Consider the following 57,671-nt stretch of genomic DNA (forward strand, 5'->3'; position numbering starts at 1 on the left):
CACTGTCCCACCGACAGTAACTTAGGGAAGTATGGGGGAGCAGTAATCGTAGGGTGGGCAGTGCTTCATAGCAATTAAAAAGCTTGTAATCGGTTGAATCGGCACTGCCCACCGACAGTAAATTAACTCGACAAAATAGTTAATTGTATTATTTTTTAATAATGTTAATCGTCAGGTGGGCAGTGCTTCATACCAATTAAAAAGCTGACAATCTCGAAGGTAAGCACTGCCCACCCTACATCTCTAATGAGGGATTTTTTCCCTCTTGCCTCTTGCCTCTTGCCTCTTGCCTCTTGCCTCTTGCCTGCTCCCTGCTCCGAACGCGCCCCGCGTGGCCTACGGCCTCAGTCCCTGCTCCCTAAAACCCATAAATTTGTACCTCACAAGTTGTAGAATTGCTATATCATTATCGGGGAGAAGAATTAGTGGACAGCAGAAAATACGCTGCAGCAACCCAGCGCAACCGGGAACCAATTTTAAAAGTACTTTTAGAGATACTACCAGCCACTGGCACAATTTTAGAAATTGCTAGCGGTACCGGAGAACATGCTATCTATTTTGCACAACAGTTAAACCCTCGAAAATGGATTCCTTCCGATATCAATGCTTCCCTCCGTGAAAGTATTATCGCCTGGGCTAAAGATTACCCTAGCGACAACCTCCATCAAACCCTTGATATTGATGTCAGTCAGCCAGTTTGGAAAGTAGAAACGGAAATACTATCAGAAATACCAGATATTGTAGCGATGGTGAACATTAATATGATTCACATTTCACCATGGTCTACTTGTTTAGGATTAATGGCAGGTGCTGGTCGTATCCTTTCATCAGGAGATATTCTATATTTATACGGTCCCTACAAACAAGGTAATAAACATACTGCACTTTCCAATGCTGATTTTGACTCCTATTTACGAGAACAAAACCCAGAATGGGGAGTACGTAATTTAGAAGATGTTGTAGACGTTGCTAATACTCATAATCTCATCCTTGAAAAAACTTATCAAATGCCAGCTAATAATCTTTCAGTAGTATTTAAACACATGTAAGTAAAATCGTAGGGTGGGCAGTGCCTAAGACCCATCCTAAAACTTGTAGTTGCTTTGATAAGCACTGCCCACCCTACTTGGATATAGTGCTACGCGCAAGGCATGCATGCCTTTAGCATGCATGCTAAAGAGAATAAAAATCATCGTAGGGTGGGCAGTGCCTAAGACCAATTTCAAAGGTTACCATCGCTATGATACTTACTGCCCACCCTACATCAACTAAAATAATTTAAAATTGCTATAATAAAATTAAGTATTTAAAACGAAGAATTATATGATTACAGTTACACGAGAAGAAATTGAGCAATTTCGGTATCAATTGGCAAATTATCCAGAGGCTTTGGCTGCCCTAAATGAGATAGAAGAAGAGGAAGGAGATTTGGAGTATGCGACTGAAATTATAGCTTCGGAAGCCGGAATCGACAGAATAGATATAAAAGAGAGTTGGTTGCAAAATTTAGCCAGGCGGTGTCGCCATATAATTTGTCAAGATGAATTTAAAAATGATCTACTCGCTGGAGGAATTACTACTTTGATTCCGTATTTAGTGCAGTCGGTAAATTTGCCCGTGGCATTGGCGACTCCAGTAGCTATTTATATAGTTAAGATTGGAGTCAAAAGTTTCTGCAATCAAGAGGAAACAAGAAACCATAAAGATTATCCATTAGCACAAGAATTAATTGCCGATAATAAAGGTAATATCGAGAAAGTATTAATTTATTTTCAGGACTATGAACGTTTAATTGAAAGCTTTGAAGATGAAGGACTATATCGTGCTATGATGGAAGTTAAAGATGAAACTCCCTTAAGTTTGGAAGAAGCATTAGCAGAACTAGATAAGGAATGAAAACCGAATATCTTCCAACCTTTCTTAAAGATCTTAAATCTCTGAAAAGCACGCCCGTTTATAGAACGATTAAAAAGTTTACGTTTCAGGATATTATTTCCTGTCAAAATCTTAGGGATATCAAAAACATCAAAAAATTAAAAGGAGAAGAAAATGCATATCGAATTCGTTTAGGGGATTATAGAATTGGTTTTTTTATAAAAGGCGATACTATCATATTCTCCCGTGTTCTCCATAGACGAGAATTTTATCGTTATTTTCCTTAAAGCAATAGAAAATTATAAAGTAGTAGGGTGGGCAGTAGAATCGCAGCCCACCGGCAGTAAATAAAATTAATCGTAGGGTGGGCAGTGCCTAAGACCAATCCCAAAGCTGGTAGTAGCTTTGATAAGCACTGCCCACCGACAGTAAATAAAATTAATCGTCAGGTGGGCAGTGTATATAACCAATTTCAAAGGTTTCCATCGCTATGATACTTACTGCCCACCCTACATCAACTACTCCCGACTCCCGACTCCCGACTCCCTACTCCCTAATGATCAAAATTGCTCAGGATCGATATTAATATAGATATCCTTCAACTCAGAATAGACATCCAACGCTTCTGTGCCTGGTTCACGGGTACCATTACCAGATTGCTTGAGTCCACCAAAGGGCATATGAGGTTCACTGCCATAAGTACCGGCATTCACTACAGCTACGCCAGTTTGGACTTTCTCACAAAACCTTACTGCACGGTGGATGTTGCGAGTGTGAATCGAAGCAGTTAAGCCATAGGGGGAATCGTTGGCAAGAGCAAGAGCTTCCTTAAAGTCTTTGACCCGGTAGAGACTAGCAATCGGACCAAATAATTCACATTGAGAAATTTCCGCGTGGGGGTCTACATTCTCTAGGAGGGTCGGAGCCATATAGAAACCAGTAGCATGGTCAGGGTCTGTTAAGCGATCGCCTCCCACCAACACCGTTGCTCCTGCTTCTTGTGCCTGTTTCACCGCTGCTATCATATTGATCAACTGTTGCTCATTAATCACTGGACCAAGGTCATCCTGGTCAGTGGGACCTAATTTTAATTCCTTAGTTTTCTCCACTAATTGGTCACGGAATTGATCATAAATGCTATCAAAGACAATGATTCGACTAGCAGAAGCACAACGTTGACCGGCATTACTGAACACTGAGAGTAAGGTCCACTTGATAGCATTGTTCAAATCCGCATCATCACACACGACCAAGGGATTCTTACCCCCCAATTCCAGGGATACCCTGCCAAAGCGCTCCCCAGCTACCCGTTGCACAATTCGTCCTACTTCTGTGGACCCGGTAAAGCTAACCACAGCGACATCATTATGAGCAACCAAGGGAGCGCCAGCTTCTTCACCATATCCCTGAATAATATTGAGGACACCAGGGGGTAACCCAGCCTCTTGAGCAATTTGTCCAACTATCCAAGCCGTGGCGGGAGTGTCTTCTGCTACTTTTAATACAGCGCTATTGCCACAAACCAGGGCTGGAAAGACTTTCCAGGCTACATTAGCAATGGGAGTATTGGCCGCAATAATTAATCCAGCAACTCCCAGAGGTTGACGCACAGTCATGGCATATTTATTAACCACACCGCTGGTAGTGGTGCGACCATACAACCGTTGTCCTTCACTAGCGTAGAATAATCCTAATGCGATCGCACCGCCAGTTTCTCCATAAGCTGAACTATAGGACTTACCGGTTTCTGCTGCTACTATCTTGGCAATCTCCTCCTGACGGGCTTTCATACCCAGGACAATCTCGTGTAAGATAGCTCCCCGTTGTACCGGGGGAGTATCAGCCCAAGCCGGTTGAGCCTGTTTAGCTGACCTTACCGCTTGCTCAATATCTGCTGCTCTTGAGCGAGCCACCTGACATAGCACTTGACCATTAGTGGGGTCTAGCTTCTCAAACCATTCTCCTGCCACTGCTGCTACTTGTTGACCATCAATCCAGTTCAAGACTTGGCTCGGTAAATAGTCTTGTGCCATTATTTTTTCCCCCTTGGAAGTGTCTCATGGTGAGTCATGATACCAATAGAAGTTCAAACAATAGCAATCAAGATAGGGAATAGGGAATAGGGAATAGGGAGTAGGAGTCTAATCTACCAAACTGTAAAACCACCATCAACTCTGAGTTCGATACCTGTGACATAGGCAGAGGCATCGGATGCCAGAAACACTAATGGGCCAAGTAAATCATCAAACTCTGCCATCCGTCCTAGAGGAACGCGATCGCAAAATTGACCTTTGAATTCCTCATCTTGTCCACCCAATACTCCTCCCGGAGAAAGGGCATTAACCCGGATGCCAAAGGGTCCCCAGTGGGTAGCAAAGTACCGGGTTAAATTCACCAGTGCTGCCTTGGATGCCCCATAGGCAGGGGGTTTTAAAAAAGGAGGGTCGCACTCCAGATGCTCATAAAACCGGGCATCGGGAGATACGCTCCCATACAAGGAACCGATATTAATGATTGAACCTCGTCTAGCTTCCAGCATCGGGCTACCGAAGACTTGAGTCACCTGGAATGCTCCCAAGACATTCACCTCAAACACATTGCGGCAAATCTCTAGGGGTATCTCTTCCAAGCTGTAGGTTTTCACTGGACCAGGAGGTTGGTCAATCCCAGCATTGTTGACAATCACAGCAGGAATGCCAATGTCGGTCAGGATGCGATCGCGGATTGCGATGATGGCAGTGCGATCGCATATATCACCCCGCTCCAAAAACAAACGAGTCTTGGGATAATGCCGTTGAAGTAGCTCAAAAGACCTTGGCACCTGAGCCAATGGTAGGTCTATCCCCACAACCGTTGCGCCAGCATCCAGTAATGCCCGACTCCACACCGGTCCAAGTTTACCTAAGACTCCAGTAACAATAGCGATTTTGCCAGAGAGGTCAAAATAGTTCACGAAGCCAACAACACCCTACAAAGCAACCTTTTCAACATTTTCCACCAACCCAGCCAACATAATCGACTCATCCACCCTTAGGGGTTTGGTTAAGACTTTACCAATCACATGGTCCAATTCATAAGGGGGTAAACCATCCCCTGGGGATTTCATCGCGATATCCTCTGCCCTTAAAACATGTCCTACAGGTAAATTATCCCCAGCAACCAGTTTTTTACCCATCTTCAAGTAAGCAGGACGTTCATTTAGGTGTACTTTCTTCACCCCATCCCCAAAAGCTTGGCGAGTGCGTCTGAGGTCTCTTACCATCTTGCGCAACCCTGTCGGTTCTAACGAGAAAGCATGGTCTGTTCCTTTCATCGCCCGGTTCAGGGTAAAGTGTTTCTCAATCACACGAGCCCCAAGAACATAAGCCGCCACTGCCATGGCGATACCGTTGTCATGGCTAGATAGACCAATCACAATATCACTGAACAGTTCCCGATAGGTCTCGATCACCTTCAGGTCAAGTTCTTCAAAGTCCGCTGGATAGCTTGCCGTACATTGGAGGATACACAGCTGGGGGTTAATCGGCATGATCGCATCATAAACCCGTTGCACATCCTCTAAAGTAGCTGCACCCGTGCTAACGATCATCGGCTTTTGGAATTGGGCAACATGTTTAATTAGGGGCAAGCTCTTAAGGTCTCCAGAAGCGATCTTATAAGCTGGCATATCCAACTCACCCAAAAAGTCCGCACTCGGAATATCAAAAGCAGTAGAGAAAAACGTAATCCCTACTTCTTCAGCATACTTTTTCAATTCCTGATATTCGTAAGCACCAAATTCTAGAAACTCCCGATGCTCACCGTAGGTCAAACCAAAACTATTTTCATGGTCATAAGGTCTGTCAAAAGCAGCTTTCGTGTAAAGGGCACGATTGTCTCGTTTTTGTAGTTTTACAGCATTCGCTCCGCATTCCTTAGCAATCCGGAACATTTCTTTACACTTTTCCAAGCTGCCTTGATGGTTATTCCCAATTTCAGCAATCACAAAGCAATCGCTATCGTCATGAATTTCAAAGCCATTAATAGTCAGTCTTCGAGACATTTTACACTCCTACAACCAATAAATTCCTATCGGTTTTTCACCACTGACCAATGGTTTACCATTAATTAGCTGAGATTTCAATACTTATTTGTCTTTTTGTCAGCATTCAGCATTCAGCAGTCAGCCGTCAGCCTTCAGCCGTCAGCGGTCAGCGGTCAGCGGTCAGCCGTCAGCTGATAGCTGATAGCTGATAGCTGATAGCTGATAGCTGATAGCTGATACGCGACACGCTAATAACTTATAGCTGATAGCTAATAACTTATAGCTGATAGCTAATAACTTATAGCGTTTCTCCCAGTTATGAGGTACGCTTGTCAACCTCAAAGTCCCCCTTATTAAGGGGGATTTAGGGGGATCAAGTTGTACCTTATGGGATATATAATTGCTATATAGCTAATAACTTATAGCTGATAGCTGATAGCTGATAGCTGATAGCTGATAGCTGATAGCTGATAGCTGATAGCTTTTACGATAACGGCTCGACTTCAAATGATCTCGGTCGTAAATATCCTGGACAATGTTGAATTAAGTGATAACTTTTACGTTGGGTAGTCATCGGATCGGTGATACTAATATACCGACTGGTCATGATGTTGTGCCAATCCCGAGGGATGAGATTCCAGAAGATCGGTTGGTCTGAATTGTAGTGTTGATCAAACCCGATCCCTTTACGAAACAATGCCCAAAGATACTTTTTCAGTTGCCATAACCAACCTGCTTTAGCATACTTTGAGTACCGTTCCGCATAAAGGGCTTTATAGTGCTTTTGCCTCTCCATCATTTGGGCATATTCTGGAGAATTAGGATCCGAACTCCAATTCCGGTAATGATGAATAGCAATTTTTTTAGTATAAACGATATCATTCCCTGAATATAAAACTTTCGTGGTCAAATCCGGATCAATCCCATAATCTCGAAATACTTCACAGAATCCACCCACCTGTTTTAATACGGAAGTTCTCAGCACACCTTGGTTAACATTTAACACACCAATTACTGAGACACCACCAATATAGGGAGCACTCACGAAGGGACCTTGTTTATCCCTTACTTTCAGAGCTACCATCCCGATCTTCGGCTTTTCCTCAAGTATTTTTACCGCCGTATCCAGACCCTGATTCACAATGACATTATCATCACTTACCCAACACACATAGGGAGTATCTATAAGTCTGAACACATCATTATAGGCTTTAGCTTGACCAAGCTTTTCTCCCACCAAAATCGGAATCACCTGTGGATTTGAGGATGCGATCGCATTTAAATACTCAATAGTGCCATCATCAGACCCCGCATCAGTTACATAAATTTTCGTAGGGGTTGATGTTTGTTCAAGAATACTAGTAATACATTGCTTCAGAAGACTCAATCGATTATAGGTACCAACAACAACAGAAAGTTTCATGGTTCCTTCACTCCTCACCTTCACTCCTAAAAATTAACGTAAGCATTCAGCTATCAGCATTCAGCTATCAGCATTCAGCTATCAGCATATGCGCTACCCGCACGCTACGCGAACAGCAGTCAGCGGTCAGCGGTCAGTGGTCAGTGGTCAGCCGTAGCACAGGCCACAAGCGTGATGTAGCCCATAAGCTAATAGCTATTAGCTGATACCTGATACCTGATAGCTGACCGCTGATAGCTGATACCTGATAGCTAATACCTGATATCTGACCGCTGATAGCTAATACCTGATAGCTGATACCTGATACCTGATACCTGATACCTGATACCTGATACCTGATAGCTGATACCTGATAGCTGATACCTGATAGCTGATAGCTTGCACAACCCTAACGGACATACAAACAATGACAGAATAATGGCTGTCCCGACTTGATAGAATTAATTTGATTTTTAATTCCCGCAAATCGGTAACCCAACTCTACCAAACATTCATGTACCTCTTCAAATAATGGTTGTTCCTTATACAGGGGAACAAATGACATTTCTACCAGAACACATCGCCCTATTGAAAATAGCTTTTTACCTCCCTTTATCACTTTATCTTCAACCCCTTGGACATCAATTTTTATAAAAACATCTCTCTCAAATTGATCAGACTCTAATTCTGACTGTAATAGGTCATCCAGGGGGCAAACCTTTACTTTCATTTCACTTTCTCCTGATGTCTGTGGAAATTCATTCTTACATACTTCACTGATTCTTAACATGGAAGAAGCTGGCCCATAAGAATTCTCATAAAATAACTCTTCTCCTTGATAATCCGACAACGCTACATTAAAAATTTTTAGATTAGGAATCTTAGCGCCTTTCCCTTCCAAGTCTGATATATAAGATGGCAATGGTTCAAATACATAGGTCTGTTTAGCATTGAAGTAAATGGCTAAAAATTCCGCAAAATCCCCATTATTTGCTCCAATATCAATTACCGTCTTAATCGAATAATTTTCACGAAGCCATCGCCATAGCTCCCTGCCTGGATCGGGACTCGCTTCAACAATTTGTTTGTAGTCTGAAAGCCTTAACAACTTTAAATTCATGGATGCTAACAGACGATTTACCAACCGACCAATTTCCTGTTTCACCGAAGCCATTTAGTTACTCCTATAAAACTTAATAAACTAAGTCCATAAACTGGTCTGCTGTTCTATTTTTGTCCTCATATAACCTATTTACTCGTCTCCGGAGATCCCGCTTATATCGATGATAATAAATTCCTTCCCATCGCTTCAAGTAAGCCTCTCGGTCATGGTCTAAAACAGCATTGTTAGTCTGGCGAACCGCTTCATTTCGATCATAATAATGTTCAACATAAGCCCCTGGACAATCTACAATTTCATAATTAAGCTGCCACATCTTTAAACAGAGATCACCATCAGCTTTATAAAAGATATATCGCTCTTCATCCGCCCAGTCAACTGCTGCTAGGGCTTCTTTTAAGTACATACCATGATTAACAAACAGTTTGCCACCAAGGGTATGTTGTACATAGTACTCTTCATCCTCTGGCCAATTCCGAAAATAGAAAGCTACTCCCCCTATTTTTCCGCCAGCTTTTTCCACCTCTTCAAACTTGTCCAACCCTAAATTAACCGCATTCGGTAATAGCAGACAATCATCACTGATCATCAAAATATATTTACCTTTAGCTGATTTAAAGCCAAGATTCATAAAATACCCCCAACTGCGACGCTTGAGTGGCTTTCCTTGGAATTCCCCTCGGTTATGTTGGATGATAGTAATAATATCTTTCTGCTGAATGAGCCATTCTAAAGAGCCATCCGTTGACCCCCCGTCAATCACAATGATTTCATAGGGAACCCGAATCTGATTATCTCGAACACTTTGAATCGCTTTTTCCAGTAAAGGTCTACGGTTATAACTCCCAATCACCACCGAGACGATGCAGGTTTTCTCAGAGCTAATTACCGGTTTAGCGAAAGACTTTAATATCTTCAAATGACTCAATTGTCCTGGATTAGCTGGTCCTGGATTAGCTAGTTTAATAGGAGAATGAGTCAATGAGCCATTATACAATTGTTTGACTTGACGAAAAGGCTTAGCTAGAATTTTGATATAGTTCATAAGGCACTCCTGAACACACCTGTATGGAGCCATCACCATTAAGCGATTTAGCTTAATCTGATGTGGCTGTTATAGTTGCACCCTCGGGGATAATGATATCAAAGTATCCCATTGTTTATGTTATAATAACAAGTCCTTAATGGATAGATAAATCTAAAAATTTTTAGTAAAAATTTTTAGATTATCAAAGGGAGCAGGAATCCCCCTTAACCCCCCTTAGTCCGTAGGGTGCGTTAGGGGCGCGCCTTGCCATCATATTCAACTTCGTAGCCAGTAGCCCCGTAACGCACCACCCAAGGGCTTGCCCTGATTTTCCGCCTCTTCTTAGTCCGTAGGGTGCGTTAGGGGCGCGCCTTGCCATCATATTCAACTTCGTAGCCAGTAGCCCCGTAACGCACCACCCAAGGGCTTGCCCTGATTTTCCGCCTCTTCGCGCCTGGTTGGGATAGTCCGTCCGGAAATTGATCACGGGCAAGATGCCCGTTCCACGCCTGATCCCCGTTCCACGCCTGATCCCCGTTCCACGCCTGATCCCCGTTCCACGCCTGATCCCCGTTCCACGCCTGATCCCCGTTCCACGCCTGATGCTCATGGCACCAAGATGCTCATGGCACCAAGATGTCCATGCCACCCACCGGGTCAAACAGCTTTAATGAGATGCACCAGATGCTTAATCCTTAGACGCGATCAATTCCCAACCGTTCCGCTGGATAGATAAAAGGAGAACCAGACAAGATTCCATCACAGATAATATCCAAACCCGGATCTGCACCAGGAAGTAATTGCTCTAGGCTAGTAATATTCAGCTTCACGTAAGGATTTTCAGATAGGGGTTCCGTAAATTGTAGGGGAATCATCCGTCTGAAAAAGAAATGGTAAGCGTACATCCTCGCCCGTTTAAGGGCATTGGAATCCAACCGTTCACCAAGGGGTAGCTTATCCAAGCACTGGAAATACTCCTGTGCTGTCGAAGGATCCATCGTGATTCCCTTATCTCGGATCCAAGCTTCACCACCAACGATCACCGGAATGCCTACACTGGTCAACTCTACTCCAGTTTTTGTCCCATAAATAATCACCGAATCGCACTCCATCATCGCTGCATAGGTACTCACAGGACTTTCTGGAGGAATGATGAAAATATTTTTAGGCAATTGAGACCAGACCTTCTTGATTTCTGGCAACAATGGTTGGCGAGAAGGCAACGTTCCCCGAATCTCTGCTGGATGAATCCGAATCAGCAGTTGTAAGTCAGAACGTTTAGCAAAATACTCAATCGTCTGGAGTACCCACGTTAGCATATTCGGAAAAGCATTAGCGCGATAGTGCAACTGGGCATCCCACATCACATTGGTGAGCATCCCAATCACCGGCTGGTTCAGGTCAAGCCCCATCTCCTCAGCATTTCGGCTAAATTCTTCATCAGGTTTTTCATGAAACCAAATCCAATCCCGAGTGCCTTGCCATCGACTTTTCAAATACTGTAGGATGTCATCTGTCATTGCCTGATTCCAAGGCATGGTTTCCCAGGCATGGAGAGGCTCACTGAGCATAGTGTGATGATAAGTGTCTCCATGGCTAAAAATAAAGCAACGCTTGCGGTAGGCAATCGTCCAGTTAACCACCCGCACTTGGCGTGAGCGACACACCTCACCAATGATGCCATGAGGTAAGTAGATGCCATGATTGAAGCAAGCAGCCTTAAAATTATAGTTACACAGTAGCTTACTGATAGCATACGCAGTCAGCAAAGCCCCTTCAAAATACCGACGCACCACGATTTCACTGTTGGGTTCGTTATCTAGATTCCCGCTGGTAAAATAGCGCAGCGCCCCAGCATAGGCGTGTTCACCAATATTCCAGTTGCCCAGGCAATAGTTTTCAATCTCTGATAGCCTTACGTGTGCTGCGATCTGTTTTGCCTCTAGCCTGTCGAGCCCAGTGAGCAGTTCACTGAATACATGGTTCGTCAAATGCAACGGTTGATACAGATAACGACCGGTTGCAAAACACTTTTGGCACTTGATCGTTTCTAGATCATAGTTTTCAATCCTTTCTTGAGGTGTATCTAGTTTTTGAAGATTGAGGCAGGCAGGCAGAGAATGGTCACACAGGAGAGTATGAACCTGTGCTCCTCTGAGGGTAAGGGCTACTGCTAGTAGGCTTTCTGGTAGTGACAGTGGCGCTGACCCCCCTACGGTAGTTGCTATTAGGACCATTGGTCCCTGGTGAGACCGTTGCTTGGCTTCTCTCCAGAGGGAGGGGTTAGTTTCGATAATAGCTCGCCAATCTAACAAGTTACTTTGCCCTAGTTGCCAAGAAAGCAAGGGACTTGGCTCTAGTTCGTCAGCACTAGTCAGAGACATATAATCAAGTCAGATACTTACTTCTCAAGGGATTATAACAAGTTCCTACTCGACAAATTTCCCTAAACTATGATAAGAATATACACACCGAAACAGAACGGTTGCGCGATGAAGCGTTCGCAAAGCGTGGCCTACGGCCTCAGCTTCCGCGCTTATGCGATTAGCCCAAAGGTCTACGCTACGCGAACGCGCCGTAACCAAAAGTGCGGGGTGGGAACACGACAGGGCGAATTTCTTCGCAGTATATGTTATGGTTCTAAAAATGCGCATCTAAGAACCAGTGGGGAGGCTAACTTGAATCCCTATATATTCGGTTCTATATATTCATATTCGGTTCTATATCTTCGGTGTATAAATTATGACCTTATCCCTCAAGGCTAACACCGCACGGTGGCAACTTCAGCGCTATTGGGAGTTGCTGTATATATTAACAGAGCGAAATCTGAAGGGACGTTATCGAGGATCGCTTCTGGGAGTATATTGGTCTTTGTTAAATCCTTTGATTATGACAGGACTATATACAGCAATTTTTGGTGCTACCTTTGCCTCTTATTATGACAACTCAACCATTAACTATATTCTGGCGGCTTTTACTGGGTTGCTTGTCACTAACTTTTTCTCCGCTTCAACCAACCAAGCATTAGTCAGCGTAGTTGGCAATGGTGCCCTGTTGAATAAAGTTCGTTTACCAATCAGTGTCTTCCCAGTTTCAACCATTGCTGCTAACGTGTTTCAGTTAGCTGTTGGCAGCTTTCCTCTCCTAGCTATTGTCACGTTGCTTACTTCAAAAAGTGTAGTCAATTTGCTAGCGTTGAGTCTTCCGTTAATCGCATTAATTTTGGTTAGTATCGGCCTCGGTTTTTTCGTCAGTGTTCTCTATGTTTTCTTTAGGGATTTACCTTATTTCTACGAACTAGTATGCTTTGTGATCTGGATTAGCTCTCCAGTCTTTTATCCAGCAGCAATTGTCCCAGAGGCGGTTCAACCCTTTTTGTTTTTAAATCCCTTATTGCCGATTATTGAAAGCATTCGACAGATTTCTTTGTCAGGAGGTTTGCCAGATGTAGGGTTAATTGGACACTCATGCCTAAGTGCCATAGTAATTGTATCCTTAGGCTGGACTTGCTTTCGAGTTTGGCAGCCTCACTTCATGGATTTGTTATAGATGACAGAAGAAGTTATTAGACTCGATCGGGTTTCATTGTGGCGAAGAACCCAAGAAGAGTTTTCCTATGACCTCAAGAAAACCATACTATCGTTTTTGGAGGGAAAATACCGCAAACCTTCCAGGAATTTAGTCCTTGATGACATTCATCTAGCAGTAGAAGCTGGGGAAAAAATCGGCATCATTGGACCGAATGGTTCAGGAAAATCAACGCTACTTAAAGTTATCTGTGGCATATTAAAGCCGACAGGGGGTCAGGTATGGATCAGAGGTGAAATCGCTCCTCTGATTGAGCTAGGAGCTGGATTCGATCCGGAACTTTCGGTAGTGGATAATATCAAACTCTATGGCGTGATGCTAGGTTTCTCTAAACAAGAGATGAAACTCAGAACCCCATCGATTTTGGAGTTTGCTGAGCTAGAAGACTACAAGTTAATGCCAGTGAAAGGATTATCCTCAGGGATGTCAGCGCGGCTAGGCTTTGCCATTGCCACTGATGTACAGCCAGATATCTTAATTTTAGATGAAGTGTTATCCGTAGGGGATCAAAGTTTTAGAATTAAGTGCCAGCGACGCATGGAAAGATTTTGGGAGGCTCATGCCACTGTTTTAGTGGTCTCCCATGATTTATCCTTTGTGCGCCATGACTGCAAGCGGGTGATTTGGTTAGACAAAGGCAGGATAAAGTTAGCGGGAGAGAGCAATGAGGTAGTCGATTCCTACTTGAATAGTGTTACCGAAGTGGTTTAACCTTAAAAAAAGTTAAAATTTTTAAACAAAAGTTAAAAGCTCAAGGTAAATGAAAGATGGTAATCTGAGCAGTTGGAATATAGTTAAACCTATAGTTAAAGCAGTATTATCACCCTGATAGTGATAATTTCGAGGAGGACGTGTGAGGATTTCAATTATCACTGTATGTAAAAATGCTGAGCGGTTTATAGAGCGAGCGATCAAGAGTGTCGTCTCTCAGACCTATGAGGATATAGAGTACATTATTATTGATGGGGACTCCCAAGACAAAACTAAGGAGATTGCGCATAAATATAGTGATCAGATTAGCCGATTTATTAGCGAACCTGATGGCGGTATCTATGAAGCCATGAATAAGGGAGTGAAGTACTCCTCTGGTGAGTTTATTGCTTTTATTAATTCAGATGACTATTATCTTGATAAAAAGGTAATCCAAGATACCGTTAACTTCCTGTTGGCAAATCCCTCCTGTGATTTTGTGTATGGAGACCTAGAGGTTAGAGAGCAATCTGGGTCTTCCTTTTTAGTCAAACCTCCCTTGCCTGAGGACGTACCTGATGCAATGATCTGTGGATGTTTGCCTCACCAAGCCAGCTTCTCCAGAGCTAACTTGTTTTTCTCTAAGATAGGGCTTTTCAATGAACGCTACAAAATAGCATCGGATTATGAATGGTTTCTGAGGCTAATCCAGAATGAGACTGTGAAATTGTGTTACTATCCTCGGACAATCGCATCCTATTATGCAGGAGGACTTTCTAGTCAGTTAAGACAATCTCTACCTGAAACCCATAGTATTCAGAACCAATGCCCAATGTATCAAGATTCCTACTGGTTAAACAGAAGAATTATAAAATATCAGGAGTTCGTCATTAACCTGAGAGAATGGCTTCAAAATGCCGAAAACAGTGGACATACATTCAATCTCAACTATAAAGCCCTTGAAAACAAATATCACGCCGTTGAAACGGAATACCATGCCCTTAAGCTTGAATTAGAACAAGCGCGGGCGAAAATTGCTGAAATTGCGAAAATTGTTGAGATGGAAACCGGGGTAAATCAGAATGGACAAAGTGGTAATATCAGACTCAACTTGACAAATTTGGAACAAGTCTGATTAATCTAACCGGTTAGACTAACACCTTAGACTAATAGGTTAAAGGTTATCTCTTGCCAAAGTTATTGCCAAGTTTTTTTTAAGGTGTGTGTGAGGGGCTGTGTAATATGCCAAGTAATAGGTCAGAATCCGAACTAGATTATGTGATTCCTCCTGAGATTAAAGACGACGATTTTTATAGAGCGATTCAGAGAATAGCTCGGGAAGAAGATATCAAGACGGTTCTAGAAATCGGGTCTTCATCCGGTGCGGGAAGCACCGAAGCCTTTGTTAAGGGGCTCAGGGAAAACCATTCTAATCCAGTGTTATTCTGTATGGAGGTTTCAAAACCTCGTTTTACTGAGTTAAGGGAACGCTATCGGGAGGATTCTTTTGTCAAGTGCTACAATATATCATCAATTTCCCTAGAGCAGTTTCCTAGGGAAGATGAGGTTAGGGAATTTTATCATGCCCATCGCAGCCCTCTAAATAACTACCCTGTTGAACAAGTCTTGGGTTGGCTTCGTCAAGATATCGATTATGTTAGGGAAATGGGAACCTCTGGAGATGGGATTGAAACGATTAAGCAAGAAAACCAAATCGAAGATTTTGATCTGGTCTTAATCGATGGCTCCGAGTTCACAGGTGAGGTAGAATTAGATCAGGTTTACGGAGCCAAATACATCCTACTTGATGATATTTGTACCTATAAAAATTATACTAATCACCATCGGTTATTAAGAGATAAAAACTATAAACTGATTGAGCAAAATGCGTCTGTGCGCAATGGTTACTCCATTTTTGCTAAAGCGGGTAGTCAGCACTCTGTTGGGAAGTCAGGTCAAGTCTCAACCCCTCTTCCCATCCATTTTTTTACCATTGTTCTCAATGGTGAACCCTTCATTCGCTATCATATTGACGTCTTCAGTAAACTGCCATTCCCATGGCATTGGCACATTATTGAAGGTGTAGCGCAATTGAAGCATGATACGGCCTGGAGTTTAGCGACGGGTGGGCATGTCAGTGATGAAATTCACCACAACGGTCGTAGTATTGATGGCACCACAGAGTATCTCGACCAACTGATGGAACGCTACCCTGACCAGATCACCGTCTATCGCAAACCGGATGGGGTTTTCTGGGAGGGCAAGCGAGAAATGGTGAATGCTCCCCTTGAGAATATCCAACAAGAGTGTTTGTTGTGGCAGGTAGATGTGGATGAGTTGTGGACAACTGAGCAAATTTGTAAAGCCCAACAGATGTTCATCGAGCAACCTGACAAGACGGCTGCTTTCTTCTGGTGTTGGTGTTTCGTCGGAGAAAATTTAATTATCAGCAGTCGCAATTGCTATACACAAAACCCCAAACAGGAATGGTTGCGCCTCTGGAGGTTTCGACCGGGAGCTATCTGGGCAGCCCACGAACCCCCAAGGCTAGTCCAACCGTCGTCAACTAATCAGTCAACTAATCATGGGCAAGATGTAGCAACCATCAATCCATTCCTACATCGAGAAACCGAAGCAGAGGGACTGGTCTTTCAACATTTTACTTATGTAACACCGAAACAATTGCGATTTAAGGAGAGCTACTACGGCTACCCGAATGCTCTGGCTGAGTGGCAGGTACTACAGCAGCAGTCTGAATTTCCGGTTTTTCTGCGTCAATTTTTATCCTGGGTTAAGGATGAAACCCTGGTTGAACCGGCGGATATCTGTGGTATAGTGCCGATTGCTCAGAAGGACCCTGACAGCGAAAAATGGCAGTTTTTGCAACTCGAAGAATTTCAGCAAGAAACTATGAAGATTGAAAGACCATTCCCCCAAATTGTGGTTGATGGGGTGTTTTTCCAATTTTTTCCTAACTCTGGGATTGCCCAAGTTTGGAAGTCTTTACTGGAGGAATGGGGAACTAATGGCTTTGCTGACCATGTGATTGTTTTAGACCGGGCTGGAACAGCTCCGAGGATTCCTGGAATTCGCTATCGCCCCATTCGAGCTTACGATTACAACAAAACGGGAGCAGATGCTGACTTGTTGCAGGAAATCTGTGATGAAAAAGGGGCTGATCTATTCATTTCCAGCTACTATACCGCACCCCTATCTACTCCTTCTGTATTTATGGCTCATGACATGATTCCAGAGGTGATCGGTGCCAATCTTAACGAAGCAGGTTGGAAAGAAAAGCATTACGGTATCTTACACGCCTCACATTATATTACGGTATCCGACAATACGGCTCGAGATCTGATTAAGTTTTTCCCCCATATTTCCCGGTCAAAGGTAACGGTAGCTAACAATGGGGTCAAAAAGGTTTTTTCCCCGGCAAGCGATGATGATATCGATGAGTTTAAGACTAAATTTAACCTGACCAAACCCTACATACTCTTAGTAGGGGAAAGGACTGGTGTTAATGGCTATAAAAACGCTATCTTTCTATTCAGAGCATTATCTAAGCTGGTGGATAAGCAAGAGTTTGGGGTGGTTTGTGTAGGTGGTAGACCTGAGTTAGAACCTGAGCTAGCTGCCTTGGCAGAAGGGATAACAAGGATGGTTCTGCCCCTGAGTGATGAAGAATTGAAAGTAGCGTATTCTGGTGCGATCGCTCTGATTGTCCCCTCTCTGTACGAAGGCTTCGGATTACCAGTTACCGAAGCAATGGCCTGTGGTTGCCCTGTCATTACCTGTCGTCACTCCTCTCTTCCTGAAGTGGCTGGGGAAGCAGCATTGTATGTGGATCAATCTAATCTTTACGAGCTGATTGATGCGCTGTACAAAGTTCAAAACCCAGAGGTTCGTAACCAGTTGATTGCTGATGGTTTTGAACAGGCAAAGAAATTTTCCTGGTCAAAGATGGCCGATACCGTGGCAGAGGTTCTAATCGAAACTGCCAAGACGATCAAAAATGATGGTACTGGTATAGGTTCCCCCCTTTGGGAAGAATTCAGGAAGTTACAGGCTCAAATCCAACAACAGCTACCCCCAAGTCCATCCCCAATTCAAGTTCAGTCAACTCAGGTTCAGTCAGGGGCTCTCGAACAGCAATTGAGGTACGCAGAGGCTCAACTTCAACAAAAACAGCGGGAACTTCAAGAAGCGGGGTCAACTCTAGCGGCAATGGAGTCCAGTAAATTCTGGAAACTGCGGGTAGGCTGGTTTCGACTAAAACCCCTATTAGTTCCACTAGTTAGTCTAATTTTAGGGATTAACTTACTACTGCTATCTACCGCCATCTATGCTGACAGGACTCTAGTACAACTAATCTCATTAGTTTCTCCTGTCCAAGGAAATCTATTCTTTGCTCTTGGCGGTAGTTTGTTGTCCATTGCACTAATGTTAGGGATGGTGGGCTATCTTGGCTATATGAAGCCTCAGGTTCTCCGGCGGGTCAGAATTGTCATGGGTAGTGGGGGATTAGGGTTGATAGGTTTGACGGTACTACAGACCATTAACCTGTTGTAGGTAACTGCCCAGTTTTCCAATTATGCTTAGTCCCTTTAGCCCAGAGGAGGCTGAGGTGGCGGTTAGACAAACTTTCGTCCACCTCCAGGGACTGAATTAAAACAAGGGTTTTCAACCTGGACTGGTGACCAGACTTAAGTTCGAGCTAATTTATCAACACCTGGGTGTAACAACAACATGACACAAACCTTAAGAGATATCTGTTGGTGTGGAAATACTGAGCTAACTGAATTTTCCCCTGATTACTTGGCGTGCTCTGAATGTGGCACTCTAGTGTCAAAAACTGGTTTGATGACTGAGCAGCTCCGTATAAAGGATGATAACCATGACTTCTACGGTAAAGAGTACTGGTTGTCTTATCAGACCGAGCATTATGGTTTTCCTGATATTCGTCAACGAGCCCGTCAAGACTTACCAGAGCGATGCCTCTACTGGCTGCGGACACTGATGACTTATAAACTACCGCCAGGCAAAGTGCTTGAGTTAGGTTGTGCTCATGGTGGTTTTGTGGCCATGATGGGCTGGGCAGGTTTTGAGGCTATGGGTCTGGAGCTTAGCCCTTGGGTGGTGGAATTTGCCCAACAGACATTCAATATGCCCATTTTCTTAGGACCTATTGAGGATCAGCAGCTAGAACCTGAATCTTTTGATGCCATCGTACTCTACGATGTCATGGAGCATCTACCTGATCCAGTGGCTACCATGAGCTATGGGGCATCTCTTCTCAAGGAAGATGGTATTTTCATTGTCCAGATGCCAAATTATGAAGAGGGTAAAACCTATTCAGAGATGGTTGCTCAAAAGGATCATTTTTTAGATCAAATGAAATCTATTGAGCATATCCATCTTTTGAGTCGGCGAGGGGCTTCGAAATTCTTTAAGAACCTTGGTTTTGAGTTTATGCAATTTGAACAACAGTTGTTCAAATATGACATGTTTTTCGTAGCTAGTCGGCAGCCTTTGGTTCCCTATACTGATGAGCAAATTAGTGACTCTCTTCTCAAGAGTCCATCTGGGCGAATGGTTCAGGCATTACTGGACAAATCATCTGACTTTAATCAACTCCAAGTTCAGCATCAAAATATCCAAGTTCAGTATCAAAAGAGCGAGAATAGTCGTGCTGAACTTATGAATATTATTGAGCAAAAGGCTCAAGAGATAACTTCTTTGTCCCCGGTGAGTGCAACTGTCACAAACGACCTTCAACATCCTCAGTCACAATTGGCAAAGTCACAGGAAAAAATTCAGCATTTTCAGAAAAATCAATTACAGCAGATTCAGAACCAACTGAACGAAACTGAGGCTAATTTGAAGGTAATTAATGTAGAAATTGCAGCTATGAAGACGAGTAAGTTTTGGAAATTGCGAACGCTGTGGTTCAAATTCAAAAGGTTTGTTGGTATCCCAACAGATAATGAATAAACTTTTCAATAATTAACGTCAGCTAAAACAGGAGTTTAATCATGGTTGATAGGGTGCTCGAGCAAGTTATCAGTGCTAAGGAACCATTTAACAGTTATGAGACGGTGAAAGAAGCTGTTGAAACCATTGATGGTTTCTTAGTTCCTGGTCAAGAAGAGTTCTTATTCAATAAAGTTAAGTCTCTTCCTGAGGATGCTCTTATTGTTGAAGTTGGGTCTTATAAAGGAAGGTCTACGGCAGCTATGGCTTTTGCCTGTGTGGGGACTAATCGAAAGATCTACTGTATTGATCCATGGATAGGGCAATGTCACGACCTACCTGAAAAGAGTGTCTTTGAGGTCTGGAAAGAAAACCTTGACAATTACCAACTGACTCCCTATATCAGATATTTTCAGGGATATTCTTCAGAAATTCTGAAGCGTTGGGGTGAACTAACTGGAGAAAAGACGATTGACTTTGTGTTTATCGATGGTTCTCATGAATACTTAGATGTGCTGACGGATTTTGGATTATTATTACCCCTGATGAAAGTTGGGGGATGGATGGCTTTTCATGATATTATTGAAACTTGGCCTGGATGCGACTATCTATGGCATGATATTGTAAAATTTCGTCTTACAGACCACGAGTACTCAACGACCCTTGCCTGTGGTCGAGTGAAAACTACTCAACAACTCTCGGAGGAGTTACAAGAACTAAATGAATTGCGGACATTGCTAGTTCAATCACAACAGCTTCAAGAGAGCGGAAGCATAGAATTAGAACAATCTCAAACTAAGCTAAAACAAACTCAAGAGCAATTACAAGACACTCAAGAGCAATTACAACAAACTCAAGGGCAATTACAAAACGCCCAAGTAGAGCTAGTTCAAACTAAACTCCAACAAACTCAAGAGCAATTACAAGAAATTCAAGAGCAATTACAAAACACCCAAGTAGAACTAATTCAATCCCAACAACTTCAAGAGAGTAAAAGTACAGAACTGCAACAAACTCAATACGAATTACACCACACCAAACTAGAAGTTGCGGCCATGAAGACAAGTAAATTTTGGAAATTGCGAACGCTCTGGTTTAAATTTAAAGGGTTTGTTGGCCTCCCAACAGATAATCAATAAAATTTTCGGCGTTGCTTAATGATGGTATAACTTTCACCCCCGTCGGGGGCAGGGGATTTAAGAGGCAACAGGCTAATGCTTTCAATAACTCATCCTTGAGTTCAGCAACGCCAAATAAATTTTCAAGGATCAACCTTAGGAAAAAACCGAACCTGGTGAAACTATTGACAGTGCAAAGGTTATAAGCCAATGAACTGTCAAAACTGCCAAAGTAAGAAGGTTCTCAAATCCTGCTAACAGACCAGGGTCAAGTTTTCGGTCTACTGAATCTGTTGACGAGGAAAACTAACAATTTTTTGATAGTCTAAAGGGTTAAAAAAACGCTCAGGACTAAAGGGAGGAGAAAAGGCATCATTGACTAAATCTTCACGCACATAAAATCCATTGGCAGAATATAATCCGCAACCTACTAACACCATCCCCTTACTGCGAGCTAGCTTCTCTAAAGCTACAAGAGAAGCTCCATAAGCCGTAGAATTACCATCCCAGCGATAATTAGGGTCATAGGGCATGATCCATTCTTGAGGTGGTGGATAGGCAGGATTATGCTCTAAACAAACAACTCTAGGTTGTATAACCGAAATAGCCTCATAAACGTAATAGTCATTACTATCAATATCCACTGAAAGAAAATCAATTTCTCCAGTAATACCACCCCTTTCAATTAAATCATTAATATTTTCGGCGTTAACTACCGCTTCGATAAATTTTAAGCGACCTTCAGCGATGGCATCTTGATGATTGGCTGGAATAGCTTGTGCATAGTCTGGATAGGATTCTAGCCACAATCCTGTCCATCCCTTTTCTAAAAGATAACGACTATTGTTTTCTTCTCCTGTTTCTGCTCCAAACTCCACAAAAATCCAGGATTTTATCCCAATTCTATTAAAGATTTCTTCTATAATGCCGTCTTCATCCGATTGAGAATATATCTTAAATCCAAAATGCTCTAACCTTCGTGGATCATCCCCTGCTAGAATCTTGCGGTCTTGTTTAATTTGTTCTATAACTGAATCGTGTTTACTCATGACTGTATTACCTTAAAACCCAACCAAATGTTTGGTCACTAGTTATCAGTGGGTGTATTATAGATTAAATCTACCTAACATCAATCTAAATACTACCGTCTTCGGGGTTTGAGTAGCAACTGATACTGCTGACAAACTTATAGCGGTGTCCAGGATTCATCACCTAATTGAACGATAACCATCCAAAGTCAGTTGAGCGGTCTTTTGCCATGTGAAAAGCTTAGCACGTTGCCGTCCTTTCTCAATCTATAGATGCCCGGTGTTCTGAGTCTTCTACAACTATTTCCATAGTGTTAACTAGTCCATCCACAGAATCTGGCTCAAATAAACTCGCTGCATCTCCTACCACTTCAGGCAAGGAAGAGGTTAAGCGGCAGATAACTGGACATTGGCATTCCATTGGCTCTACGGTGGGCAAACCAAATCCCTCATAGCGGCTGGTATAAATTAGGGCTTGGGCGTTACGATATAGGGTTTTGAGTAATAAATTGAGCAGTCAGAGTTTTAGTTTTTCTATGGGATTACATGCTCAAAAGTTCTTGGATTCAATTATCTTTTTCCAGTATTTGCTTTAATAATTGCTTTATTTTTATCCTTACACCCCCCCCGAGTCTCCGGATTATCTTAAAGGGATGAGAGTTGCTTACCTTATCCAGTAGACTTTCTAGGAAACTTGTCGCCCCTGCATATCTAGGAGGAAAACTAACTATTTTTTGATAGTCTAAAGGGTTAAAAAAACGCTCAGGAGTAAAGGGAGGATAAAAGGCATCATTGACTAAATCTTCACGCACATAAAATCCATTGGCAGAATATAATCCACAACCTACTAACACCATCCCCTTACGGCGAGCTAACTTCTCTAAAGCTACAAGAGAAGCTCCATAAGCAGTAGAATTATAATCCCAGCGATAATTAGGATCATAGGGCATGATCCATTCTTGAGGTGGTGGATAGGAATGATTATGCTCTAAACAAACAACTCTAGGTTGTATAACCGAAATAGCCTCATAAACGTAATAGTCATTACTATCAATATCCACTGAAAGAAAATCAATCTCTCCAGTAAGACCAGCACTTTCAATTAAATCATTAATATTTTCGGCGTTAACTGCCGCTTCGATAAATTTTAAGCGACCTTCACCGATGGCATCTTGATAATTGGCTCGAATAGTTTTTGCATAGTCTGGCAAGGATTCTATCCACAATCCTGTCCATCCCTTTTCTAAAAGATAATGACTATTGTTTTCTCGTCCTGTTTCGGCTCCAAACTCCACAAAAACCCTGGATTTTATCCCAATTCTATGAAAGATTTCTTCTATAATGCCGTCTTCATCCGATTGAGAGTGTACCTTAAACCCAAAATGCTCTAACCTTCGTGGATCATCCCCTGCTCGAATCTTTCGGTCTTGTTCAATTTGTTCGATAACTGAATCCTGTTTATTCATGACTGTATTACCTTAAAACCCAACAAAATTTTTGGTCACTACTTATCAGTGATAACGGGTATATATATTAAATCTACCTCACACCAATCCAAATACTACCGTCTTCGGGGTTTGATTAGCAACTGATACTGCTGACAAACTTATAGCTGTGTCCAGGATTCATCACCTAATTGAACGATAACCATCCAAAGTCCGTTGAGCGGTCTTTTGCCACGTGAAAAGCTTAGCACGTTGCCGTCCTTTCTCAATCATAGATGCTCGGTGTTCTGAGTCTTCTACAACTATTTCCATAGCGTTAACTAGTCCATCCACAGAATCTGGCTCAAATAAACTAGCTGCATCTCCTACTACCTCAGGTAAGGAAGAGGTTAAGCAGCAGATAACTGGACATTGGCATTCCATTGCCTCTAGGGGCGGTAAACCAAATCCCTCATAGCGGCTGGTGTAAATTAGGGCTTGGGCATTACGATATAGGGTTTTAAGTAGGGCATCATCACCCCTAAGATAGATGAAATTTTGCCGCATATTATGGTCTTCCATAACCCTTAATTCGGATTCCAAAAAATCACAGGAACCCCCAAAACAGACTAATTTGAAATTATCCCGTAATTTAGGACTAGCAGCAAACGCTTTGAGGACTATTTCAAAATTTTTATATTTTGAACGAGTTCCCACATACAGGAAGTAAGGCTGACTACGGAAATCCTTTGGTAATTCACATTCGTTAGCGTCTTGAATTCGACTTGCCCAATAGGTTACTTGAGTTTTTTTCGGATTAACTCCCAATAATTCTACTAAATCATTTTGGGTATTTTCGGAAGCTACAAAAATTAAATCGGCTTGTTCAACTAGCTGTTGCTTATTTTTAATTAATGGCTGAAACTTAGCTTGTCCTGATAAAAATTTCTCTGGAATCATATCATGGATCGTGATCACAAGTTTCTTAGGTTTAACAATCTCCACTAAGTCAGCATCATAGTAGGTAGGATGATAGATATCATATTGTCTACCAAATCTATGGACAAACCATTGAAAGGATAGTTTATTAATAGTGTCATTAATGGAATTAATCCTCGTAAAGGGCAATTTTGGTATCACCCCATATCCCGTGAGTTGATCGCGATACTCTGAAATATCATATCCATCGCTCTTGATGCCACGATGCCAATGAATTGAGCAGTCAGAGTTTGGCGATAACTCTCGCATTAACTCAATAAAAATTCGGGATATACCACCAAATTTCTGGATGGCAAACATTTGATGGTCGTAGAGAATATCCATGGTGACTTTTAACTTCTTAACAGACTACCTTAGGGGAAGGCAAGAGGCAATAGGCATGCTAGCAATAGGCATGCTAGCAATAGGCATGCTAGCAATAGGGAAAGGCAAGAGTTGCGTAGGGTGTGTTAGGGACGGGCTCGCCTTTATTTTCAGCTCTAACGCCAGGGTTGGCACAGCCCGTCCCGTAACGCACCACCGGGTATATATACTAATCCTTCTGTTGATGCACCCGTAAATCAAGGACAGGTTTTATAATTTCCAAAGTTTTATTGTTGAATAGGTTCAAAAATTATATTGTAAGTATGATGCCCGTCGGGGTATCTCAGCCTTCCTGTTGCTATTTTAGCATTTTGACATTGCCCCTTACCCACTAATTTTGTGCCTGAAACATCATACCAATCTAAATCCCATGTATCGTTTTTATTATAGTTGATTTGAAATCTTACAGGGTTGGGAAACTTATGAGTATATTTACCACTTGTTACTGATATTTGTTCTAGGTTCTTGTTTCCAGGATATGGATGGTCAAGAAGATACACTATACCTGTTACCAATGTATCGTTATCTCTTTCTATTATCTCTAGATTTTCGACTTCTCCAAACTCTAGATGTTTAAGGTCTGTCCGATTATATTTTGCTTCAATTCTTTGATTATTCTTGAATAACGATTTGCAATGCCCTTTTGGACAATTTTGGTTGATGATTGGAATCAAGCATCTAATTTCTGGTGTAACAATAGCGACGACAATACCAACAGCGGAAATAATCAACCCTATTGCAGTAGTTGTTTTTTCCCAATTCCATTGATTTAGCATAATTTTATTGAATGTACCTCATAATTATGGTATATAATATATTTCCAGTTTACTAATGATCATCTCCGAAATCAAATAAAAAAGATAGAGCACAGTAACCTTTTGGGGTGCATCTCCTAAAAGCTGTTTGACCCGGTGGTGCGTTACGGGGCGGGCTGTGCCAACCCTGGCGTTAGAGGCTGAAAATGAGAACCCCCCCTAACGCACCCTACTGGACTGACACAGCTAATTTGGTGCATTAGAATCTGCCATCTCTTCCTCTTCAAACACTGGATAAAGATGTTTAAGTTTGACTCTGGCATCCGGGGTTGAAAAATGCCAAATTACTTGACTGGCTGTTTTGTTTCGCTCTTGTTCCCAAGCTTTTAACTTCTTTTCCAATTTTTCAGGACTAGAAATCCTGCGGGCTAAACATTGTTTGGTTAAAATGCTTAGTTCAATCTCTGCGACATTCAACCAACTGCCATTACGAGGAGTATGATAAATTTCTAGTCGTCTGGCAAGACGATGAGCTTCATCAGCCGGGAAAGCTTCATAAAGAGAAGCAATATTATGAGTATTGAGATTATCGCAGACTAACTTGACTTTAAGAGCATGGGGATAGTCAACATCCAGTAATTGGCGAATTTCTTCCGCCCAGTCTACACGAGACCGTTCGCGTAGCGTGGCCAATAGGCCATGGTCTCGATTGCTAACTCGCCGCCATCCAGCATTAGGGTCAAAAAACATAAACAGGGCTTGTGTCCCTTCACGAGTATAGTGATAATCTTCTTTCTGGTCAAGACGACGGTTGCATTTTAATCGGTTTATAGAGATGATCTAGGAGTTGGACTGATGCTTCATCCATACAAATCAATGGCTGATCTCGACAATGGGATGAACAGTAAAGGTCTAAAATTACTTCCATCTGGGCGACAAATCTGGCCAAATCTCGTTCAGGAATACAGAAACGTTTTACTTTCCAAGGACGTAGCTGGTTTTTTTTAAAGTGCGACGTACCGTTTCACGAGAGATTTCTGTGACTACTCTTCGCTTTTTCAGTTCCGATGTCAGTAGTCTAATCGTCCAATCTGCTCTTCCTTCTGGAGGGTCTGAACAACACATGGCAATGATTTGGGCTTCTGTCGCGCCATCTATTTTTGGTGGAGTTGGTGGTTTCTTTCTTAACTTTCTATTGAGTGCTGGTTCTTCTCCTTGGGTCAGATATCTTTTTCTGATACGCCCTACGGTATTTCGATGTAGATTTAAAGCAAGGGCTATCCCTTCATCTGTCCATTTATCTATCGCTTGTTCTCCTTCGTCACACATCAGAAGAACCCGCTTAGTGCAGGATTTTCTTGGCAGGAGCATAGCCATTGCGACTGATGTTTTCTAGTCTTCGTCTTTGTTCGATTGTCAGCAGCACTTTATCTCTACGACCTCTTCCCATTTTTTTGACCTCAAATAATCATCCTTCTATTCCACTATTTTAGCTGTGCCAGTCCACTACACAAAATTTTCAAATATGAGATGCACCCACCTTTTACCTATTGCCTATTGCCTATTGCCTATTGCCTATTGCCTATTGCCTATTGCCTATTGCCTATTGCCTCTTGCCTTTTGCCTCTTGCCCTTTGGGACTATGTTCACAACCCAGATACAAACGCTATATCAGGTTCTTTGAGTTGATTACTATCTTCCTTTGTTTGTAAATTATGATAGACTTTACTCAATTGATGTTCACGCTCTGATCCAGAAACCATTAGGAATAAATTAGCGCTTGTAGCACTCCCTAACGTTAGTGCTGCTTCTGGAGTTGGTATAGATTTTAGTACTCTTGGGTTAGAATCTACGATCCAGCCCCGGAGGTTTTGATTGTAAAGATTCACCAGAGAGGACATCAATGCTTCACGTCTGTGCTCATTTAGATTCTTTGCACTCACTTCCATCATGATCACTAGATTTGGTGAGCGCTGAATGGTTTCTATGGCACCATTTAATACGGCAAATTCGTATCCTTCTACATCAATTTTGATAGCATCTATTTGGGATAATCCCAACTCCGAAAGTATGGAGTCTAGATTACGGACTGGAATTGATATCTTTTCACGCAAGACAGACCGTTTAGTATCATCCATACCACTAAATGCGGATTCCTGGGTAATATAAAAGTCTGTTTCTCCATCTTGATCACCGACGCATAGGTCATGGCAAGAAACTAACTGTTGTAAGTGGTTAACTTCTACATTTTGTTGTAAAAGCTGGTAGGCATCTGGGTTAGGTTCAAAGGCATGAACACAACCCCTAGAAGTTAATTTGGTAGCTGATGATACGGCGTAGTAACCAAAGTTTGCTCCTACATCTAGCACAATGGAATTGGCATCCAGCAGACCTAAAAAGAGTTGGGCATCAAAGTATTCTTGGTAATGACCATAGTAAAAGTCACAGCCCAGTCGATCCCCAACATCAACGTGGAATGTCAAGCCTGATGGCAAATTCACTGCTTGGATATCCCGAACCCCTACTGGATGGAGTTTCTCTCGAAGCGATCGCAAAAACAAGGTGTAGGGTACCGCCAAGTTGGGAAAATCCATCGCCTGAGGCAGAAAATGATGGAATACCTGAAGATAAATCTCCATCTTATCCAACTGATTTATGGACTCATGGCTAGGTAAATGCTCTTCCTGACTATCCATTAATTCGTCAACTCGTCTAGTTATTGTTTAGCAAAATTATACTTTGGCGTGACAATCTCAGGTGAGGGAACTAAATCACTGACTTGTAACTCAACTGTAGATGCTAAAAATATTCGGCGTCTTTGGTGCTTGGTCTCCGTTTCCCAGAAATCTTCATGGTCTACATAACCCTGATAGTCGTATAGATATGGAAATCCTGAAACTTGGAGCATTTTCAGCAAGCAACTTCGGCTAGGAATCATGGCATGGTAGGTTAAGCCCTGGGTTTCATTTTTGCCTTCTTCAACTATATAGGTAACTGGTTCATTTAAAGGAACATTCATACTTTCAATAAATAACACTTTTTTGGTTAATAACTGCAAATTACGAATGACTTTGAAGGGATTTTCTGTATGATAGAGCAAGCCAAAGCAAAACACTAAGTCTGCTGCCGAAAATTGAGACATTTGTTGGGTAGATTCAACATCAACCTGATAAAACTTAGCTTCAGGTACCCGTTTACTTGCCTCTTCAACAAGTTCTTGTCTCCCCTCTAAACCAATTACATTTACTCCCCAATTCACCAGCTTTTCAGAAAACCAACCGGGACCACATCCCACGTCAAGGCAACTGGTAAAACTTAATCCCTGATGGAGTCTAAGCTGATTGAGAACGTTTTCTGCTACAGCCCAGCGGGCTTGATTAATCGCAATATAGAAAGGTTCATCAAATAACATGGTTATAATTTGGATAAAATTCTTGATAAACAACTTAAATAGCAAACGGAGTAGGGAGTAGGGAGTAGGGAGCAGGGAGTAGGGAGCAGGGAGTAGGGAGTAGGGAGCAGAGGCACCCTCCCCACACCTCCCACACCTCCCACACCTCCCACACTTCCGACACTTCCCTAGATTATGGGTATTCAACCGGATTTGAGATCAGTCCCAGGAGCAACAGTGGAACTTATGGCAGTTTTCCCTGATGCGATCGCGACACATTCCGGTAAACTGAGGGGTGGTTTATCGTATGATCTAGTAGCAATGAAAATCGGGCAAAAAGTAAAAGTGTTTCGTCTAAGAGACCGGGTAGGCAACGACATCGCAAATAAACTGGGAAAAGTAGGCACGATCACAGATTATAAAATGACCGATGGCAGTGGAGTTGGCGCAACGGTGAAATTTGAGGACAACTCCTCTACCTGGTTCTTTGAGGATGAATTGAAAGTCGTAGACTAGATTTTAGTAACCGCGATCGCACCGAGGCAAAAGACTTGCACTATGGCACGGATTCTAACATTTCTGGGTAAAGGCGGCACAGGTCGCACTACTGTGGCAATTGCTGCCGCTAAGCAGCTGTCGAGCCTCGGTCAACGAGTGCTACTGGTAGGACAAGACCCAAGTCCTAGCTTTGGACTGCTACTGGGGCTATCCCCAACGTCTGACCCGGTGGAAATAAGTCCTAACCTCCGGGTAGTACAGCTAATGACTACAGTACTACTGGAACGCAGCTGGGAAGATGTTAAAAAGCTAGAGGAGCAATATTTGCGATCGCCTACCCTAAAAAATGTCTATGGTCAAGAACTGGGCATCTTACCGGGGATGGATCATGCTTTAGCCCTCAACGCCCTTCGGGAGTACTACCAAAGCGGTCAGTATGACGCGATCATCTACGATGGCACCTGCTCTCAAGCTACCCTGAGAATGTTGGGAATGCCAGAAATTATCAGTTGGTATAGTCGTAGATTTCGCCAAGTCATGGCAGATTCTGACCTGGGCAAAGCCCTTTCCCCCTTTATCCAACCAGTCACTAGCGCCATCCTAAATGTGTCATGGACGAGTGACGACTTGGCTGGTGAATCAAGTAATAAGGCCAACAATATGTTGGAGGATGGAAAAAATGCGATCGCAAATCCCAATCGGGTCGCATCCTATCTGGTCACTACCGATGACCCCCTAGCCATGGCCACAGCCAAGTATCTGTGGGGTAGTGCCCAACAAGTGGGTGTTACTGTCGGTGGTGTGCTGGTCAACCAAACCCCGGTAACCCCAGCAATAGAATCGGAATTTGCCCCTCTAGTCGTTAATGCTCTTCCCACTTCCCCACCAGGGGAAGATTGGCAATCCCTGATCGATGCCCTGCCAGATTTTAAACAGGCATCCCAGGCACCCAGACCCATGACTATCGACATTCCTGGTCGCAACGTTCGTTTATTCTTACCAGGTTTTAACAAAAAGCAGGTGAAACTGACCCAATACGGTCCAGAAGTCACCGTTGAAGCCGGGGATCAACGGCATAATATCCTGCTTCCCCCACAACTTAGTGGTCAATCCGTGAAAGGGGCTAAGTTTCAAGATGGCTATTTGATAATTTCATTCTAGGTAGTAGCTATGGCTGAAGAAAATCTAACTGAACAAAGTGCCAAAACCCGTCAGCTACTGGGTATGAAAGGCGCAGCTCCTGGTGAAAGCAACCTATGGAAGATTCGCCTGCAGTTGATGAAGCCAATTACCTGGATACCCCTGATGTGGGGGGTAGTGTGTGGTGCTGCTTCCTCCGGTGGCTATACTTGGACACTCGAAGACCTTCTGATGGCCGCCGCCTGTATGTTGCTTTCTGGTCCGTTGATGGCAGGGTATACCCAAACCTTGAATGATTTCTATGACCGCGAAATCGACGCCATTAATGAACCATACCGTCCTATCCCATCGGGAGCCATCTCTATCCCCCAGGTGATCACCCAGATTGTGGTGCTACTCCTAGCAGGTATCGCTCTTAGCTACGGACTCGATGTTTGGGCTGGTCATGAATTTCCCACACTCACCTGTCTTACCCTAGGTGGTGCCTTTCTAGCCTATATCTATTCTGCCCCACCCCTGAAACTGAAAAAAAATGGTTGGCTGGGAAACTATGCTCTCGGTGCCAGCTATATCGCCCTTCCCTGGTGGGCAGGTCATGGCTTATTTGGTCATCTTAACCTGACTATTATGATTCTGACCCTGTTCTACTCCCTGGCAGGGTTAGGTATTGCAGTAGTTAATGATTTCAAGAGTGTGGAAGGCGATCGCGAATTGGGCTTAAAATCCCTACCGGTCATGTTTGGTGTTACCACAGCAGCTTGGATTTGTGTGGTGATGATTGATCTATTTCAAGCAGGGATTGCTGGTTATTTAATCAGCATTCATCAGAACCTCTACGCTGCTATCCTGATCCTATTAATCATCCCCCAAATCACCTTCCAGGATATGTACTTTCTCCGTGACCCCCTGAAAAATGATGTCAAATACCAGGCTAGTGCGCAACCGTTTTTGGTACTAGGGATGCTAGTTGCTGGTTTGGCTTTGGGTCATAGTGCTATTTAAAATAGAGAACAGGGAATAGGGAACAGGGAATAGGGAATAGGGAATAGGGAAAAAATCCTGTGTACCTAACTAATAGCTATGATAAAGGCTATATATAGGGTTAAACCGGACTCGATCTGAAGGCTTATATGATGTTCAGCTAATCAGTTATGAAAAAACTTAGCTTCCTTCTGGTAGGCAATCTCCCTCCTAATTCCCTGTTCCATGTTCCCTGTTCCCTGTGCCCTATTACCTACTATTTATAAGTGTTCAACCGAGCATGATATTACTACTTACAGTGAATCGATCAATCCGGGTAAGAAGCAATCAAATCAAGGTTTTTTGGAAGCTCTCCACCATGGGGTTTGTCTAATACTTGAATTTTGTAGCCCAAAGATTCTAACAACTGACAACATTGCTGATAGACAGGTCGTCCATGGATAGACAAGAAAATGGTAGGATGAGCACTTTCCAACAGAGATTTGGCACCAAGTAGAACAAACTTCTCATGCCCCTCCACATCAATTTTGATGCAGTCCGGCACAGGAATTTCACCACTGGCGATCAGTTCATCTAAACTGACCATCTTGACTTGAAGTGTTCCTTGAGAAGAAATACCCCCCTGATAACTGCCAGAGGTTTCTCTAAAGGATGCCATACCAGAGCGCTCTGAAACCGCTGCTGCCATAACTGTTGCATTGGTAATGCTGTTGATAGACAGATGTTTTCTTAAGTAACCAAGGTTTTGGGGTAGGGGCTCAAAGGAAAAAACTTTTCCCTTCTCACCGACTAGCACCGAAGTCAATAGTGTAAAGAAACCAGCGTGAGCTCCAATATCAAATACAGTGTTTCCTAATTTCAGAGTTTTCTCAAGCACCCGTTGGTTCTGATACTCATAAGTTCCTAACCAACAGCCGTTTCTGCCAGCACCAACTATCCATTTTTTACCGGCGAGCTTACCTAGCCAGATCGGCATTGTCATCTCAGGAGGAATTAGCTTTAAGGGAAAACGTAAAACCTGACCAAAGATGCTTTTTCCGGAAATCTGTTCCAAATCCATAGTTTGATGACCTGATGAAGCTGAAAACTATTAGAGTTTCTATTGATAGAATTCCCGAAAGTTATGGTCAAGTAACAGCTTTACCTTTAGTGGTCAGCGGTCAGCGCTCAGTGGTCAGCGGTCAGCGGTCAGCGGTCAGTGGTCAGTGGTCAGTGGTCAGTGGTCAGTGGTCAGCGGTCAGTGGTCAGCTTATTTTATTCAAAAGCTGTTCGCGTAGCGTCGGCTCTGCCGAGAGTCCCGCTAAAAGCGATCGCATAAGCGCGGAAGCTGAGGCCTTTGGGCCACGCTTTGCGAACGCTTCATCGCGTGCGCTTAAGCTGAATGCTGAATGCTGAATGCTGAATGCTGACTGCTGAATGCTGAATGCTGAATGCTGAATGCTGACTGCTTACAGTTTAATACTACCAGTGTTGACCACAGGTTGTATATTTTGCTCAGCAGTCAAAACCACTAGCAAATTGTTAATCATTGCTGCTTTTGTTTCCTCGTCTAGCTGAATAATTTGGTTATCGTTCAGCCGCTTGATGGACATTTCCACCATGCTTAAGGCACCTTCGATAATTTCTTGACGAGCTGCTATAATTGCTTGTGCTTGCTGACGCCGTAGCATGACTTGGGCAATTTCTGGAGCGTAGGCTAAATAGGAAATACGACTATCAATCACCTCGACACCTGACACCTCTAAGCGAGCCTGTAATTCTTCCTTAAGAGCTGCTGCAATCTCTTCGGGGCTGCCTCTGAGTGACGCTAGGTTTTCTTGATTAGTATCGTAGGGATAACGACTGGCTAAACCACGGATAGCGGTCTCACTTTGGATGGCCACAAAATCTACATAGGAATTTACGTCAAAGGTGGCTTTGGCTGAGTCTACAACTCGCCAGACAACTACCGCAGCAATCTCAATGGGGTTGCCTTTCGCGTCATTTACCTTCAGCTTATCACTATTGAAATTACGCACTCGTAGAGAAACCAATTGCTTGGAGGCAAAAGGGTTAACCCACCAAAAACCAGAGGTACGGACACTGCCAACGTAGTTACCTAAAAACACTAGCACTCGGGCTTGGTTAGGCTGCACAGTCAAAAAGCCTTTTACGGCAACCAAGGCTACAATCACTAGACCAATACCAAATAAGTTGTTGGTATAGATCAATAAGTCGTTGATATTGGAAAACCCGACTAGACCTTTACCTAACCACACACCAAAACTAGCGATCGCAATAATCCCTACCAGAGCAGCAAAACCATTAACTTTAAAGGTAGGAATTTCCTGAATACGTTCCATTGTTATGTATCGTTCCTGTATTGCTCTGTGTTGTTGTATCTAATTGGCTGATAGGTCTATTTTGCTTGGTTTATCGGGGGTTTGACAGTACCCTTGCGGGTACTAATCACTAATTTGACGGTAAACCTGAATCATTTGTTGTGCGATCGCATTCCAACTATAGTGCTTTAAAGCATACTCCTGAGCCTTGACTCCCCGCAGTTGGCATTCATCTTTATTTTGAAGTGCTTCCCGTAACTGTCTAGTCAAAGCCTGAACCTCACAAGCACTCACCCATCCTGCTTCAGCATCTTTGACGTTTTCCCAAATATGGACCTGGTCAGAAATCACCACTGCTGTCCCAGCCACCATCGCTTCCGCTACCGCAATCCCAAAGTTTTCGTAGTAAGATGGCAGGACAAATACATCCGCATCCTTTAACAATGCTGCTTTCAAATCACCAGTCACGAAACCAGTAATGGTAGTATTTGATGATAGAGTTGAAGCCTTGATCTGGTCTATGATACTATTTTCATAACTTGGGTCTTGAGGATTAGTTCCCGCCAAGACAAAGTGAAACTGCAATCCCTCGTTTAATAGCTTTTCTAGAGCTGGGATAAGTAAATCCAATCCCTTCTTCGGGTCAATACGAGACATAAACAACACTAAGGGCTGGTCATGGGGAATCTTCAATTCAGTACGTGCTTGAGCTAGTTGTTGCTGAAGTTGTTGCTGGATTGGCGGCGTTACTCCTAAGGGAATCACGATATCAGGGGATGCTGTGCCAAAACGTTCCGAAATCTTAGCTTCCTGTTGACTGGTAAAGTGTATACCAGCTGCTCCAGCTAAATTCGGTTTCTCCCACAGTGCGGCATAGATGCGCTTTAGCTGTTGTTTCTTCCGCAAATCCGCTGGGTCAAGGGTACCTAAGGGACGCAATAGGTATGGTAATCCCTGTTTTCGGGCGATGGTAGCCGCTGCTGTACTGACTGGGGAAAACAAGGCATGGATATGGGCAAGGTCAAATTCTGAGGCGTGTTGCCATAGCCAGCGTAATAAGCCCAGGGAAAATTTATAGCGGCGAAAGGGAGAGCAACGGAAGTATCTGATCTGATAACCATCCTGTTCTACTGGTTGATCCAGGGGTACATCCAAAGGGGGTTGACCAGCATCCCCATTAGAGTTAGTAGTTAGTACTGTAATTGCTACCCCTTGAGATGCCAGAGCCTGAGATAGTCCCTTTACCATTTGACTCGGACCACCATATACCAGGGAAATCGACGGGACGATTTGTAAAATTCGCATGGGATATTGATTAATAGCAAGTTGGGTCAAACATAGCACTATTCCTAATCAACCTTAGGAGCAATCACGACCTTACGCCATAATTGAGCAACATGGGCGATTACTCAGGGTGCATCTCAATGCATGCAAAAACACTCTTCGGCAATAGAATGCTCATATTATTTTATGACAATTACCCTTAATAAAAATCTCCACCATCTCCCTATCTCCCTATCTCCCCACACTTCCTTTAGTTATAAATTTACAACAAAAAGATTCACCCGATTAATCCCGTTATTGCACCAATTCATAATACTCTTCCATCTGTGCTAAAGCTGCTTTTGCTTCTTGGGGAAATTTATCAAATTTGGCAGTCTTTTTGAACATAACATGTTCAAATCGGGGAGGATTCCTGTAAGCATTCAGCCGTCAGCTGTCAGCTATCATGCTTATTTTATTCAAAAGCACCATTAGTAGCGTACGCTATGGGCAGAAACTGTTCGGTGTAGCGTGGCCACAAGCCTTTAGCACCTCAAGTAGCGCTAATCGCTGTTCGCTGATACGCGACACGCTGATAGCTTACGGATTCCTGTTCCCTATTCCGAAGTTAAACAGTTGTGACGGTTAACCTTCTTCAAGGTCACCAATATCCCGCTTCAGAGGTCGCTTGTAGGTAAAGGTGAAGGTATCGCCACTCTCAATGACCTGGTGCATTTCGCTATACATGGGATAGTCACCCACTCCACTGACACTTGCCCAGCCCCGCGCCCTAGTTAATGCCACAAATAGCTGGTTACGTAAACTGACATCACTCTCGTTCCTGGCAACATTATCAACACCGACCACATACACCATATCGGCTTCATTACCCTTAGCACGGGGCACACGAGATATGGTTACGCCACCATCTTTCCAGAAGCGATCGCTATCAACATGAGGCCATTGAGGTTTTAGTTCATTCAACTCCAATGCTGTGGGAATATAAATATCAATGTCTTGCTCCATCAACACAACAGCGACATGATTTTCTAATTCAATTGCTTCGGAACTAGAGCCTAAAACTAGCACTAAGATTTCTTTACTGGCTTTAAGGTCATCATCAACCAGATTATGCATAATCTTATCGGCCAAAGCACTAATTTCTTCCTGACGAGAGCCATAGGTTTCAAAGTCTAATACTGGTGCGCTCCACAATTCAGGAACTGGATTGGGGGAGTTTTCTTTTGGACGATGGAGGGTAATTTGTTGACCGGGAATAAAGTTACCTTTGACTTCATAACCAATTTTTTCCCAATCTTCCTTTCTGGTAATTCCCGTTAGCATTCCCTCAGGACGTAGCAACCCCATTCCGAGGCCATGAGCAGCGGTGAGAATTGAGCCAGGAGTGCGGTAACAGCGCCGCATAACTTCAGATTTTTTAATACCACCGGGGTATTGTGGTCCTTGTGACAAAAGTCGGCTGAGATTTTCACCGAATAGTTCTTTTGTGGTAGGAATTTTTAAGGTGTCTAGGCTTTGAGCTTCGTCATAAGCCCAGATTAAGCGCCGTTGTTCTGGCTGTTGTGGGTCAACGGGTCGTAAGGCTTGATAAGCTAGCCAATAAATGGCTTGTTTGCCCTGGTACTTTAAGTGATCTTCAGTAACTAAGTCTTGTCCTTCATCAATTAAAATGGCATCAAAGCAGGGTTTAATGTTGATTTCTTCCGATAGCCGTTTACAAAGTTCTGCTAAACCCCGATTGGGCTGTCTTTCCCGAGTATCCCCAGCGGATTTGGGTCTAGCACCATTTAACTGGCAAATTGTGCTGTACAAACCAGGCTGATCCTTAGCACCCCAAGCATGAAGCACTCGCAGTTTCTGGTTAGTCTTGTGGTCATACTGGATATCACCATTGCTAAAACGACGCAGCCATCGATCTACTAACCCAATCATCAAGTCGTAGAGGGTGCGACTAAAAAACACTAACCCAATAGTCCAGTCTGGGTGCTTCAAGTGCATATGAGCGGCTTTTTGGCATAGCAGCACTGTTTTTCCTGACCCCGCAATTCCCCGCAGCCGCTGAAACCCAGGAGGGATTTCTTTTCCAATGTGTTCCTGCTGCCAATCTAATTCGTAGAGTTGTTGGGTGTAAGCGGCTACAACATTAGCGCGAGTTTTGCCTTCGGTAGAGACTAGGGTACGCGGAGGTTTACGGAAAATTGGTGCTCCGCTGATCACGGCTAAAAGTAACTTCCACTGCTGATCATCGATGTCTTCTCCTGGTATCACTGATTCAGTTTCTTGAATACACTCTAGGAAGCCAACTTTACCGAGTTGGTCCTGGAAGATAATGGGAGGACAGTCTGGCAGTTGGTCAAAACCGTGGTGTTGCCATTGTTCTTGAGTAATTAAAGGAAGAGCAATCATCGCCCTACCAGTAACTTTGCGCCAAATAGCAGGTTCGCGATCGCAAAAAGCGAGTATTGCTTTTAACTGATGTTCTGCTTGTTGGTAGGGATTTGGGTCAGCGCTGTAAGGGTTTTGGAGTTGCCACTGATCATCATCAATAGTAATAATTTCATCAATAGTGACAGATTGGATTTTAATTACTACTAGACCAAGGTCTTGATCAGTAATAAAAATATCAGGCTCCTTAGAGATTTCCCCTACTTTAGAAAAAATAGGATAGCGCCAGTAACCAATACAATTGCGTTCTGAAAATGCACTGCGAGTGGCATCCCACACTCTTTGTTTTCCTGTTTCTTCACTTTCTGTGATCGGTTCAGTGGTAATAAATTTGCGACCCTGATCTGTATCGATAACCGACATTTGGGATAATTTCCTATGGTAATATTTACTTTTTAATTCGGTGAGGGACAAAGTTATGGGTTTTAGGGAACAGGGAACAGGGAACAGGGAACAGGGAACAGGGAACAGGAACCGACCCCTACTCCCTGCTCCCAAGCTCCCTAAACACCAAGAAGAAGGTACTTCACCTAATTGAGAACTATTTAGAACTGCTATACTGCTTTATACAGTCCTAACCGTAGAGTTCCCAAATGGTCAGCTATTGAATACAGGGTGCAGAGAATTCCAATGAAACGAAAAATTAAGGGTTTAGCCAATCAGACAAGACGATGCAAATTTCCAGACCAAAAATAACTTATAAATTATGTTCTAGGGTTGTAGTAATTCGTGCTATGATACTACCAGTGGAATGTGGGTTATAATGTAAAGGGTTTGAGTAAAAACAGGTGCAGAGAACAACAATGAAGACAGCACTGATACTAGTAGATATTCAAAATGACTACTTTCCTGGTGGTTCTATGGAACTAGTGGGGATGAATTTAGCTAGTCAAAATTCTCAACATTTACTAGATCATTTTCGGTCAAACAAGTTGCCAACTTTTCATATACAGCACTTTTTTGAAGCTGATTCTAATGAACCCTTCTTTATCCGAGGTACTGAAGGAGTTGAAATCCATGAGATTGTTAAACCCCTTCCTGGTGAAACTGTAATCCCGAAAAATTATCCTAATAGCTTTCGGGAAACTACTTTGCTGGATCAACTCAAAGAAGCTGAGATTGAACAGCTAGTTATTTGCGGTGCCATGAGTCACATGTGTATTGATGCTACCACTCGCGCTGCTGCTGATTTGGGTTTTAAGTGTAAGGTAGTTCATGATGCCTGTGCTACTAGAGATCTGGTTTTTGGCAATCAGACTATTATCGCTCAAGACGTACATGGGGCATTTATGCATGCTTTGGGTGTTGCTTATGCTGATGTGATTAGCTTATCGGATTTTTCGTAGGGATTGAACTGAGATAACAACCAGTGCGATTCGTTATTCAAGACTGATAAGAGGTTGTCTGAGAAGTCTCATTTGCTACATCCAAGCCCCCGTTGGTCCCCCAATTTTGGGGGACTTCTACCAGCAAATTGATTCTTGTTCCCCCCAGAATTGGGGGGCTAGGGGGGCAAAATTCAGTATCAAAAAACTTTTCAGATATCCTCTAACAAGAAGATCAATTGTTTAATCACAAAACATCTTCTTGTTATCAAGCCCAATTACTTAACAAATTAAATCTTATCATTCATTGTTTGACTGATGACGTTAATCCTTAACCTGCCACCAGAATTGGAGCAATATCTCTTGCAGGAAGCCAAGCAGCAAGGGATATCCCTCGAAGCTATAACATTACAACTTTTGGCAAACTCTATTCTGGTAAGACAAAAGCAAGCTGAAGCGGTTAATCTGCTTCAGTCCTGGATTGATGATCAGGATATTGACGAACAGCAAGAAACAGGTCAGTACTTGATCGATGCATTGGATCAGGATCGACTTTCTGAGCGTCAGTTATTCCCAATTGAGATGAAGGGTGTAACTTGGTGAGGGGAGTGATAGTGTTGGATGCAGGACCGGTTGGTCTGATCACCAATCCCAAGCTGTCTGCTCAGAGTGTTGCTTGTGCTCAGGGTGGTGCGTTACGGGGCGGACTATCTCAACCCTGGCTACCGTAAAAATAAGGGCAAGTCCGCCCCTAACGCACCCTACGCACTCTCCCCAAACTCTTCCCCCGATTCCCGATTCCCGATTCCCGATTCCCGATTCCCAATTACCTATCCCCTATTTCCTCCGCACTCTCAACCAAATCAATAAACTCAGCTCGATAACCTTCTAAATCTACCCCTTCGGATTCCTTTGCTAATTGTAATGCTTGGTCAAAACTGGCTTTACCTTTGTAAGGAGAATCTCTTAAGACCATACCAAAACTGGCAACGGCAGCAGAAAACTTAAAGTTATCGGAAGCATCCTCTAGCTTTACAGCTTTATCAACCAAGGGATAGGTGAGGAGTTGAGAGGTGTTACCGTCAGGCTCTTTGTAACGTAACTTGACCTGCATTAATTCTTTGGAATTAGTGGTTGAAGCAGCATTGGATTGATATTTCAGAGGGTCAATATCTGGTAATTTGACATTAGTTTTCGCTCCCACAGGAATAATTTCATACAGTGCGGTGACAGTATGACCTGCTCCTAATTCTCCGGCATCTTTAGTATCATCATTAAAGTCTTCATCCTTCAGTCGCCGATTTTCATAACCAATCAAACGATAAGCTTGGACTTTGGCAGGATTAAACTCTACTTGAATCTTAACATCTTTGGCAATAGTGAGTAAAGTAGCTCCGATTTCGTTAACCAGGACTTTCTTAGCTTCTAACTCGTTATCAATATAAGCATAATTGCCATTTCCTTTATTAGCAATTTTCTCCATCTTGGAATCTTGTAAATTACCGCTACCAAATCCTAATACGGTCAGGAAAACTCCTTTGTTTCGCTTCTGTTCAATTAGTTTAACTAATTCGGTATCACTGGAAACTCCGACATTAAAGTCTCCGTCGGTTGCTAGAATAACTCGGTTATTTCCTGATTTAATAAAATTATCCTGGGCGAGTTTATAAGCCAGTTTAATTCCTGCTCCCCCAGCAGTAGACCCCCCGGCATTGAGATTCTCAATGGCTGTTAAGATTTTATCTTTCTCGTTGCCTGGAGTAGGGGGTAAAACCACCCCAGCAGCTCCAGCATAGACGACAATACTGACCTGGTCTTCTTCTCTTAATTCATTGACGAGCATCCGAAAGGCATCTTTGAGCAAGGGAAGCTTATTGGGAGTATTCATGGAACCGGAGACATCCAGCAAAAAGACTAGATTGCTGGGAGGCAAATCTTCAATCGCCATCTTTTCCCCCTGGATGCCAATGTGAACTAATTGGTGAGTGGGATTCCAAGGAGCTTGGGAAATTTCTGTGGTAATCGAAAAAGGGCGATCGCTTTCCGGTTCGGGATAGTCGTAGTTAAAGTAGTTAATTAATTCTTCGATACGGATGGCATTAGTAGGGGGGAGTTGACCGTTATTAAGGAAACGACGAAGATTGCTGTAGGAGGCGGTATCAACATCAATCGCAAAGGTAGACAGAGGATTATGCTTTACTCTCTTAAAGGCGTTCTCATCAATTGCACTATAGTTTTCTCTGTTGCTGGCTTCTGGGATAGCTTGCTCTGCTGTCAGTAACGGCTTGGGTTTGCTCGCAATTGAGCTACTAGGAACTGATTTAAAGCGTGCATTTGGGCTATGGGAGAGTCGCCTTGAGGCTCGGGGTGTCAAACCTCTGTTACGGAAATTCTGATTAACACTATCCGCCGACCTCCCGAGCGGGGCTGATTCCATAAGTTCTGATTGGCGCTGTCTTTGGTCACGTTCTACGTCTTTCGCTACAGGTAGACTAGAGCTTTCTTCTAATTGGACTGATGGCTGATTGTGGCAAGCTGTTGTTAGCTGTGCCAAGATAGCGACCATTCCGGAAAGGAGGAATAGTCTTAGTAATTTGTTCATTTGATTTGCCCTCTGTATTGCTTATTCCTAAGCTAATCGACAACAGAAGGCTGTTTGTTTGTGTTGCGGTTTCTGTAACAGTTAATGGGGAGTCGGGAGTCGGGCATCGGGAGTCGGGCATCGGGAATCGGGAGTCGGGAGTCGGGAGTCGGGAGTCGGGAATAGTGATTAATCCTAAGGTGGGCAGTGCCTAGCAATGCTATGGTCAGCAAATGAATCTGGATTAGGCTCTATATTAAATGGTATTTTGCCGGGTAAACGGATCTAATTTTGTTAATTCCTATCTATAATGTTTTTACCATCAAATAAACACTATATGTATAAAATATATTGTCAATGAGCGCCATAAGGCCAGGTTTATTGAAAAGTACCCGTGGTTGATTGACAAGATGGGTTTATCCTATGATACTTTTACAGATATAGGACTGGAAGCAAAGCTTAAGATATCTTCTGCTTCCTGATCCAAAGCTACCTGTCCCCTTTCAATAATAAAACTATGTCTTAAGCTGTACTTCTCTTCCTATAAAACTAGATAAACCATGGCTACTCGCCATAGTTTATACTGATGATGTAGTTAACCCTTTTTATAGAACTTTTCTTAATTAGGAGCTACACATCATTTTTTTTCTGTTCGCTATTTCCTATTTCCTTTTGTAGGTTCCGGTGATCCGCTTTTTTGGTGATCCGCTATTTCCTGTTGCCTAAAATCCAGGATTTTCTACCTCAAATCGGTAAGCTATCAGCTATCAGCTATCAGCTATCAGCTATCAGCTAATGCGCTACGGGAGGTGCTTTTGAATAAAACAGGTCAGCATTCGAATAATCCTGAGTGATGTCACAGGGTTGAAGCCTGTGCCACAAACATTAAGCCTGTGCCACAAAGCTATTCGCGTAGCGTGAGCTTTTAGCTCACGGCTGACGGCTAAATGCTGAATGCTTACTAAAATCGTTTAATACAACTGTTTACAACCACTATATAATCCCTAATTAAGGAAGTTGATGATGTCTACTAAACATTCTGCAGTCTGGGGATCTTCTTCCTTAGCCATTGCCATTTTTGCCCTATCGTCTTCACCAATTCTGACTCGCATAACAGAACATGATATGGGTCCTTATGGAACAATATTTAATCGGTTTTGGATTGCCAGCCTAGCGTTGGGCCTTGGCAAGGTTGTCAAACTACTTTGGGATAAGCAGAGCGGACGCTTATCTACTACTGATAACAAGGCTTATACTGTCCAGGATTTTTTCTCCTTATTTCTTGTTGCTAGCTTAGATTCAATTTGCCTAGTGACCTGGGCTTGGTCTTTGACAAAAACAAGTGTTGCTAATTCTAATCTTCTCCACAACACCACTCCTATCTTTGCAGCTGTCGGCGGATGGTTACTGTTAAGCCAATCCTTTAATCGTCGCTTCCTAATCGGCATGATACTGGCTCTAGCAGGAACGTTCTTAATTGGTTTTAACGATTTTCATATCGATCGAGATACATTGATAGGGGACAGCGTTGCATTACTATCTGCCCTTTTCTACGCGGGGACACTTTTGGTAACAGAGCATCTCCGAGTTAAATTTGACACAAGCACAATTTTACTATGGCTTTATACCTTGGGTGGCCTATTGTTGTTACCATTAACATTGCTATTTGAAGATAGACTATTTCCTGCTTCCTTTTCATCATGGTCTGCTGTTATTGGCCTAGGACTTTGTGGCTCTATAATTGGATTGGGTGCATTATTCTATAGTCTCAAACAATTTTCATCTAGCTTTGTCTCTCTCATCCTATTGCTGGAACCTATGATTGCAGCAGTCTTAGCCTGGCTAATTTTTGCGGAAAAATTGAGTTGGTTAAATGGCTTGACGTTTATAATTGTATTATCTGGGATTTATCTGGCTAAATCAGATGGAGAATTAGATAATATTGGCTCTACCGAAGCTACTTAAGATGTAAGCGATCAGCGATCAGCTATCAGCTAATGCGCTACGCCCACGCTACGCGAACAGCGATCAGTGGTGCGTTACGGGCCGGGCTATCTCAACCGATGTCAAGAGGGGGAAAATCAAGGGAAGCCCGTCCCTAACACACCCTACACCACTATTCCCGATTCCCGGTTCCCGATTCCCGATTCCCGATTCCCGATTCCCGATTCCCGATTTCCTGTTCCCTCTTCTGTGCTTCCAATTCGCTATTTGCCCGCTCCCGTGCTTTGATAGCCTCTCGGTAGTTTGGCTGGTAGCGCACTGCTTTGTCATAAGCAGCGATCGCTTTTTTATACTTGTTGCGTTTAACTAATGCATTGCCTAGGCTATACCAGGCTTGGCTGTAGTCAGGTTTATAGTTAACTGCTTGTTGGTAAGATGCGATCGCATCCTTATAGCGTTCCAATTTATAGAAGGTATTGCCTCGACTGTACCAAGCTTGGTAAGGCTTGGATTTTAGTTTAATGGCTTTGTAGTAAGCTTCCAGGGCATCTTCATATCGCTGGACTTGATGGAGTGTCCAACCGCGACTGTACCAGGCTTGATAGGACTTAGGCTGGAGTTTAACGGCTTGGTCAAAGGACCCTAAGGCTTCTTGGTATTTCCCCAATTGATTTAAGGTATTGCCCCAGCTATACCAAGCTTGGTAGAAGTTGGGCTGGAATTGAACCGCTTGCTGATAAGACTTGGCTGCATCTTTATACTTTCGCAAATTGCTCAAGTCATTACCCCGCTGATACCAGGCTTCAGCGGAATTAGGTTTGTAGTCTAAGGCTCGGTCGTAGGATTCTACTGCTGCTTTATATCGGCGCAAATTATGTAATGCCCAGCCCCGTCGATACCAAGCTTGGTAAGAATCTGGTTTGAGTTTCAGGGCTTTGTCAAAGGATGCGATCGCATCAAAATAATTCTTGGACTTAACCTGAACATTACCAAGACTGATCCAAGCATCCAAGTCATTGGGCTGGAGTTCCAGGGCGCTATTAAAAGCTTTAATTGCTGCGTCATAACGCTCCAACTGCTCCAAGGTTTTACCCCTACCCTTCCAAGCTGCACTATAATCCGGCTCAATTTGAATCGCTTGGTCGTAAGCATTTAGAGCTTCTTCATAGTACTTTAGTGCAAACAAGGTCTTACCCTGACCTTGCCAAGCTGGAGCATATTCCCCTCGGATTTCCACAGCTCGATTATAAGCGTCTAGAGCCTGTTCATAGCGCTTCAATTCTAAAAAGGTTTCGCCCTGGTTATACCAATCCGTAGCATTAGCTCCCCTGAATGTATGCACCATAAAAACCGTTGCTGCAAACCCCAATCCAATCACCCCGGTGTACAGTAACACTTGGTACGGTTTTAGTCTGAATCGTCGGGGTTTCGGGAGCAGCGGTTGTATAGATGAGGCAATTCCCAACATTAAAGTAGCGCCAGTTTTAGTAGTGTTAGGATTGGTGTTATTATTGCTATTTTTATTAGTAATTACAGTAGTTAGTGCTTGTAATGCTGAGGTAGCTGATTGGTAACGCTCTCGGAAATCATAGCACAGCATTTTATCTAAAGTATCGGCTAATTCAGCACTTACTGATATCTGGTTATGCCAGCTAATTTCCGCTGTATTAGGGTCAAGGGGCAATTGGTGAGGACGTAAACCGGTTAAACCAACAATCCCGATCATCCCGACAGCATAGATATCACTGCTTAATTTCGGGTAACCATTGGCTTGTTCACTGGGTCGATAGCCAGGAGTACCAATGGCAACGGTAAAGCCAGTGTTCCCCCCTTCTAGGATTTGGGTACTAACTTGTTTAACAGCACCGAAGTCAATCAGTACTAATTTGCCATCTGATTTACGCCGAAGGATGTTTTGAGGATTAATATCTCGGTGAATAATACGCCGTTGATGGACAAATTCTAAAACTTTCAGGATTTCCTGCAACAGGGAAATAATCTGATCTTCATTCACCTGTTGTCCCGGTACAAGTTCCTGGCTGAGGTCTTCCCCTTCAATCAATTCCTGGACGAGATAGAATTCTTGATTTTCTTCAAAATACGCAAAAAGCTGGGGAATTTGGTCATGACTTCCCAACTGGTGTAGGATTTGGGCTTCTGTCTCAAACAGTCGCCTAGCCGTCTGCAATGTCAAGGGATCCGTGGCTACTGGCTTGAGCTGCTTAACCACACACTGATTCTCACCAGGCAAGTGTTGGTCTTCAGCTACGAAAGTCTGACCAAATCCACCTTGTCCCAGTTGACGAATAATTTTATAGCGTCCACCGATCGTTTGTCCAAGACCCAAGTTCATGCAACTTCTACTGCTCCGGGAAAACCTCACCACCTGTTAAAGGAGGTAGATCACTAGGTATAGCGCTATGCGCAAGGCAAAAGGCAAAAGGCAAAAGGCAACAGTTAACTACAAGAGCTTTTCACTTTGTACCAATGTCTTAACCTTAATGCGTACTGCTATATAGTGCTACCAATCATAGTATACAAAAGCCTTCAATAGTGATCGGAACATTATCCCTGGGAGAGGGAAGTAGTGCGTAGGGTGCGTTAGGGGCGGGCTTGCCATGATGTTCAACCCCTAGAGCCAGTTTTGGGACAGCCGCACCGTAACGCACCACCAAGTAGAATGGGCGAATGTAAAATATTAAAATTGCCGAATATCCTAGAGCGAAATTTTTAGCACAGAAAAATAATTAATTGAGCAATAGATAAACTATAGAAATTCTCTATGCCATCAGGTACAAATGGATCCCCCTAAATCCCCCGAGCGAGCAATCCCTCGCTCGGGGGACTTTGAGCTTGAGAAGCGTACCTCATAAATCCTAGAAACGCTATAATTACCAAAATAGGAGGAATAAAAAATGAAAGCAAAGACAATTAAGTGGGATGATATTCGCTCGCAAGTTCTAGCAAATCCAGAGGTAAAAGCCGAGTATGAAGCTCTAGAATTTGAGTTTAATATTGCTAGTCAGGTTATTGCCCAGTCAGAAGTCAGAAGTCAGAAGTCAGAAGTCATAACTTCCAATTCTAAATTCTAAATTCTAAATTCTAAATTCTCAGGCTCCATCTCGGCAAAATGTTCCATCAACATCCGGTGGATAAAGATGTAGCCTCCTCCTACTTTTTGTAAGAAGATGCGATCGGCGGCATAGTCCAGAAAGCGGGCATAGTTCCAAGGGATGTATTTGTTGAAGTAGAGGGCAAGGCGGAGGCTGAAGTGGTGGATGCAGGCTTGACCACCATTCTTCAGCCCAACCATCAGCCCGATTATCAGCCCGATTATCAGCCCTTCGATCAGCCCGACCTTCAGCCCGACCATCAGCCCTCTTATCAGCCCTGTCCCCAGCCCTCCTATCAGCCCGACGATCAGCCCTCCTATCAGCCAAAACATCAGCCCTCCCATCAGACATACAGTTATAGCATTACGAGCTGATTTCCAAATTCCTTGATTTGGACTTGTTTTTATTTCAATTTCTGAACTCTCCAGCCCTTCGATCAGCCCTCCCATCAGCCCTCCCATCAGCACTACCGTCAGCCCTGCCATCAGCCCTGCCATCAGCCCTCCTTTCAGCCCGAAGTTCAGCCAAAACATCAGTCCTACCATCGACCCGACAATCAGCCCGACAATCAGTCCGACAATCCGCCCTCCCATCAGCCGGTTAATCTCCCAGTTAATCAAGATTTTTTTCCAATTAATATCAAGTCTTTCAACTGTTTTGATTTCTTCCGTTGCCTTTTTATCAAGCCCGAGCATCAGCCCTGCCATCAGCCAGACTATCAGCCAGACTATCAGCCCTGCCATCAGCCCTGCCATCAGCCCTACCATCAGCCCTGCCATCAGCCCGAACATCAACCTATAAATTCGTTTTTGCTTTCTATTTACTAACCAAGATGGCTGCATTTTTTCAATTAAAAATATCGTTTGTGATTCCTCAACCATCCTCTGAGCCAGCCAAATTAGCCAGTACTTTACTTGCGCATTCTCATATCGTTGATTAGTTTTACGACGCTTAAACATTTTCTTGATATATGCATCAAAAAGCTGCTTACGCCGTTCCTCCACTACGTCAGTTCTAGGCAAATCCTCAACTGCTACTCCCTGATAAGCTAGGGTCATAATATTGAGCATCAAGGGCGACTGGGCTAATTCTTGTAATACTTTATCCTTTGCAATTAATGTCCTCAAACCTATTAAATCAGCACCGACACTATCCAAGTAATGGCCAACTTGTTTTGAAGTCAGCAATCTTATACAAACTGCTTGCTGAAAATTCAAACGGTTGGATAGGGCTTCATAGTCTTTAATCCGACTACAGACTACCAGCTCGACACCAGAATTCTGCTTAAATTCGTTTAACTGGGTGATACAATCGTCTCGATAGTCTGACTTTACTTCATCCAAACCGTCAAGCAATGGTAGTAGTTGCTGTTGCGTTACTAAAGCTTCTCCAATTTTCTTGGTAACATCATACTTACTATTTAGTTCATCTACTAACCAATCGGCTATCGTCTGCCGTTTCTTTGCCCAAGACGAGAGGTTAAAGACTACGGGAATTAGCTGATTAGTGTCTTGTTCAGCACGAGCGATTAAATTCCGGGCAAGTTCAAGTAGTGTTGTAGTTTTTCCTGACCCTGGTTCTCCTAAAATTAGTAAGGTTGCTCCTGTCCCAATTTTGTCAAAAAAATCAATTACTTTAGTCCCTTCGCGGAGGGGTTGAGGTGAGTCGTCACCGATTTCGTGAATTTCGCTCCAAGGATTAGTAATGGCATCTGGTCTCTCCTCTAATCCCAATTCAATCATTACCTGGTGATAGAGGGATTTTTCCAGAACGCCTTTGACCCAAAAGTTTTTGACTTTAGTGAGTAATGCCTGACGGTTGCGGTATTCTTGACGAGTTAATTGGGTTCCTGGCGGATTGACAACAACATTATAATTATTGATCTTAGCGCCAATTTGATCAGCATTGACTGTATCAGCACGAACAAAACCACCCTCACACTGGGAATTCCTTAGGTCATTGTTAGAGACTTTTTTTTGCTCTTCAGACATGGGTATCTACCAATACTGCCGGTTACTCAGCTTCCGCCTCAATCCAACCTTTAACCATTTCAATGGGAATACCAATCGGGGCAAACAACACCTTCAGGGCTTCGATTCCGCCTTCTTTTAGGGCATTACTTAGCCTGGCCTTGAATGTTGGGTTTTGCTTAATTTCTTGTTGCAGAGTTACAGCTAAAGCACTCTGTTTTTCGATTGCCGTTGCATTGGGATAACTCTGGTCTAGTTGCTGCAAAAGCTTTTGAATTTCTGCTGCTGCATTTGCTAGGTTTTGTTTTTGCTCTGGAGCATAATTATTGATCTCGGCACCTATCTGATTTGCATAAACATTATTAGCATTTACTAATCCACCAGAAATTTTGATTTGTTTAAGGTCATTTGGAGTAGATTTATTAGAGTCTTCTGACATGATATCTCCTGGATAATGAATGGTTTCAGTATAAAAGCTAGGAGGATGTAATGACTATATTGTTGTAATTAAATAAAATTAATAGGCAAATTACTGGTAAAATTTACGTCGTGAAAGGATGTACTTTACTACCTTTTTATATTGCTTACTGGACGTACCAGTCTTGTTGATAGTTTAATTTATAATTATAGCACCTCCCATCACCAATATCTGGTAGAAGAAGAGGATGCGTTTGCGTAGCGTGGCCCAAAGGCCAATCGCAAAACTCCAGCAACTGTGATCCCTGCTTCACTTCAGGTGCTAGAGCAGCGAATCCAGATTACTTAACAAAAATGTACATATCATGTTTTCCCCATAAGTTGATTTAGGGTGGGCAGTGCAGCAGTATTAAACTAAAAACTGCAATAGAATCGAATCGGCGGCATTGATCAAAAAAGGAAAACCAAGATATGAAAGCCATAGGCTATAATCAGCCTGGACCAATCACTGCACCAGAAGCGCTGATCGAATTTGAAACCGAAACACCGGAATTAGAGCCACACGACCTGTTGGTGGAGGTTCGGGGAATTTCGGTCAATCCTGTGGACGTGAAAGTGCGCGCCAAGATGGCACCGGAAAAGGGCACCAAGGTCATTGGGTATGATGCCGCAGGTGTTGTTCGACAAGTTGGCAGCGATGTCAGTAAATTTAAAGTTGGTGATGAAGTCTTTTATGCCGGTGATATCACTCGACCGGGCACCAACTCCGAGCTCCATGCCGTTGATGAGCGGATTGTTGGGAAAAAGCCGAAATCCCTGGGCTTTGCGGAAGCAGCTGGTTTTCCACTCACCTCCATTACTGCCTGGGAAATCCTGTTCGACTGCCTCGGGGTCAAAGAAGGAGAAGGCAAGGGCGAGAGTATACTGATTATCGGTGGTGCGGGAGGTGTTGGATCAATCCTGATTCAACTTGCCAAGAAACTCACCGGGTTGACCGCGATCGCCACTGCATCTCGTCCGGAAACCATCGAGTGGGTTCAAAAGATGGGTGCCGACCATGTGATCAATCACCGCCAGTCCCTTGTTGATCAAATCAAGGAATTGGGACTCGAACCCCGCTACGTTGCTTCCCTTTCAGGATCAGACGGACATTTTCCTGGCATCATCGAGCTGATTAAGCCTCGCGGTCATATCGCAATAATTGATGACCCTCAGTCCCTAGACATCTCATTGATCAAAACCAAAGCCCTAAGCTTCAGCTGGGAGTTCATGTTTACTCGCTCGATGTATGAAGCTTCCACCGCCTGAACGAGGCGGTGGTGTCTTATGCTAATTTGGAGTTATCCCTAACCCACAACTCACACAAGGAAGCCCAGCTTCTAGGCGGTCGTCCAGATCTTTTGCTGGAACGACCCTCACCGTCATTTCTGCGAGTGAGTTTAATTACGCCTCTAGCACCGATGTTGTAAGCTCCGTTTAAGTCGGCATTAAATCGCTTACCTGAAGGAAAGGTTGTTAGGGCATAATTCCTTGAATTACGTTTAACCGTACCAGATCCATCATAGGCCAGCTTTGAAGTGTAAGCCGCCACGACTTCCACGACTTTACCCCCCAATTCAGTCCATTTCATTTCCGTAAAATCACGAATTTTTGCTTTGAGCCAACCGTGGAATCTTTGCCTTAGGTTAGACCGCTTTCGTCCACCCTTCGGCTTCCATCCTTTAAGATTCTCAAATACGATCGCTTCCGAGTTGAATTTCTCAGCAATCTCGACAATTCGCTTAGAAACTATGTGGCTGATTTGGTTGTTGATTCTTTGGCATTTTTTATAGGTTTTAGAACAGAAAGCCTTGTGAAGTTTCCCGCCTTTTCCCATAGTTTTAGATGCTCGTACAGATACGGACTTTAGTCGTTTGTCCCTACGGTCTATGTCTCTTCCTGGGTGAATAAATTCACGGTGGATTACAGTGCCGGTCTGGGTTACGACTGCTATTGTTGCGGTAGTGTTGATACCTAAATCTACCGCAGTAACGTTAGCTTCTGGTTTGCGCTTTTCTGGCTTGCAATTGAACGGAACAGACAGATGACAGTACCTATCATTGAAGATCAACGCAGGAGACATCATTTTGTTAGTCGCACAGGCGTGGCGTTCTCTTAAACCGGTAATCTGAACTTTAGTCCAGATCCAGTTCTTGCCATTAAAAACTTTAATTTCTACTTGGTTAAAACCATGTAATTTATAGCATTGACCTTTATACAAAGAGGGATAACAACCAGTGTCTGCGTTTAGTTTTGGAGGTTTGGCATCTTTCCTTTTTCTCGAACCTGATTGCCATTCCTGGTAACGGGTCACAAAGCTACTAACTTGACCAGCAGAGAATGCGATCGCCGATCTACGGTAGTAGCTGGGGAATTTGTAAAAAGCTTGATTGAACTGAGGGTATTTTATACTGGGGCGTTTAGCCGTCTGATGCATTAACTTCTCGACAGCAGGAGTCAAGTGATCTGCCGTTAAGGTACCTAATTCCCCCCAGTGGGTATAGATGATTCCAACCAAATATCTGCAAGCACGACGATAGACTTTAACCGTTTCCCTAAACAGTAAACGTTGTTCTGCGGTCGGGTTAAGCCTCCATTTGTCAGTGCGAATGATCTTGGTTGGTGTCTTCACGTCCTCACCTAAACTGCTAACATGTCACTATCTTAACCTATAGTGTTTTAACATGTCAACTACCATGCGTTCTTTCGCACATACAGTTTCGCTAATAAAGATTCATATAGTGTTTGTGACAAAGTACCGCCACCCAGTGATCACTGGGGATATAGAAGAGGATATCAAAGACTTAGTCAAAAGCATTTGCGACAAAAATGACTGCATCCTTGAAGATGCCAAGGCAGACCTGGGGACAAACGACCATATTCATCTTTTAATCGACTTAGCTCCCAAGGTATCAATTTCTAAACTCTGTAATACCCTCAAGACAGTAACCAGTAGAGAAATTAGAAAAAGGTACGCAAAAGAATTGGCTCCCTATTACTGGAGGCCAGTTTTCTGGAAAAGAGGTTTTAGTGCTGTATCCTGTGGAGGTGCTCCTCTTACTGTACTGAAGCAATATATAGAAAACCAGGGTTATGACGACTGACCAGCTTGCTCCTTGACGTAGGGCTTGCTGAATAAGTCGTAATTTTCGGGTTTGAATAGGTGGTAGGTGTTAGGTGGTAGGTGGTAGGTGGTAGGTGAGGTTAATGGTTTTAGAGAATTTTCATCTTTGAGGTGCTTATTAATTGTACCGATGGGCTCAAAAACCTTGCACTTATTTGGTCGAAAATTGCTTGAAACCGTTGTCTGGCATGGCTTCCACACTTATACAGCCAGCCCTAACTAAGACAGCATAGCCAACTGTGGTAAGTTATGGCCATCAAATTTTCGGCGTTGCGTCAGTCAAGGAATGAATGGGAGTAGAGTGGGCATCCTGCCCGCACCAAAAGATCCCCGAACAGGCAAGATGAATGGGAGTAGAGTGGGCATCCTGCCCGCACCAAAAGATCCCCGAACAGGCAAGATGCCTATTCTACCTCACTGACTTAAAATTATTGCATTATTAACCAATGCCAGATTTTCAATTTTTAACGAAAACCAAGGAAACAAAAACATGGCTAAATTGACTCTTGTTGCTCATATCACAGCTAAAGATGACCAAATTGATCTGGTAAAGACTGAGCTTAAAAAGTTGATCGACATCACTCGTGCTGAAGAGGGCTGCTTGCAATACGATTTGCATCAAAACAATGAAAATCCAGCTCACTTTATGTTTTTTGAAAATTGGGAATCCCGTGAGCTGTGGCAGAAGCATATGGGTGCCCAGCACCTGAAAGATTACATGGCTGCAACTGATGGCGCGGTTGAGGAATTCAGTTTCAATGAAATGACGCAAATAGGCTAGGGAATATAGAATATAGAATTTAGAATGTAGAATTTAGAATTTAGAATGTAGAATGTAGAATGTAGAATGTAGAATTTAGAATGGTGAATTAAGAATTTAGAATGGTGAATTAAGAATTTAGAATGTATATAAGCAGGTGCACAAAATTAATTACACATTTTTAAAAACTCAAAGCCTTACACTGTAAGGGTTACAGAGATTGGTAGTAGCAAATTAATTTTGTTTAGGTGCTTAAATCAAAATTTATACCTTTTGCCTTGTCTTCATCAAGGTTGATGAGATGCAAGAGGTCTAATTTTTAATTCACTATTATACATTCTACATTCACCATTCTAAATTCTAAATTCTAAATTCTACATTCTACATTCTAACAGACAACACCCCTTTACCGAAAAACCCTAGAGCAAAGTCGATTCAACAACTCCTTAGGAATTGCCTCGAAATTCTCCAAAACAAAATCCATTAAAGCCAGATGGTATAAGGAATCGGCATTAGGAGTTTTATAGCGAGCACCTTGGGCCAGCCAGCTATTTACGGCGTAAGTTGAGCGGCAGCAGATGTTACCCATGTCTTCTTGATTGACTTGCCACTTGCGGTAAAACGCCTGGGGAGTCATGGACAGTCGGTAGTTGCTGTATAGGTAGATCAAGATTTCCTCTCGCTCAGTGATGGCACGAGGCATTGAATCTGGGCGTGTGGATGGGCTCTCAGCAATTTGGGCAAGCCGGTCTAGGGCTCGCTGACAGTGAACCAGATGATCTACTGACCGTTTTTTTGGCATCATGGAATTACCTCAGACATAGCTTGTGACTGGGGATAAAGCCGCGCTTTGGCCTGCATGCGAGAAGCGCGGCTTTTTGTCCAGAAATCTTATCGAAATATCAGACATTTTTATTATTACTAATATCTCGAAAAAAGTCAAGAGTATTTGTTAAAACTAAATATATTTTTACAAATAAAATAATTGACTATAGGTGATATATTTGAGATGTAAAAATGTAAGTTAGCAGCTTAAGCGCTACGCGAAAAACTTATGTGCTACGCACACGCTACGCGAACAAATATCAGATAGCGTTTTGTAGTCTAATATAGCGTTTTCGCAGTTATGAGGTACGCTTATAAACCTCAAAGTCCCCCTTATTAAGGGGGATTTAGGGGGATCAATTTGTACCTTGTGGGATATCGAATTGCTATAATATACACATTATTTTTTCCCGATTCCCGATTCCTCACAACTGCTGTTTAACCCGGTGGTGCGTTACGGGACGGGCTTTTCCAATACTGCTGAAGAGGCTAAAAATTAAGGCGAGCCCGTCCCTAACGCACCCTACGCAAAATTTACTGTTTAACTACGTAACAACGATGGAAAAAGCGACATTTGGTGGTGGTTGTTTCTGGGGAGTAGAAGCAGCATTTCGGAAAGTGAAGGGAGTAGTCTCAACCTCTGTTGGTTATATGGGAGGACATTTTCCTAACCCATGCTATCTAGATGTATTATCAAGAATAACCGGTCACGCAGAAGTGGCACAGGTGGAGTATGACCCGGAAAAAGTTAGTTATGAACAATTACTTGACCTATTTTGGTCTATCCATGACCCTACGACATTAAACCGCCAAGGTCCTGATCGAGGAGAACAGTATCGATCGGTGATATTTTTCCACAATCAGGAACAAGAAGTGTTGGCAAGACTGTCAAAACAAAAGCTGCAAGTTTCTGGTAAGTTTGATAAGGATATTGTTACCGAAATTAAGCCAGCTTCCGACTATTATTTAGCTGATGACTATCATCAACAATATTTTGAAAAGAAGCAGAAGTCTTTACGTTAAATATTGCAGGAGATAATAGGGAACAGGGAATCGGGAATCGGGAGTCGGGAGTCGGGAGTCGGGATTAGGAATCCCCAAGGCGATCAAATTAGTTAAGAATAGAGAGCAGGTATCAGGGAACATAAATAAGTAATTTTAGTTAGTTTTGGGTTTCAAAGATAATTTCAATTTTGTTTATTCCAAGAACATAACTTTGACTTATAAATCATGACTCCTGTCTCCTAACTCGTGGATCAAGTTGGTTATGTCAAACTAAGGTTATTTGCCTTAATTTTTATTCCCGATTCCCGATTCCCGATTCCCGATTCCCGATTCCCGATTATTCACAACTTCAGCGAAGTATCATTCGATCGGATCGCAGCGAATTTCAACTATAAATCCATCGGGGTCATAAAAATAGATACCTCTGCCGGTAGGACGAGTTACTGGACCATGATCGATGGGAATTTGATTTTGTTTTAGCACTTCTACGGCTTGATCAAATAACTGAGGATCGATATCAAAGGCGAGATGATTCACCCGAGTAAAGCCACGATGGGGGTCTGGATCTGGTGGTGATAGGTCTGGCTCGGAAAACAAATCCACCACAATGCCATCTGGGGTAACGAAGTTAGTGACTTTTCCGGCTTCGACTAGCGATCGCAAAGTACTGGGCACTTCTTCACCAGTTAGTTCATGTAAACCTAGCAATGTACCATAAAAGTGGCGCGATGCTTGGATATCCTTCACATTCAGAGCAATATGATGGACTCGACGGAGACTACCTGGAGTTAGGGTAGGTTTGATTACTTCAGGGCTAGAAACCATTTTTTTTAATAATTGTTAGTTGTGAATGGAAGTGCTAATAGTTAATTATTAATGGTTATACCGTTTTTAATTTGCTATTTAAATTTCCCCTTTTCCTGGTAACATGACCACTTTTTCTCAAATCTTAGCCCAAGAACTGTCATTAAGTGCGACTCAAATCGAGAATGCCCTGTCTTTATTTGCTGAAGGGGCAACTATTCCGTTTATAGCTCGCTACCGTAAAGAGGTGACTGGTTCTCTCGATGAAGTTCAGCTACGCACGATAGCTGAGCGCCATACTTATCTAACGGAACTTGAGCAACGGAAGTCAGTAATCCTGAATGCGATCGCATCTGCGGGTAAGCTCACCGATGAACTAAAGGCTAAGATCGAAGCTTGCCAGCAAAAGACTGAATTAGAAGACCTTTACCTGCCCTATAAACCCAAACGACGCACTCGGGCAACCATGGCCAGGGAGAAAGGACTTGAACCCTTAGCGGACTGGATTGAGTCGATGAACACTCCAGAGGTTAAATCAGTATCCTTATCTGAAGAAGCGGCTAAATACATTTCCCCAGACCATAAGCTCAATACGGTAGAGGACGTTCTTCAAGGTGCCTCTGATATTTTAGCGGAAGCTGTAGCGGAAAAAGCCGACTTACGAGCATATTTGCGGGATTATTTCATGAAATCGGGAGTATTCGTCTCTCGGATTAAAAAGGATTATCCCGAAGGTACCACTAAGTTTGAAATGTACCGGGAGTTCCAAATCCCCGTAAAATCTGTAGCGCCACATAATATGTTAGCCCTGCTCAGGGGTGAAGCGGAGGGAGTACTAAAGCTGGAACTCTCTTTTGATGAAGACTATGTGATGTCCTACCTAGAGTCTGAGGAAATCTACACCAAAGCTACCCTACTGCGAGAGTTTTACCAGACCATGCTCAAAGATGGGTTTAATCGGCTGATGAAAACCTCCCTAACTACGGAAGTACGTAGCGATCGCAAAACCTATGCTGATGCAGAGTCCATTAAAACCTTTGAAGCCAATCTCCGAGAACTGTTGTTATCTCCTCCAGCAGGAATGAAGCCAACCTTAGCCATAGACCCAGGCTTCCGCACCGGTTGTAAAGTGGCTATCCTGGATGAGACAGCTAAATACATCACATACCAACCAGTGTTTCCCCATCAAGGCAGCCAAAAGCGCGAACAAGCTGCTAAAACGATTAAGCATTTAATTGAAACCTACCAGATCGAGCTAATTGCCATTGGTAACGGTACAGCGTCTCGTGAGACAGACGAGTTTATCTCGGAAGTACTCAAAACCATGGAGCGCAAACCGATAAAAGTAATGGTGAATGAATCTGGGGCATCGATTTATTCCGCCAGTGACTTAGCACGAGAGGAGTTTCCGGATTTAGATGTCACAGTCAGGGGAGCGATTAGTATTGGCAGACGGTTACAAGACCCCTTAGCTGAGTTGGTCAAGATTGACCCTAAATCCATTGGTGTGGGACAGTACCAACACGATGTTGATCAAAAATTGCTCAAGAAGAAACTTGATGACACCGTGGAAAGTTGTGTAAACTATGTAGGAGTAGATTTAAATACTGCATCCGCTCAACTGCTAACCTTTGTATCTGGGATTAGCCCGACCATTGCTAATAATATTGTGACCTATCGCAATCAGCAAGGTGCATTCAAGAACCGTCGGGAAATCCTTAAGGTACCGAAGCTAGGGCCAAAAGCCTTCGAGCAGTCAGCAGGATTCCTAAGGATTCGCAACGGGGATAATCCGTTGGATAACACAGCTGTGCATCCAGAGAGTTATCCCGTAGTAAAAGCGATCGCATCGGATTTGCAGTTACCTCTAGCCAAGATTAACCAAGGAGCAGATCGGTTCAAATCAGTAGATTTGAACCGTTACGTCACGGATACCATCGGCTTACCAACCCTAGAGGATATTATCCAGGAATTGGAAAAGCCAGGACGAGACCCCAGGGATGAATTTAAGTACGCCACCTTCAAAGAAGGCGTAAATGAGCTCAAAGACCTAAGTCCTGGAATGGAATTAGAAGGAATTGTCACCAATGTGGTCAACTTTGGAGCCTTCGTAGATATCGGTGTGCATCAAGATGGGTTAGTGCATATCTCCCAACTAGCTGACCGGTTTGTAGAAGATCCCAAACAGATAGTGAAAGTGGGACAGGTGGTCAAGGTGCGGGTTATGGAAGTGAATGAAAAACTAAAGCGCGTTAGTTTATCCATGCGATCGCCCAGGGGAAATTAGTGATCGCGGTAGAAATATTGGGTATTTCTTG

52 protein-coding genes and 1 pseudogene are annotated in these 57,671 nt (G+C 43.2%); 24 read left to right on the forward strand and 29 right to left on the reverse strand.

Annotated elements, in window-relative coordinates; translation table 11 throughout:
* The first annotated feature begins 425 nt into the window (after positions 1–425).
* From LYNGBM3L_RS24735 to LYNGBM3L_RS24750, 3 genes are all read left to right on the forward strand, one after another.
* A complete protein-coding gene (locus LYNGBM3L_RS24735) occupies positions 426–1,049 on the forward strand; it encodes a DUF938 domain-containing protein (RefSeq protein ID WP_044494669.1) in 624 nt (207 codons plus the stop codon).
* A 607-nt stretch (positions 1,050–1,656) separates the two neighbouring features.
* Complete coding sequence (locus tag LYNGBM3L_RS50585; RefSeq protein WP_044494693.1) at positions 1,657–1,896, forward strand: RelB antitoxin-like protein; 240 nt, start codon at positions 1,657–1,659, stop codon at positions 1,894–1,896.
* A complete protein-coding gene (locus LYNGBM3L_RS24750; protein ID WP_008188054.1) occupies positions 1,893–2,162 on the forward strand; it encodes a type II toxin-antitoxin system RelE family toxin in 270 nt (89 codons plus the stop codon). Before LYNGBM3L_RS50585 ends, LYNGBM3L_RS24750 begins: the two co-directional genes overlap by 4 nt.
* Positions 2,163–2,435: 273 nt before the next feature.
* Here LYNGBM3L_RS24750 and LYNGBM3L_RS24755 read toward each other — a convergent pair whose 3' ends face one another.
* From LYNGBM3L_RS24755 to LYNGBM3L_RS24790, 7 genes are all read right to left on the reverse strand, one after another.
* Positions 2,436–3,908 (reverse strand): aldehyde dehydrogenase family protein, encoded by a 1,473-nt coding sequence (locus tag LYNGBM3L_RS24755; RefSeq protein ID WP_008188055.1) that lies wholly within the window; start codon positions 3,906–3,908, stop codon positions 2,436–2,438.
* Positions 3,909–4,021: 113 nt separating this feature from the next.
* A complete protein-coding gene (locus tag LYNGBM3L_RS24760) occupies positions 4,022–4,828 on the reverse strand; it encodes an SDR family oxidoreductase (RefSeq protein WP_008188056.1) in 807 nt (268 codons plus the stop codon).
* A 15-nt stretch (positions 4,829–4,843) separates the two neighbouring features.
* Complete coding sequence (locus tag LYNGBM3L_RS24765; RefSeq protein ID WP_008188057.1) at positions 4,844–5,917, reverse strand: N-acetylneuraminate synthase family protein; 1,074 nt, start codon at positions 5,915–5,917, stop codon at positions 4,844–4,846.
* Between the two features lie 466 nt (positions 5,918–6,383).
* Entirely contained in the window at positions 6,384–7,322 is a 939-nt protein-coding gene (locus tag LYNGBM3L_RS24770; protein WP_008188059.1) for a glycosyltransferase family 2 protein, read from the reverse strand.
* 388 nt (positions 7,323–7,710) lie between these two features.
* Complete coding sequence (locus LYNGBM3L_RS24775) at positions 7,711–8,475, reverse strand: FkbM family methyltransferase (protein WP_008188060.1); 765 nt, start codon at positions 8,473–8,475, stop codon at positions 7,711–7,713.
* Between the two features lie 19 nt (positions 8,476–8,494).
* Positions 8,495–9,466, reverse strand: coding sequence for a glycosyltransferase family 2 protein (locus tag LYNGBM3L_RS34265; protein WP_008188061.1), 972 nt, complete (start codon positions 9,464–9,466; stop codon positions 8,495–8,497).
* 677 nt (positions 9,467–10,143) lie between these two features.
* A complete protein-coding gene (locus LYNGBM3L_RS24790; RefSeq protein ID WP_008188063.1) occupies positions 10,144–11,832 on the reverse strand; it encodes a hypothetical protein in 1,689 nt (562 codons plus the stop codon).
* A gap of 358 nt (positions 11,833–12,190) precedes the next feature.
* On the opposite strand from LYNGBM3L_RS24790, the gene LYNGBM3L_RS24795 reads away from it, so the two are divergent.
* The 6 genes from LYNGBM3L_RS24795 to LYNGBM3L_RS47830 all read left to right on the forward strand — a co-directional run bounded on the left by LYNGBM3L_RS24795 (position 12,191) and on the right by LYNGBM3L_RS47830 (position 20,838).
* Positions 12,191–12,997 carry an ABC transporter permease gene (locus tag LYNGBM3L_RS24795; protein ID WP_008188064.1) on the forward strand — a complete coding sequence of 269 codons (807 nt, stop codon included), beginning with the start codon at positions 12,191–12,193 and terminating at the stop codon, positions 12,995–12,997.
* The gene (locus LYNGBM3L_RS24800) at positions 12,998–13,747 is read left to right on the forward strand and encodes an ABC transporter ATP-binding protein (RefSeq protein ID WP_008188065.1); all 750 of its coding nucleotides are present in this window, start codon (positions 12,998–13,000) and stop codon (positions 13,745–13,747) included. It begins immediately after the preceding gene.
* 142 nt (positions 13,748–13,889) lie between these two features.
* Positions 13,890–14,861 carry a glycosyltransferase family 2 protein gene (locus LYNGBM3L_RS24805; RefSeq protein WP_008188066.1) on the forward strand — a complete coding sequence of 324 codons (972 nt, stop codon included), beginning with the start codon at positions 13,890–13,892 and terminating at the stop codon, positions 14,859–14,861.
* Positions 14,862–14,968: 107 nt separating this feature from the next.
* On the forward strand, positions 14,969–18,298 hold the full coding sequence (locus tag LYNGBM3L_RS24810) for a glycosyltransferase (RefSeq protein ID WP_008188067.1): 3,330 nt from the start codon (positions 14,969–14,971) through the stop codon (positions 18,296–18,298).
* A 177-nt stretch (positions 18,299–18,475) separates the two neighbouring features.
* Complete coding sequence (locus tag LYNGBM3L_RS24815; RefSeq protein ID WP_008188068.1) at positions 18,476–19,720, forward strand: class I SAM-dependent methyltransferase; 1,245 nt, start codon at positions 18,476–18,478, stop codon at positions 19,718–19,720.
* Positions 19,721–19,761: 41 nt separating this feature from the next.
* Entirely contained in the window at positions 19,762–20,838 is a 1,077-nt protein-coding gene (locus LYNGBM3L_RS47830; protein ID WP_008188069.1) for a class I SAM-dependent methyltransferase, read from the forward strand.
* Positions 20,839–21,098: 260 nt separating this feature from the next.
* Here the strand turns inward: LYNGBM3L_RS47830 and LYNGBM3L_RS24825 are convergent, their stop codons facing one another.
* From LYNGBM3L_RS24825 to LYNGBM3L_RS38860, 6 genes and pseudogenes are all read right to left on the reverse strand, one after another.
* Positions 21,099–21,866 (reverse strand): hypothetical protein, encoded by a 768-nt coding sequence (locus LYNGBM3L_RS24825; RefSeq protein WP_008188070.1) that lies wholly within the window; start codon positions 21,864–21,866, stop codon positions 21,099–21,101.
* Between the two features lie 241 nt (positions 21,867–22,107).
* Positions 22,108–22,362 (reverse strand): glycosyltransferase, encoded by a 255-nt coding sequence (locus tag LYNGBM3L_RS37060; protein ID WP_081431921.1) that lies wholly within the window; start codon positions 22,360–22,362, stop codon positions 22,108–22,110.
* A 49-nt stretch (positions 22,363–22,411) separates the two neighbouring features.
* Entirely contained in the window at positions 22,412–23,311 is a 900-nt protein-coding gene (locus LYNGBM3L_RS24830; RefSeq protein WP_008188072.1) for a hypothetical protein, read from the reverse strand.
* Between the two features lie 162 nt (positions 23,312–23,473).
* Positions 23,474–24,592, reverse strand: coding sequence for a glycosyltransferase family 4 protein (locus tag LYNGBM3L_RS24835; protein WP_008188073.1), 1,119 nt, complete (start codon positions 24,590–24,592; stop codon positions 23,474–23,476).
* Between the two features lie 266 nt (positions 24,593–24,858).
* Entirely contained in the window at positions 24,859–25,407 is a 549-nt protein-coding gene (locus LYNGBM3L_RS24845) for a hypothetical protein (protein ID WP_008188075.1), read from the reverse strand.
* 225 nt (positions 25,408–25,632) lie between these two features.
* Positions 25,633–26,836, reverse strand: a pseudogene (locus LYNGBM3L_RS38860) (IS630 family transposase).
* 80 nt (positions 26,837–26,916) lie between these two features.
* On the opposite strand from LYNGBM3L_RS38860, the gene LYNGBM3L_RS44275 reads away from it, so the two are divergent.
* Positions 26,917–27,075: a hypothetical protein gene (locus LYNGBM3L_RS44275; protein ID WP_154659910.1), complete on the forward strand. Its 159-nt coding sequence runs from the start codon at positions 26,917–26,919 to the stop codon at positions 27,073–27,075.
* Here the strand turns inward: LYNGBM3L_RS44275 and LYNGBM3L_RS24860 are convergent.
* The 3 genes from LYNGBM3L_RS24860 to LYNGBM3L_RS48945 are packed head-to-tail and all read right to left on the reverse strand — an operon-like array spanning position 27,033 to position 28,961.
* Positions 27,033–28,082, reverse strand: a complete 1,050-nt coding sequence (locus tag LYNGBM3L_RS24860; RefSeq protein WP_008188078.1) for an FkbM family methyltransferase — start codon at positions 28,080–28,082, stop codon at positions 27,033–27,035. The genes LYNGBM3L_RS44275 and LYNGBM3L_RS24860 overlap by 43 nt on opposite strands.
* A gap of 20 nt (positions 28,083–28,102) precedes the next feature.
* Positions 28,103–28,798 carry a class I SAM-dependent methyltransferase gene (locus LYNGBM3L_RS24865; RefSeq protein WP_008188079.1) on the reverse strand — a complete coding sequence of 232 codons (696 nt, stop codon included), beginning with the start codon at positions 28,796–28,798 and terminating at the stop codon, positions 28,103–28,105.
* A 34-nt stretch (positions 28,799–28,832) separates the two neighbouring features.
* A complete protein-coding gene (locus LYNGBM3L_RS48945) occupies positions 28,833–28,961 on the reverse strand; it encodes a hypothetical protein (RefSeq protein ID WP_267872088.1) in 129 nt (42 codons plus the stop codon).
* Positions 28,962–29,098: 137 nt separating this feature from the next.
* Here LYNGBM3L_RS48945 and petP point away from each other — a divergent pair, with 137 nt between their 5' ends.
* The 3 genes from petP to chlG are packed head-to-tail and all read left to right on the forward strand — an operon-like array spanning position 29,099 to position 31,417.
* Entirely contained in the window at positions 29,099–29,293 is a 195-nt protein-coding gene (petP, locus tag LYNGBM3L_RS50590) for a cytochrome b6f subunit PetP (RefSeq protein WP_044494701.1), read from the forward strand.
* 42 nt (positions 29,294–29,335) lie between these two features.
* The gene (locus LYNGBM3L_RS24875; RefSeq protein ID WP_008188081.1) at positions 29,336–30,436 is read left to right on the forward strand and encodes a Get3/ArsA fold putative tail anchor-mediating ATPase NosAFP; all 1,101 of its coding nucleotides are present in this window, start codon (positions 29,336–29,338) and stop codon (positions 30,434–30,436) included.
* A gap of 9 nt (positions 30,437–30,445) precedes the next feature.
* The gene (gene chlG, locus LYNGBM3L_RS24880) at positions 30,446–31,417 is read left to right on the forward strand and encodes a chlorophyll synthase ChlG (protein WP_008188082.1); all 972 of its coding nucleotides are present in this window, start codon (positions 30,446–30,448) and stop codon (positions 31,415–31,417) included.
* Between the two features lie 286 nt (positions 31,418–31,703).
* Here the strand turns inward: chlG and LYNGBM3L_RS24885 are convergent, their stop codons facing one another.
* Positions 31,704–32,456 carry an FkbM family methyltransferase gene (locus LYNGBM3L_RS24885; RefSeq protein WP_008188083.1) on the reverse strand — a complete coding sequence of 251 codons (753 nt, stop codon included), beginning with the start codon at positions 32,454–32,456 and terminating at the stop codon, positions 31,704–31,706.
* Between the two features lie 14 nt (positions 32,457–32,470).
* Between LYNGBM3L_RS24885 and LYNGBM3L_RS46085 the strand changes: the two genes are divergently transcribed.
* A complete protein-coding gene (locus LYNGBM3L_RS46085; protein ID WP_008188084.1) occupies positions 32,471–32,791 on the forward strand; it encodes a hypothetical protein in 321 nt (106 codons plus the stop codon).
* Between the two features lie 53 nt (positions 32,792–32,844).
* Here LYNGBM3L_RS46085 and LYNGBM3L_RS24895 read toward each other — a convergent pair whose 3' ends face one another.
* The 3 genes from LYNGBM3L_RS24895 to LYNGBM3L_RS24905 form a co-directional block, all read right to left on the reverse strand.
* Positions 32,845–33,738 (reverse strand): SPFH domain-containing protein, encoded by an 894-nt coding sequence (locus LYNGBM3L_RS24895; RefSeq protein WP_008188085.1) that lies wholly within the window; start codon positions 33,736–33,738, stop codon positions 32,845–32,847.
* A gap of 102 nt (positions 33,739–33,840) precedes the next feature.
* Positions 33,841–35,022 (reverse strand): hormogonium polysaccharide biosynthesis glycosyltransferase HpsP, encoded by a 1,182-nt coding sequence (hpsP, locus tag LYNGBM3L_RS24900; protein ID WP_044494703.1) that lies wholly within the window; start codon positions 35,020–35,022, stop codon positions 33,841–33,843.
* A gap of 603 nt (positions 35,023–35,625) precedes the next feature.
* Positions 35,626–37,809: a DEAD/DEAH box helicase gene (locus LYNGBM3L_RS24905; RefSeq protein WP_008188088.1), complete on the reverse strand. Its 2,184-nt coding sequence runs from the start codon at positions 37,807–37,809 to the stop codon at positions 35,626–35,628.
* 440 nt (positions 37,810–38,249) lie between these two features.
* Between LYNGBM3L_RS24905 and LYNGBM3L_RS24910 the strand changes: the two genes are divergently transcribed.
* From LYNGBM3L_RS24910 to LYNGBM3L_RS41690, 3 genes are all read left to right on the forward strand, one after another.
* Positions 38,250–38,792: a cysteine hydrolase family protein gene (locus LYNGBM3L_RS24910; protein ID WP_008188089.1), complete on the forward strand. Its 543-nt coding sequence runs from the start codon at positions 38,250–38,252 to the stop codon at positions 38,790–38,792.
* 297 nt (positions 38,793–39,089) lie between these two features.
* On the forward strand, positions 39,090–39,374 hold the full coding sequence (locus tag LYNGBM3L_RS24915) for a hypothetical protein (RefSeq protein ID WP_008188090.1): 285 nt from the start codon (positions 39,090–39,092) through the stop codon (positions 39,372–39,374).
* 84 nt (positions 39,375–39,458) lie between these two features.
* A complete protein-coding gene (locus tag LYNGBM3L_RS41690; RefSeq protein WP_143764233.1) occupies positions 39,459–39,641 on the forward strand; it encodes a hypothetical protein in 183 nt (60 codons plus the stop codon).
* Here LYNGBM3L_RS41690 and LYNGBM3L_RS24920 read toward each other — a convergent pair.
* Both LYNGBM3L_RS24920 and LYNGBM3L_RS44280 read right to left on the reverse strand, forming a co-directional pair.
* Positions 39,598–41,373 carry a vWA domain-containing protein gene (locus LYNGBM3L_RS24920; protein WP_048815322.1) on the reverse strand — a complete coding sequence of 592 codons (1,776 nt, stop codon included), beginning with the start codon at positions 41,371–41,373 and terminating at the stop codon, positions 39,598–39,600. The genes LYNGBM3L_RS41690 and LYNGBM3L_RS24920 overlap by 44 nt on opposite strands.
* A 32-nt stretch (positions 41,374–41,405) precedes the next feature.
* Positions 41,406–41,585, reverse strand: a complete 180-nt coding sequence (locus tag LYNGBM3L_RS44280) for a hypothetical protein (RefSeq protein ID WP_154659911.1) — start codon at positions 41,583–41,585, stop codon at positions 41,406–41,408.
* Positions 41,586–42,372: 787 nt separating this feature from the next.
* On the opposite strand from LYNGBM3L_RS44280, the gene LYNGBM3L_RS24925 reads away from it, so the two are divergent.
* Positions 42,373–43,317, forward strand: a complete 945-nt coding sequence (locus LYNGBM3L_RS24925) for a DMT family transporter (RefSeq protein ID WP_202799252.1) — start codon at positions 42,373–42,375, stop codon at positions 43,315–43,317.
* Positions 43,318–43,468: 151 nt separating this feature from the next.
* On the opposite strand, the gene LYNGBM3L_RS24930 is transcribed toward LYNGBM3L_RS24925, so the two are convergent.
* A complete protein-coding gene (locus LYNGBM3L_RS24930) occupies positions 43,469–45,649 on the reverse strand; it encodes a serine/threonine-protein kinase (RefSeq protein WP_008188094.1) in 2,181 nt (726 codons plus the stop codon).
* A gap of 562 nt (positions 45,650–46,211) precedes the next feature.
* On the opposite strand from LYNGBM3L_RS24930, the gene LYNGBM3L_RS46090 reads away from it, so the two are divergent.
* Positions 46,212–46,388: a hypothetical protein gene (locus LYNGBM3L_RS46090; protein ID WP_008188095.1), complete on the forward strand. Its 177-nt coding sequence runs from the start codon at positions 46,212–46,214 to the stop codon at positions 46,386–46,388.
* Here the strand turns inward: LYNGBM3L_RS46090 and LYNGBM3L_RS44285 are convergent.
* Both LYNGBM3L_RS44285 and LYNGBM3L_RS24940 read right to left on the reverse strand, forming a co-directional pair.
* A complete protein-coding gene (locus LYNGBM3L_RS44285; RefSeq protein ID WP_008188096.1) occupies positions 46,385–48,400 on the reverse strand; it encodes an NACHT domain-containing protein in 2,016 nt (671 codons plus the stop codon). The two genes, LYNGBM3L_RS46090 and LYNGBM3L_RS44285, sit on opposite strands and share 4 nt — an antisense overlap.
* Positions 48,401–48,422: 22 nt before the next feature.
* Positions 48,423–48,818 carry a hypothetical protein gene (locus LYNGBM3L_RS24940; protein ID WP_008188097.1) on the reverse strand — a complete coding sequence of 132 codons (396 nt, stop codon included), beginning with the start codon at positions 48,816–48,818 and terminating at the stop codon, positions 48,423–48,425.
* A gap of 449 nt (positions 48,819–49,267) precedes the next feature.
* Between LYNGBM3L_RS24940 and LYNGBM3L_RS24945 the strand changes: the two genes are divergently transcribed.
* Positions 49,268–50,104: a zinc-binding alcohol dehydrogenase family protein gene (locus LYNGBM3L_RS24945; RefSeq protein ID WP_008188098.1), complete on the forward strand. Its 837-nt coding sequence runs from the start codon at positions 49,268–49,270 to the stop codon at positions 50,102–50,104.
* A 16-nt stretch (positions 50,105–50,120) separates the two neighbouring features.
* Here LYNGBM3L_RS24945 and LYNGBM3L_RS24950 read toward each other — a convergent pair whose 3' ends face one another.
* Entirely contained in the window at positions 50,121–51,467 is a 1,347-nt protein-coding gene (locus LYNGBM3L_RS24950; RefSeq protein WP_008188099.1) for an IS200/IS605 family accessory protein TnpB-related protein, read from the reverse strand.
* 52 nt (positions 51,468–51,519) lie between these two features.
* On the opposite strand from LYNGBM3L_RS24950, the gene tnpA reads away from it, so the two are divergent.
* A complete protein-coding gene (gene tnpA, locus LYNGBM3L_RS24955) occupies positions 51,520–51,939 on the forward strand; it encodes an IS200/IS605 family transposase (protein ID WP_044494675.1) in 420 nt (139 codons plus the stop codon).
* 510 nt (positions 51,940–52,449) lie between these two features.
* The gene (locus LYNGBM3L_RS24960) at positions 52,450–52,740 is read left to right on the forward strand and encodes a putative quinol monooxygenase (protein WP_008188101.1); all 291 of its coding nucleotides are present in this window, start codon (positions 52,450–52,452) and stop codon (positions 52,738–52,740) included.
* 385 nt (positions 52,741–53,125) lie between these two features.
* Here LYNGBM3L_RS24960 and LYNGBM3L_RS24965 read toward each other — a convergent pair whose 3' ends face one another.
* On the reverse strand, positions 53,126–53,524 hold the full coding sequence (locus LYNGBM3L_RS24965; protein ID WP_229414684.1) for a hypothetical protein: 399 nt from the start codon (positions 53,522–53,524) through the stop codon (positions 53,126–53,128).
* Between the two features lie 578 nt (positions 53,525–54,102).
* Between LYNGBM3L_RS24965 and msrA the strand changes: the two genes are divergently transcribed.
* Entirely contained in the window at positions 54,103–54,567 is a 465-nt protein-coding gene (gene msrA, locus LYNGBM3L_RS24970; RefSeq protein ID WP_008188103.1) for a peptide-methionine (S)-S-oxide reductase MsrA, read from the forward strand.
* Here the strand turns inward: msrA and LYNGBM3L_RS48950 are convergent.
* Both LYNGBM3L_RS48950 and LYNGBM3L_RS24975 read right to left on the reverse strand, forming a co-directional pair.
* Entirely contained in the window at positions 54,559–54,690 is a 132-nt protein-coding gene (locus LYNGBM3L_RS48950; RefSeq protein WP_267872089.1) for a hypothetical protein, read from the reverse strand. The genes msrA and LYNGBM3L_RS48950 overlap by 9 nt on opposite strands.
* 219 nt (positions 54,691–54,909) lie before the next feature.
* A complete protein-coding gene (locus LYNGBM3L_RS24975) occupies positions 54,910–55,374 on the reverse strand; it encodes a VOC family protein (protein ID WP_008188104.1) in 465 nt (154 codons plus the stop codon).
* Positions 55,375–55,477: 103 nt separating this feature from the next.
* Between LYNGBM3L_RS24975 and LYNGBM3L_RS24980 the strand changes: the two genes are divergently transcribed.
* Positions 55,478–57,640, forward strand: a complete 2,163-nt coding sequence (locus LYNGBM3L_RS24980; protein WP_008188105.1) for a Tex family protein — start codon at positions 55,478–55,480, stop codon at positions 57,638–57,640.
* The last annotated feature ends 31 nt before the right edge of the window (positions 57,641–57,671 follow it).

The sequence above is a fragment of the Moorena producens 3L genome (assembly GCF_000211815.1).
GTDB classification, from domain to species: Bacteria; Cyanobacteriota; Cyanobacteriia; order Cyanobacteriales; family Coleofasciculaceae; genus Moorena; species Moorena producens.

What these genes read in the sequence shown, in the direction of transcription:
- LYNGBM3L_RS24940 (WP_008188097.1), bottom strand. Translation starts at nt 48,818, where the DNA reads ATGTCAGAAGACTCTAATAAATCTACTCCAAATGACCTTAAACAAATC.
- LYNGBM3L_RS24980 (WP_008188105.1), top strand. Translation starts at nt 55,478, where the DNA reads ATGACCACTTTTTCTCAAATCTTAGCCCAAGAACTGTCATTAAGTGCG.
- LYNGBM3L_RS24965 (WP_229414684.1), bottom strand. Translation starts at nt 53,524, where the DNA reads ATGATGCCAAAAAAACGGTCAGTAGATCATCTGGTTCACTGTCAGCGA.
- LYNGBM3L_RS46085 (WP_008188084.1), top strand. Translation starts at nt 32,471, where the DNA reads ATGAAGCTGAAAACTATTAGAGTTTCTATTGATAGAATTCCCGAAAGT.
- LYNGBM3L_RS24905 (WP_008188088.1), bottom strand. Translation starts at nt 37,809, where the DNA reads ATGTCGGTTATCGATACAGATCAGGGTCGCAAATTTATTACCACTGAA.
- LYNGBM3L_RS24775 (WP_008188060.1), bottom strand. Translation starts at nt 8,475, where the DNA reads ATGGCTTCGGTGAAACAGGAAATTGGTCGGTTGGTAAATCGTCTGTTA.
- LYNGBM3L_RS24755 (WP_008188055.1), bottom strand. Translation starts at nt 3,908, where the DNA reads ATGGCACAAGACTATTTACCGAGCCAAGTCTTGAACTGGATTGATGGT.
- LYNGBM3L_RS24865 (WP_008188079.1), bottom strand. Translation starts at nt 28,798, where the DNA reads ATGTTATTTGATGAACCTTTCTATATTGCGATTAATCAAGCCCGCTGG.
- LYNGBM3L_RS24910 (WP_008188089.1), top strand. Translation starts at nt 38,250, where the DNA reads ATGAAGACAGCACTGATACTAGTAGATATTCAAAATGACTACTTTCCT.
- LYNGBM3L_RS24895 (WP_008188085.1), bottom strand. Translation starts at nt 33,738, where the DNA reads ATGGAACGTATTCAGGAAATTCCTACCTTTAAAGTTAATGGTTTTGCT.
- LYNGBM3L_RS24925 (WP_202799252.1), top strand. Translation starts at nt 42,373, where the DNA reads ATGATGTCTACTAAACATTCTGCAGTCTGGGGATCTTCTTCCTTAGCC.
- LYNGBM3L_RS47830 (WP_008188069.1), top strand. Translation starts at nt 19,762, where the DNA reads ATGGTTGATAGGGTGCTCGAGCAAGTTATCAGTGCTAAGGAACCATTT.
- LYNGBM3L_RS24830 (WP_008188072.1), bottom strand. Translation starts at nt 23,311, where the DNA reads ATGAATAAACAGGATTCAGTTATCGAACAAATTGAACAAGACCGAAAG.
- LYNGBM3L_RS24915 (WP_008188090.1), top strand. Translation starts at nt 39,090, where the DNA reads ATGACGTTAATCCTTAACCTGCCACCAGAATTGGAGCAATATCTCTTG.
- LYNGBM3L_RS24750 (WP_008188054.1), top strand. Translation starts at nt 1,893, where the DNA reads ATGAAAACCGAATATCTTCCAACCTTTCTTAAAGATCTTAAATCTCTG.
- LYNGBM3L_RS24825 (WP_008188070.1), bottom strand. Translation starts at nt 21,866, where the DNA reads ATGAGTAAACACGATTCAGTTATAGAACAAATTAAACAAGACCGCAAG.
- LYNGBM3L_RS24945 (WP_008188098.1), top strand. Translation starts at nt 49,268, where the DNA reads ATGAAAGCCATAGGCTATAATCAGCCTGGACCAATCACTGCACCAGAA.
- LYNGBM3L_RS44275 (WP_154659910.1), top strand. Translation starts at nt 26,917, where the DNA reads ATGCACCCACCTTTTACCTATTGCCTATTGCCTATTGCCTATTGCCTA.
- LYNGBM3L_RS24795 (WP_008188064.1), top strand. Translation starts at nt 12,191, where the DNA reads ATGACCTTATCCCTCAAGGCTAACACCGCACGGTGGCAACTTCAGCGC.
- LYNGBM3L_RS24770 (WP_008188059.1), bottom strand. Translation starts at nt 7,322, where the DNA reads ATGAAACTTTCTGTTGTTGTTGGTACCTATAATCGATTGAGTCTTCTG.
- LYNGBM3L_RS24765 (WP_008188057.1), bottom strand. Translation starts at nt 5,917, where the DNA reads ATGTCTCGAAGACTGACTATTAATGGCTTTGAAATTCATGACGATAGC.
- LYNGBM3L_RS24845 (WP_008188075.1), bottom strand. Translation starts at nt 25,407, where the DNA reads ATGCTAAATCAATGGAATTGGGAAAAAACAACTACTGCAATAGGGTTG.
- LYNGBM3L_RS24930 (WP_008188094.1), bottom strand. Translation starts at nt 45,649, where the DNA reads ATGAACTTGGGTCTTGGACAAACGATCGGTGGACGCTATAAAATTATT.
- LYNGBM3L_RS24975 (WP_008188104.1), bottom strand. Translation starts at nt 55,374, where the DNA reads ATGGTTTCTAGCCCTGAAGTAATCAAACCTACCCTAACTCCAGGTAGT.
- LYNGBM3L_RS24920 (WP_048815322.1), bottom strand. Translation starts at nt 41,373, where the DNA reads ATGAACAAATTACTAAGACTATTCCTCCTTTCCGGAATGGTCGCTATC.
- LYNGBM3L_RS24860 (WP_008188078.1), bottom strand. Translation starts at nt 28,082, where the DNA reads ATGGATAGTCAGGAAGAGCATTTACCTAGCCATGAGTCCATAAATCAG.
- LYNGBM3L_RS48950 (WP_267872089.1), bottom strand. Translation starts at nt 54,690, where the DNA reads ATGTTCCCTGATACCTGCTCTCTATTCTTAACTAATTTGATCGCCTTG.
- LYNGBM3L_RS24885 (WP_008188083.1), bottom strand. Translation starts at nt 32,456, where the DNA reads ATGGATTTGGAACAGATTTCCGGAAAAAGCATCTTTGGTCAGGTTTTA.
- msrA (WP_008188103.1), top strand. Translation starts at nt 54,103, where the DNA reads ATGGAAAAAGCGACATTTGGTGGTGGTTGTTTCTGGGGAGTAGAAGCA.
- tnpA (WP_044494675.1), top strand. Translation starts at nt 51,520, where the DNA reads ATGTCAACTACCATGCGTTCTTTCGCACATACAGTTTCGCTAATAAAG.
- LYNGBM3L_RS24875 (WP_008188081.1), top strand. Translation starts at nt 29,336, where the DNA reads ATGGCACGGATTCTAACATTTCTGGGTAAAGGCGGCACAGGTCGCACT.
- LYNGBM3L_RS46090 (WP_008188095.1), top strand. Translation starts at nt 46,212, where the DNA reads ATGAAAGCAAAGACAATTAAGTGGGATGATATTCGCTCGCAAGTTCTA.
- LYNGBM3L_RS24960 (WP_008188101.1), top strand. Translation starts at nt 52,450, where the DNA reads ATGGCTAAATTGACTCTTGTTGCTCATATCACAGCTAAAGATGACCAA.
- LYNGBM3L_RS34265 (WP_008188061.1), bottom strand. Translation starts at nt 9,466, where the DNA reads ATGAACTATATCAAAATTCTAGCTAAGCCTTTTCGTCAAGTCAAACAA.
- petP (WP_044494701.1), top strand. Translation starts at nt 29,099, where the DNA reads ATGAAAATCGGGCAAAAAGTAAAAGTGTTTCGTCTAAGAGACCGGGTA.
- chlG (WP_008188082.1), top strand. Translation starts at nt 30,446, where the DNA reads ATGGCTGAAGAAAATCTAACTGAACAAAGTGCCAAAACCCGTCAGCTA.
- LYNGBM3L_RS44285 (WP_008188096.1), bottom strand. Translation starts at nt 48,400, where the DNA reads ATGTCTGAAGAGCAAAAAAAAGTCTCTAACAATGACCTAAGGAATTCC.
- LYNGBM3L_RS24790 (WP_008188063.1), bottom strand. Translation starts at nt 11,832, where the DNA reads ATGTCTCTGACTAGTGCTGACGAACTAGAGCCAAGTCCCTTGCTTTCT.
- LYNGBM3L_RS24835 (WP_008188073.1), bottom strand. Translation starts at nt 24,592, where the DNA reads ATGGATATTCTCTACGACCATCAAATGTTTGCCATCCAGAAATTTGGT.
- LYNGBM3L_RS24815 (WP_008188068.1), top strand. Translation starts at nt 18,476, where the DNA reads ATGACACAAACCTTAAGAGATATCTGTTGGTGTGGAAATACTGAGCTA.
- hpsP (WP_044494703.1), bottom strand. Translation starts at nt 35,022, where the DNA reads ATGCGAATTTTACAAATCGTCCCGTCGATTTCCCTGGTATATGGTGGT.
- LYNGBM3L_RS24800 (WP_008188065.1), top strand. Translation starts at nt 12,998, where the DNA reads ATGACAGAAGAAGTTATTAGACTCGATCGGGTTTCATTGTGGCGAAGA.
- LYNGBM3L_RS24810 (WP_008188067.1), top strand. Translation starts at nt 14,969, where the DNA reads ATGCCAAGTAATAGGTCAGAATCCGAACTAGATTATGTGATTCCTCCT.